Genomic DNA, 55,697 nt, shown 5'->3' with positions numbered 1-55,697 from the left:
GGTTTTCGCTGCAAATGCCCTTTGTCTGTTCCTGACGATCTACATGATTGGGCTCAGGGCAGCGTTCTGGCCATACGTTTTCATTCTGACTTCAGCGGGGGCATTTTATGCTTTGCAGCTGATGCAGATCTCTCCAATCGCGATGTTTCTACTGGTTTTTGCGTTACTCTACAGTGGTTCGAGACCCATCTTGAGCGGTCTCGCGCTCTGCATTCTTACGATAAAGCCTCAATACGGACTTCTCGTTCCAGTATATCTACTTTCTACGAGGGATTGGCGCACATTTGCTGTAGCCTCCGTCGGAACTCTCGCTCTAATCGGAGCGTCCGTCGGACTATATGGAGTCGTTGCCTGGCAGGCGTTTTGGGCATCATTGAGCGGAGGAGTGCATTCCGTACAGTTTCAGATGCCTCAGAACATGATCGTTACCGTCGGACAGAGTCTCGGAAAATTGGGTGCAGGTGACGGACTGAGGTTTGGTGCTCAAATTATCAGCCTTTTCGTGGCAGGTCTGTTTGTTTACGCCGCCGCACGCCATTGGAATAGGCAGCTTGCTGCGGCGATGTCGCTTCTGGCAATGTGCGTGGCAGCGCCGTCGTTCCTTTTTTACGATTGGCTCATGTATGCTGCCGCACTGCTCCTGTTGCTCAGAACTGCGCCCGAGTGGCCGGTTTCGCTTCAGATAATTGCAGGACTTCTGTGGTCGGCGCCTGTTTTGCACGACGTCCTGAATTCTTATGATGCAAGCGGAGCATTTTTATTTTCAAGCTTAATGCCAGCTCTTGGGCTTGCAGTTCTTATACATGCAAGTGTCACATTTTTCGGTGAGAAATCCCCGGGTGCGCCTATTACGGTTCGCGATGGCGCTTGAAACCGCAGTTACTTCGAAAGTCCGACAAAACTCTCCATGTGAAACCCGGCTGTCGCCTGGCTTTGACGGTGCTGCTGGCCGAAGGGGCAGGCCCGTCTTGCCAGGCAGCCGGACCAGCAATCGAGATCGCGGCTGGCCGCCAGATGGTCGCGGCAGTCAGTCACCTCGTAGCCTTCGTGCACCGTAACGGCACCGACCGGGCAAACCGTGAGGCAAGGTGCATCGGTGCAGGTCGGGCAGGGACCATCCGCGTCGGCCGCTTCCGGACCGGTATAGACCTCAACGCTCAGAAACGCAGCGCGGAAACCACTCCAGGGCCCGTAGTCGTGATGCGCCAGAACGCCGAGGGGGCTTTGGGAGAAGCCACCGCATTTCATCGCCCATTGCTGGAAGGGGTAATAGGGCGGGCCTTCGAAGGGAAACACCGGTTCGTAGCTGGATGCCTCGGCAATCTCCAGGAGTGCGCGCCGCGTGTAGCGGTCAAGCGGGTCCGCTTGGCCGCTCCTGTATTCCGGGCTGGCTGTCAGCGCCGGCCAGATTGATGGTCCGGTGCTTCCGATCAGCAGAAGGCTTCGGGCCTGCTTGCCGCCGGCAAGAGGCGGAACGGCAACTGAGCCGTCCGTGGCAAAGCCGCCGAGCAACAAAAAACCGGCGGCAGCGAGGTCCTGTTCGAGGTTTGCTGCCGCCGGTCTGTTCATGTCAGAGATCTCAGCCGATCCGGTTGCGCTTGGCGAGGGTGCGCAGGCGCAGGGCGTTCAGCTTGATGAAGCCGGCAGCGTCCTTCTGGTCATAGGCACCCTGGTCGTCCTCGAAGGTGACCAGCTCTTCGGAATAGAGCGAATAGGGCGAGGACCGGCCGACGAGTATGACGTTGCCTTTGTAAAGCTTCAGCTTCACGGAGCCGGTGACATGCTCCTGGCTCTTGTCGATCAGGGCCTGCAGCATTTCGCGCTCCGGCGAGAACCAGAAGCCGTTGTAGATCAGCTCGGCATAGCGCGGCATCAGCTCGTCCTTCAGGTGCGATGCACCGCGGTCGAGCGTGATGGATTCCATGGCACGGTGCGCCGTCAGGAGGATGGTGCCGCCTGGCGTTTCGTAGATACCGCGGCTCTTCATGCCGACGAAGCGGTTCTCGACCATGTCGAGACGGCCGATGCCGTTGTCGCGGCCATAGTCGTTGAGTTTGGCGAAGAGCGTTGCCGGAGACATCTTCTCGCCGTTGAGGGAAACGGCGTCGCCCTTCTCAAAACCGATCTCGATGTAGGTGACTTCGTCCGGTGCTTCGGTCGGGTCCACCGTGCGCTGGAACACGTAGTTCGGCGCTTCCTCGGCCGGGTCTTCCAGCACTTTGCCTTCCGAAGAGGAGTGCAGCATGTTGGCGTCGACGGAGAACGGGGCTTCGCCGCGCTTGTCTTTTGGAACCGGGATCTGGTGCTGTTCGGCGAATTCCAGAAGGTCGGTCCGGGACTTGAAGGTCCAGTCGCGCCAGGGGGCGATCACCTTGATATCCGGGTTCAACGCATAGGCGGAGAGTTCAAAGCGAACCTGGTCGTTGCCCTTGCCGGTCGCGCCGTGCGCAATGGCGTCGGCGCCGGTTTCCTCGGCGATCTCGATCAGGCGTTTGGAGATCAGCGGGCGGGCGATGGAGGTGCCGAGCAGGTAAACGCCTTCATAGACAGCATTGGCGCGGAACATCGGGAAGACGAAGTCACGGATGAATTCCTCGCGCAGGTCGTCGATGTAGATTTCCTTGATGCCGAGCATTTCGGCTTTCTTGCGCGCCGGCTCCAGTTCCTCGCCCTGGCCGAGATCGGCAGTGAATGTCACCACTTCGCAGCCCAGTTCGGTCTGCAGCCATTTCAGGATGATGGAGGTGTCGAGGCCGCCGGAATAGGCCAGCACGACTTTTTTGATGTCACCATGCGCCATTTTGGGAAAAATCCAGTTCGCTGTTCCTGGCGGTTGCCCGCCGATGAAAATTTGCGGCAATTTAGCCGGTTCTCTGGACGGCGCAAGCCCCGCGATGCACTCATTTCGTCGCGTTCCGCTCTCGGCGGTTCGAAGTGCCATATTGGAGATTTGCGGCGGGGGCCCTTACTGCGCCGCCACCGTTTGCGCGGTTGCCCTGGCGCCATATCGGGCAAGGAACATGTCGACGCTTTCCTCGATGATCCGCTCCATCTCGGGACGGGTGGTTACCCGGCCGCTGTGGATGTTCGGATAGAAGGAGCGGGCCTTGATCAGGCCGAGAAACTGGGTGGCCGCCAGGGACGGGTCGTCGGCGGTGAGCTTGCCTTCACGGGTGGCGCGATCCATGAACTCGGTAAAGACGGAGAGCTTGGTCATGCGGCTGTCCATATCGGCTGCAAGCGCCGGGTCGCGGATCGTTTCGCTCATGACCATGCGGGCCAGGCTCATGAAGCACGGGTTGACCATGAGCTCGCCTTCCGCCCAGCCAAGGCGCACCAGGGCATCGCGAATGGGCGTGGCCGGGTCGTAGGAAACTTCAAGCGCCGAGTTGATCTGGTCGGCAAGGCACTGGTTGATCTCCTTGAAAAGCACGTCCTTGCTTTCAAAGTGATTGTAGACAGTGCGCTTGGAAACCTGGGCTCGCTCGGAGATCCGGTCCATGCTGGCTCCGGCATAGCCTTTTTCCTGAAACTCCGCGATTGCAGCCTCGACGATCTGCTTCTTTTTCTGATCCGATACGGACATTACCTACTCATATCTACCCCGTTGCGTTCTGTCGGTTGACAGGCCCCCCGCCTCTTTAATCCCAAAATTCGTGCCCTATGTAAACTCTGGCGTTTACAGATGTACAGTTACGAACTAAACTGCACGGTGTAGTTTACATCCTTTAGCCAGAATTGGCCAGCCAAAGGAGACGCCTCCTCATGTCAGTGACATTAAAAATCAACGGGGAAACGCGCACGCTCGACGCGGATCCCGAAAGCCCTCTGCTATGGGCTTTGCGAGACGAGCTGGGAATGACGGGGACGAAGTTCGGTTGTGGCATTGCCTCTTGCGGTGCCTGCACGGTTCACTGGGACGGGGTCCCGATCCGCTCCTGCCAGACATTCATCGGTGACCTTGAAGGCGCCGAAATCACCACCATCGAAGGTATCGACGGCAAGGCGGCTGCCGCTGTCCAGGCTGCCTGGAACGAGCTGGACGTGCCGCAATGCGGTTATTGCCAGTCCGGCCAGATCATGGCCGCGACGGCCCTGCTTGCCGAAACGCCCAAGCCGACCGACGAGGACATCGACGTCGCCATGGACGGCAACGTGTGCCGTTGTGCCACCTACGCCCGGATACGCAAGGCCATCCACCTTGCTTCAGACAAGATGGAGGCCTGAGCCATGCTGCATCTCCTGCAACAACCGCTGAAAGCCGCAATGCCGACCCGGCGCAGCTTCCTGAAGATGTCTGCCGGTGCCGTCGGCGGTCTCGTGCTTGCCATGAACCTGCCGCGTTCGGTCGCTTCTGCTGCCGAAGGCGAGTTCATCCAGCCGTTCGTTCACATCCGTCCGGACAATACGGTCGTGGTCCTGTCCAAGCACTTCGACATGGGGCAGGGCACGGCCAGTGGTCTGTGCAGTCTGGTCGCCGACGAACTCGACGCTTCCTGGGAGCAGGTTACTGTCGAATTCGCGCCGTCCAATCCGCAGGTCTATGCCAACTCGATGTTCGGCGTGCAGGGCACTGGCGGTTCCACGGCCATGGCAAACTCGTTCATGCAGTACCGTCAGGCCGGTGCCGCGGCAAAGGCAATGATTGTTGCCGCTGCGGCAAAGGAATGGGGTGTGCCGGCCGGTGAAATCACCGTGTCGGGCGGCGTCGTTTCCCATGGTTCGGACAAGTCCGCGACCCTTGGTGAGCTGGCGGGTCTTGCCGCAAACGAGGACGTTCCGGCAGACCCTGTGCTGAAGACACCGGACCAGTGGGTCTATATCGGCAAGTCCTTCCCGCGTCTTGACGTCAAGAACAAGACCATGGGAGCGCCGAAGACCTATACGATGGATTTCCAGCGCGACGATCTGCTGGTTGCCGTCGTTGCCCGCTCGCCGCGCTTTGGCGGCAAGGTGAAGTCGTTCGACGCCACCGAAGCCAAGAAGGTGCCGGGTGTCGTCAATGTGCTGCAGATCCCGAACGGGGTCGCGGTGATTGCAAAGTCGACCTGGCCGGCGATCAAGGGCCGGTCCCTGCTTGAGATCGAGTGGGACGACGCCGAGGCCGAGACCCGGTCCAGCGATGCGATGATCGCAGACCTCAAGGACATGACCACCAAACCGGGCGTGAAGGTTCGCGAGGACGGAGACGTCGACGCGGCGCTTGAAGCTTCGTCCAGGGTCATCGAAGCGGAATACGACTTCCCGTTCCTGGCCCATGGCGCCATGGAGCCGCTGGACATCGCCATGATGTTCGACGGTGAAACAGCGGAATTCTGGTTCGCTTCCCAGATCCCGACCATCGATCACAACGTGGCGGCCACCGTGCTCGGCATTCCGTTCGAGAAGGTGAAGATCAACACGCTGTGGGCCGGCGGATCCTTCGGGCGCCGGGCCCAGGCCGATGCGCATCCGGTCGTGGAAATCACCACGCTGGCCAAGGCGATGCAGGCTGCCGGCATGGCGCCGGCTCCGGTGAAGATCGTCTGGACGCGTGAGGACGACATGGCGGGCGGTTACTACCGTCCGATGTCGGCCCATCGGCTGCGGGTCGGGCTTGACGAGCAAGGCAACGTGACGGCGTTCAAGTACAACATCGCCGCCAAGTCCATCGTCAAGGGAACGCCTTTCGAAGCCATGCTCATGAAGGATGGTGTCGACCACAACATGACAGAAGGCGCGCATGACACCACTTATGCGTTTCCGCTCATGAACATGGACCAGTCCTTCCAGGAAACGAAGGTGCCGGTTCTGTGGTGGCGCTCGGTCGGTCACACCCATACGGCCTATGTCATGGAAACCATGATCGACCGTCTTGCCAAGGAGGCGGGGAAGGATCCGGTTGCCTATCGTCTCGAGATGATCAAGGACGATCCGCGCAAGGTGGGTGTGTTGAAGCTGGCTGCCGAAAAGGCCGGGTGGGACACTCCGCTGCCGGAAGGGCGTCATCGCGGCGTCGCCGTGCACAAGTCCTTCGGCTCCTATGTGGCGGAAGTGGCGGAAATCTCCTTCCGGGAAGATGGCACGGTGAAGGTGGAAAAGGTAACGGCAGCAGTCGATTGCGGCACGCCGATCAACCCGGACAATATCCGGGCGCAGGTCGAGGGCGGCATCGGCTACGGTCTCGGCGCGATCCTTCGCAACCAGGTGACGCTGGTTGACGGCGTGGTCGAAGAAACCAACTTCGACACCTACGAGCCGATCCGCATGTCCGACATGCCGGAGGTCGAGGTGCACATCGTTCCTTCGAACGAGGCGCCGACCGGGATTGGCGAACCCGGCACTCCGCCGATCGGTCCGGCCGTCGCCAACGCGATTGCCGCCGCCAAGGGCGAATGGGCAACCAGCCTGCCGCTGGCAAAGGCAGGCCTGGTCTGAGCCTTTGAGACGGCTCACGAGAAAGGCCGCCTGCGGGCGGCCTTTTTTCAGGTTGCCGTGAGGTTTTCTGATCAGACAAAAACGGCGGCTCCAGGGAGCCGCCGTTTTTCGTTCAGCAAATAATGTTGTCTCAGGAGGCTGCCAGAGCCTCACGGTCCTTCTTGCGCATGCGCTCGGACGCCGATTTCAGCTGGCCGCAGGCGGCGAAGATATCGCGGCCGCGCGGCGTGCGGATCGGAGAGGCATAGCCGGCCCGGTTGACGATGTCGGCAAATTCCTCGATCCGCTCCCAGTCGGAGCATTCGTAATCGGTGCCCGGCCACGGGTTGAAGGGAATCAGGTTGATCTTGGCCGGAATGCCCTTGAGCAGGCGCACAAGCTCAAGCGCGTCCTTGTTGCTGTCGTTGACGTCCTTCAGCATCACATATTCGAACGTGATGCGCTTGGCGTTGGACAGGCCCGGATACTGCCGACAGGCGTCCAGCAGTTCCTTGATGTTCCATTTCTTGTTGATCGGCACCAGCACGTCGCGCAACTCGTCGCGGACCGCGTGGAGGGAGATGGCCAGCATGCAGCCGATCTCTTCACCGGTGCGGAAGATTTCCGGCACGACGCCCGAGGTCGACAGGGTGATGCGGCGCTTGGAAAGCGACAGCCCGTCGCCATCGGATGCGATCAGCAGCGCCTTCTTGACGTTGTCGAAATTGTAGAGCGGCTCGCCCATGCCCATCATGACGATGTTGGTGACCAGCCGGCCTTCGGACGGCACGATGGCGCCCTGAGGGGTGTCCGCATGCGGGAAATCGCCCAGCCGGTCACGGGCAATCAGGATCTGCGACAGAATTTCTTCAGCTGTCAGGTTGCGGACCATCTTCTGGGTGCCCGTGTGGCAGAAGGTGCAGGTCAGCGTGCAGCCGACCTGGGAAGAAACGCACAGCGTGCCGCGGCCTTCTTCGGGAATATAGACGGTTTCGACCTCGACCGGGCGGCCGGCGCCACGTGCCGGAAAGCGGAACAGCCATTTGCGGGTGCCGTCAACGGAGATCTGCTCGGACACGATTTCCGGGCGGGCAATCGTGAAAGCCTCGTCCAGCTTCTGGCGCAGGTCCTTGGCGATGTTCGTCATCTGCGCAAAATCGGACACGCCGCGCACATAAAGCCAGTGCCACAGCTGGGAGGCGCGCATGCGCCACTGTTTCTGCGGCACGCCAATGGTGCCGAGCGCTTCGCCCAGTTCTTCGCGCGACAGGCCGATCAGCGTCGGCTTGTCCTCGCCGGGCAGAAGGGCGCCGGCTGCGGCTGAAACGGTTTGCGCGTTCGGATTATCCCGAGCGATGTCGAGCGTAATTGCCATGTCGTGATCCGTAATCTCGTCCGGCAAGGTCGTTGAGCGTCTTGTTACAAGACGGCGCTGTCGCCGGGTGCCTGTCTTGCAGGTCTGAATTCAAGCGCACCTAACACCACAAAAAGGGCCGAAAATCAAGTTTCTCGACGTGCAGGGGAGCTATGCAGACGTGTTTTGGCCAAACAGCAACGGCCCGGAAAGGCCAAGGAGCCCGTCCGGGGTAAAACCGAATTTGAAAGGAAACCACCTGCCGGCTTCGGCTTTTCGCCCTGCAATTGCAGGGGAAAGCCGGAGAAGCCAACGCCTGAACGCGTTAGCGGCAGGCAGCGGTGGAATCGTCGATCGCGGCAGTGACGCCGGACAGAGAGAACTTGTAGGTGGTCCGGGTCCCGCGGCTGGATTCGCCGGACACCGTCATTTCCCGGCCAGCCCTCATGGCAGCGACCAGTTGCGCTTCGGTTGCAGCGTTTTCGACCCAGGCCCCGTCTTTGTTGGTAAAGAGCGTGAAGCCCTTGCCATCAATATCGACGCTGACCGAGGATTTGTCCTTGAAAGGATAACCGACCAGCAAGCTCGGCTCGGACGAAACGCCTTCCGCCGGGCGGGTGGTCACGAAAAAGAATACATCCCCGTGGTTACGATCTCCGGGAAGCAACGTGGTCGGTTTGGTGAGCGCATAGCACACCTTGCCGCCGCCGCTGGTCAACGCATAGGCTGCCCAGTCCTTGTGCTGCTTCAGAAGTGTCGGGGTTTGCGCGAAAGCCGCTGCACTCGAAACGGCAAGACCTGCGATGGCCAGAACCAGCGATTTTGCTTTCATCATCTCCACACCGTTGGATTTGAGTTTCCGTCAAATTTAGTTCAACTGCCGTCTGACATATAAACCTTGCTTTAATGATAACTTAAAGCGGGTTACGAAAGGGTTGAAGCTCGGCAATTGTTTTTCTGTTTTCGGTGCGTGCACCAATCTTATCGCTTTGCGTTTAAAGGCGGCAACAGTGTGGCAGACCTGCTTGACCCCCCTTTCGAATTATGCCGAACCTGCTAAAGAAGATGGATCGGCAGGGGGATTGTTTGTCTTTGACGCAGGTGCAGTATTTTTCCGATCTCATTGTCAAAGTGGCGAAAGACCGGGACAGGGCGGCTTTTATCGAGCTGTTCGATCACTTTGCGCCGCGCCTGAAGGGCTATCTGATGAAGCAGGGAGCCGATGAGGCTCTGGCGGAGGAAGTTGCCCAGGACGTCATGATGACGTTGTGGCGCAAGGCGGATTTGTTCGATCCGAAAAAATCAAATGCAAGCACCTGGCTGTTCCGTGTCGCCCGTAACCGGCGGATAGACAGGATTCGCCGTCAGAAGTCCGCCGCGCTCGATCCGGAGGACCCCTCCCTGCAGCCGACGCCTCTGCCGGACATCGCCGAGGAAATGGATGCAAGGCTGCGGGAAAACCGGGTGCGTGCCGCTTTGTCGCAGTTGCCTGAAGAACAGCGGAATGTCGTTCGCCTGGCTTTTTTCGCAGGTCAGTCTCACAGCGAAATTGCCGAAAATACCGGATTGCCACTCGGGACGGTCAAATCGCGCATCAGGCTTGCCTTTGGCCGGTTGCGACAGCTTCTGGAGACCGACTCGTCCGTAGATGTGGACTGATCCAGTCCGGGACGGCCGCTTTTCCGAGATTTTGAAGATCCGATAATCCGGGTCTGCCGACTCAGGTTCCCGGAACCTTGCGGCCCGTGCGCATCACCGGACCGCCGCTGACATGCTTCGGGCGTTCGATTTTCGGGCCTCCAGCCGTGATGGAGCGATCCGCGTAGCGGCCGAGGGCTCTGTGACGGTCGTACATCACGATTGCGCCGGCCATGGCAACATTGATGCAGAATTTGGTCGGGATCTTCACCACATGGTCGCAGCGCTCCAGCATCTGCGGTGAAAGCGAGCCGCGCTCGGGGCCCAGCACATAGGCGGCCTGAAGCGGGTGACCGAAGCTCGGCAATTCGATCGATTCGTCCGTCAACTCGATGCCGACAAGCTGGCATCCCCTGGGCAGGTCCATAGTGTCGACGCTGTCCCAGGTGAAGACCGGCAGGTGTCCGGGGCTTTTCGAAGTGTCGGAGGGCGGCGCCTTGCGCAGTTTGTGGTCGGCATCCACCGTGAAGAAGAAATTGGCGCCGAACGCATGCGCGGAGCGCATCAAGGTGCCAAGGTTCATCCGTTTCGAGAGGCCCTCGGCCCCGATTGCAAAATATCCGCGCATCAGTTCGTCCGTTTTCGATTTGGCTGCCTCATAGCCGACTTTCGCCAGAGCTGAAAGTTTTCAGCTTATCCGGAAAGCCAATTCCCGCTTCTTGCATGGCTTGCTAACGTCCTGGCCAATGCAGCGCGACCGGCGCTTTGCCATTCAAACGCATGAGGATGCCGTGAAAGCCTGTCTTTGCAAAACCTTCGGTCCGCCCTCCGGTCTGGTTGTCGAAGAGATTGCCGATCCCGTTGCCGGACCGGGTGAGGTCGTGGTGCGGGTGAAGGCCTGCGCGCTCAATTTCTTCGATACGCTGATCATCAGGGGCAAGTACCAGTACAAGCCGGAAATGCCGTTTTCGCCTAGCGCCGAATTTGCCGGTGTGGTCGAGACGGTCGGAGAAGGCGTTGCCGGGGTTGCTGCCGGCGACAGGGTCATGGGCTACATACGCTGGGGCGCCGCGCGGGAAAAAGTGGCGGTTGCCGCTACTGATCTTGTCGCGCTGCCGGATGATATTTCCTTTGAAGTCGCAGCGGGTCTGACAGTGACCTACGGCACCACGCTACATGCCTATCGCGACCGTGCCGGATTGAAACCGGACGAAACGGTTGCCGTTCTGGGCGCATCGGGCGGTGTCGGTCAGGCAGCGGTGGAAATTGCCGCGATCATGGGAGCGAAGGTGATCGCCTGCGCCTCATCGGAGGAAAAACTCGCCTTCGCCCGCTCGCTCGGTGCGCATATGACAGTCGATTATTCGGTTCAGCCGCTCAAGGAAACCCTGAAGGAGCTGACCGGCGGCAAGGGCGTTGACGTGGTTTACGATCCGGTCGGTGGGGAGCTGTCGGAACAGGCGATCCGGGCAACCGCCTGGGAGGGACGGTTTCTGGTGATCGGTTTTGCCGCGGGGGACATTCCGAAGATCCCGCTCAATATCGTCATGCTGAAGGGTTGCGACATTCGCGGCGTCTTCTGGGGTGCCGCGCTCGACAGAGACCCGGCAGGACATCGCCGCAACATGAAGGAGCTTCTGACCTGGGTTGGCGAGGGCAAGCTGAAGCCGCACATCCACGGGGTCTACAAGCTGGAAGAAACCGCTCAGGCGCTGGAGGAAATCGCCGCGCGCCGGGTGCAGGGCAAGGTGATTGTGACGCCTTGAGGCGTGCGTTGCGCCTGATCGATGGCGCGGGGTCTTTCCGGGTTTAGGCAGTTCGGGTGCGGGTTTTCGGGCATGTGGCCCATCCTTCGAGACGGACCTTGCGGTCCTCCTCAGGATGAGGCTCTGGTTTTGGCAAATCCGGGAACATGCAACAAAGATGACCTCATCCTGAGGAAGCGCGAAGCGCTGTCTCGAAGGATGGGCCACGTGCTCAGACTGCCCTCAGATCGCAAATTCCGCGATCACCGGTGCGTGGTCCGACGGCTTTTCCCAGCCGCGCGCGGCGCGCAGCACCGTGGTGCCCTTGACGTGCGGGGCGAGGGGCTGGGACACCCAGACATGGTCGAGGCGGCGGCCCTTGTCGGCGGCGGACCAGTCCTTGGCGCGGTAGCTCCACCAAGTGTAGAGCTTTTCGTCCAGCGGTGTGAACTGGCGCATCGCGTCCAGCCAGCCACCTGCCTCCCGCACCTGCTCGAACAGTTCCGTTTCGACCGGGGTGTGCGAGACGACCTTCAGCAGCTTCTTGTGAGACCAGACGTCGTGCTCGTAAGGAGCGACGTTGAGGTCACCGACCAGAATGGCGGGCTTTGAGGTTTCCTCGCCTTTCAGCCATCCCAGCATCTCGTTCATGAAGTCGAGTTTGTGGCCGAATTTCGGGTTGATCGTGCGGTCCGGCTCGTCGCCGCCTGCCGGCACATAGAAATTATGCAGACGGATGCTGGAGCCGTTGAAGGGCACGTCCACCGCTACATGCCGGCTGTCGCCGACCTGACAGAAATCACGCTTTTCGATGTTGCTCAGGGGGAGCCTGGAGAGCGTCGCGACGCCGTGGTAGCCCTTCTGGCCGTGGATGGCCATGTGCTGGTACCCGGCCTTGCGGAAGGCGTTTTCCGGGAAGTTTGCGTCCGGGCACTTGGTTTCCTGCAGGCAGATCACGTCCGGTGCGACTTCGTCGATCAGCTGTTCCACAATCGGCATGCGCAGGCGCACGGAATTGATGTTCCAGGTGACGAGTTTGATCCGGTCTGTCATGGGAAATTTGCCAAGGCTTGTTGCGGGATTTGCCAAGTCATACGGATTTGGCCGCCGAGTGCAAACGATTTCAGGTTTCCGGATCGTCCGTCCCGGCCTTGCCGGTTTCGCCGGCCCGTTTCAGCGCGAGTTGGGTCGCGGCGGGACCGAGCAATTCGAACACGATTGTCGATCCGATGGCGACGGTCAGGATTTCATCCCGGAAACGGGGCAGCACTTCAGCGGCGACCAGCGCCATGCCGAGCGCGACGCCTGCCTGGGGTAGCAGGGACAGGCCGAAGAGATAACTTCGGTCGGTTCCAGCGCCGCTGGTGAGCTTGCCGCCGAGCCAGCCCCCGGCAAGGCGTCCGACAAGCCGCAGCAGAACGTAGGCAGCCCCAAGAAGGCCCAGCTTCAACAGAAGTTCCGGCTGCAGCGCCGCTCCGGCGAGCACGAAAAAGAAGATCATGAAGGGCCATTCGATGTGTTCGATTTCATAGAACGGCCGGGTATGGTGACGCCCGGTGTTGACCACCATGGCACCGCAGGCGATGCCCGCGAGCAGGAACGACAGGTCGAGCCAGAGCGCCAGACCTGCAGTCAGGAACACGATGCCAAGCGCCTCGGCAAGGGTTGGGTCGCCCGGCTGCAGACGGCCCGACAGATAGCCCGCAGGAAGCCCGACGACGGCCCCAAGCAGCAGTGATCCGACGATCTCCCATACGGCGTGCAGCAACGCGCCTGAGCCGTCACCGCCCAGGAGGGCCTGCGCGCCCATGAGGCAGAAGGCGAACACCAGAATGCCCCAGATGTCGTCGAGAGCGACGATGCCGGACAAAATGGTCGTGAAAGGCCCCTTGGCGCGGTACTGGCGGATAACGTCACTGGTGGCGGCGGGGTCTGTCGCCGTGGCCAATGCGGCCAGAATCAGTGCCAGCTCCAGCGGAAAGCCGAGCAGGGCGAGGCCTGCAAAGACAATGACCGCCGTGGAAACAACCGCGGAGGCCGAGACGACCGTGACGGCTTTGCCGCTGTTCTGCAGATGAACCCTGGAGAGTTTGCCGCCAAGAACGAAGGCAACCATCGACAGGGCCAGAACGGTCAGGGTCTCGTAAAGCTGCGTCAGGTTTTCGGGCAGGAGATCCAGAAAGGCCGGGCCTGCGGCCAGTCCGCACAGTATCAGCAGGGTGACACGGGGCATCTGCGTCCTGTGGCCGATTTCGTCGGACAGCATGCCGAGCAGCAAAAGGACGCCAATGGCGATCAGAGTGGTCGCAATTTCCATGCTCATAGATTGGGCGAAGCGGGCCGGATGTCTTTGATCCGCCGCAATCCCGCCCTATTCGGATTGCCAGCACGATAACAGATACGTGTTTATGCGGAGAAATCGTGAATTCGTCTACGCTCCGTTAGGAAATCCCGGGCATTTTGTGCGGTGACTTAAAGCCTTTCTTAACCCTGCCGAGGACGCTGTGCTGGCAATCGCGAAATCGTTTTGTTCCATTTTCGGGTTCATCTTTTTAAGCTCGTGTGCAGCTTACGACTTTCCGGATCCAACACCAGAAGACTACGCCGTGCACGGCATTGACGTGTCGCGCTGGCAAGGCGATATCGACTGGGCGGCGGCCAAGCAGGGCGGTGTCGCCTTTGCCTGGATCAAGGCGACGGAAGGGGGCGATCACGTCGACCCGCGCTTTGTCGACAACTGGGTGGCTGCGCGCCAGGCGGGCATGCCGCGCGGGGCCTACCACTTCTATTATTTCTGCCGTCCGGTCGAAGAACAGATTTCCTGGGTGAAGGAAATCGTTCCCGTTGATCCGCAAGCCCTGCCGCTCGTGCTCGACATGGAATGGAACGCCCACTCCAAGACTTGCCGGGAACGGCCGGAACGTCCGCAAATCCTGCGGGACATGAAGATTTTCCTCGACGAAATGGAAAAGCACTACGGCAAGCGCCCGGTGATCTATTCCTCCGTCGACTTCCACCGCGACAGGCTGGTCGGTGCGCTCAAGAACGAGCAGTTCTGGTTGCGCTCGGTCGCCAGTTTCCCAAACAACATCTATGAACAGCGGGATGACTGGGTGTTCTGGCAATATACGGCCGAGGGCCGGGTGCCAGGCGTCAAGGGCGATGTCGACCGTAACGCGTTTTTCGGCACCAAATCGCAATATCGCGACTGGCTCAACGGCAAGCTGAAACGCTGACGGCTGTCCGGGCGGGCTTGGGTCAGCGCACCTTGATCTGGTGCGTCACGTCCTTGCCGTTGCTGACCGTGACCAGGGTGAATCCGATCAACTTGCACAGATCGAGGAAGTTCAGCTCCTGCGGCTGCTTCGACTGTGCGAACAATTCGGTCGTTCGGGCCATCGAGGTGAGCGAGGCAAGCAGGGCCCGCAGCCTGAACAGCGTGTCGTAGCGCTCGTCGCCTGTTGCGACGATGATCAGCTTTTCCAGGTCGGTGCCTTTTGCGAACAAATGATATCCGGGCGGATACCCCAGCTTGGCGTTCTGGGAGGCGAGGCCGCTGACGAAGGCTGCACGCGACCGTTTGCCCGTGTCCGGAGCAAGCTCAAGCGCCGACACATAAACCTCCTGGGTCTGGGCTTCCGGATAATAATAACCGGCATGGGCATCGAAGGCGGCAGCCGGGAGCGTCGTCGCGGCAAGCCATAGAGCCGTTAGCACCATGGCAGGCGCAACAGGTTGAATTCTTTTCATTTCTCAAAGCCCCCCGGCTGTTTGTGCCTCTATCAAGCCTGAAACGCCGGTCCAACGCAAATCGGACGCAAGCTGGACACAAGGTGGAGCGGGCACGATTTGGCGTGAGAAGGATGCGAGATGCCTGCAGCGCTATACTTTTGCCATGATGCTAGCCGCTTCTTGACAGCGTCGGGGCGCAGAACTTTGGAGTTTCGAACATGTTGATCCGCTTTTCGCTGGCGCTGGCCGCGATCGTGATGATGGCGCTGCCGGCGAGCGCCCAGTCACGGCCGGCAATTGCCTTTACGACGGCCAATCTCAACATGCGTGCAGGGCCTGGAACCAATTATCCCGTGATGGCCACCGTGCCGCGCGGAGGCGGCGTTACCATTTTCGGGTGTACGGCCGACTTCGGCTGGTGCGATGCCGCCTTTACCAACGTCAAGGGATGGGTTTCGGGCAAGTATCTCAGCTATGGCGGCGATGGCATCTATTACGGCCGGCCGATCCCCAGCGCGGGGATCAACCTGGGTGTGCAGCGCTACTATCGGGATTACCCGATCTATGTGGAAGGGCCTGCTTATCGGGGTGGGCCGGTCTACAAGGGCGATCCGCCCTATGATCCCCCGTATGCGCCGCCGGTCGAGCCAGGCCCCGTCTATGCACCGGGTCCGGTTTATGACGCGCCGCCCGTCGTGGTCGCGCCGCCGCAGCCAGTTATCATTCGGCCGTACTGGGATTCCTACCCCGGCTACCCGCAGCGGTATTTCGAACACCGCGTTTATTGAGGTCAGTCGTTACTGCGCCGGTTTCGGCGCCGCCATAACCAGCGACCAGAACACCTTGTGCTTGGCATTGGGCGCATAAGCTGTCGCGATGCCGAGCCGGGTGGCGTCCTTTGTCAGCAGAACCTGATTGTGCTTGGGGCTTTCCCGCCAGCCCGAAAACGCCTCGGCGAAGGTTCTGTAGCCGGCGCTGACGTTTTCGGCAGCAGCCGTTTTCGGCTCGCCAATGGAAGCCATGCGGGTTGCCAGCTGCTGGTTCGGGGCAAGCGAGGCCTGCACGTTTCCGGCTGCTGCCATGGCATCTGCCTGTGACTTGGCAATCGAGCTCAGTTGCGGATCTGCAATCACCGGCGACAGTCCGTTGTTGATCCGGTACTGCGAGATCATCTGCGCGGCCGTTGCCGCATCCACCACACCGTCGACACGCGCCATGTCCTCGTAGAAGGGCGGCGTCTGCATGCGATCTCCCATGCAGGCCGCGACCGAGAGCAGCAGCGCACCGGCGAGGGCGAGTTTGAGGGATCGATGGACCATCGGTTTATCAGCCACGCTGTTGAAGCTCCCGCACAGGATCAATGAGGACTAGTGAGGCACATGATTCGCCCCGCTTGGGAAGGTGATGTGACGACACTTGAGCAGAATTGCGGCGCGTGTCCTTTGAAACCGGTGCACAAGCCGGTCTGCGGTGCCGATGAGGGCGGGACGGAAAACTCTCCGGAAGGCATCGCCAAGTTGTTTCGGTGAGTTTGCGACATCCGACATTTTTCGGTTCAGGCAGCCAAATCACTCGCCGTCTGGACCTGTTTTCCCAGCCGGGCTTTGAGTTAGCCGAAATCGCAGCCTTCAATCTGCCTGAGCGTAAAAAAAGAATCCATATGTATTACTTCCTACTTAGAACTTACATTACTCTATTAGAAAAAGTCATTAACTCCATATTCAGGAAATTTCTGAAATATTATAGTAGAAATCGCTGCATTGTTAGAAATAACTATGCCTATACTAAAGATACCTAAAGTAGAAATCGATTTCAGAACAACTGAGGGGTAAAAGGACATGCTCAAAGGGACTACATTGGCGGTGGGAATTGCCGCATTTTCAATCTCCGCCGCATTCGGGCAGACCTGGGAGGTCGACAAGTGGACACCCGCGTATGATTTCTCGAATTCGCCAGAAGATGCCAGTTATTCCGCGGTCGAGAAGGCTTCCAAAAAGTGGAACCTTTGCGTCATTTTTCCGCATCTGAAAGACCCCTATTGGGTCGCAACAAACTACGGTGTTGTTGCCCATGCGCAGAAAATTGGCGTGGCTGTCGATCTTTTCGAGGCAGGGGGATATCCCAATCTTGAAAAGCAGAAGCAGCAGGTGGCGGACTGTGCTGATGGAAACTACGACGCAATTCTGCTGGGTACCGTATCGCACGATCAGATGACACCAACAGTCGTCGAAGCTTCCAAGAAGAAGCCTGTTTTTGCGACTGTAAACGCGATTTTGCCCGACGGAATATCAGGGATGGCCGCGGTCGATTGGCGCGATATGGGCCGCTCGGCCGGCCGGTATTTTTCCGAAACTTATCCCACGGGATCGGATTCCCCAAAAGTCGCTTGGTTGCCCGGGCCGGAAAGCGCAGGCTGGGTAAAGTTCACAGATGAGGGCTTCCGGGAAGTCGTCAAGGACTCTTCCATTGACCTGGTTGCCGTCAAGTACGGCGATACCGGCAAGGACATTCAACAAAAGCTTGTTGAAGACGTTCTCGAAGAACATCCTGATGTGAACTATATCGCCGGAAACGCGGTCGCCATTGAAGTTGCGATGAGTGTGTTGCGGCAGAAGGGTCTGCAGGACCAGGTGAAACTGGTCTCCGATTACTTCACCCCAGCCATTTATCGCGGAATTCGCCGCGGCTTGATCTCAAGCGCGCCGACTGACAGCGCGGCGTTGCAGGGGATGATTTCGGTCGATCAGGCCGTTCGGTTCCTTGAAGGTTCCGTACAGGCTGACCACGTTGGTCCCGCGATTTTCAACGTCAACAAAGATAATGTGAAATCTTTCGCGCTGGATGAATCGCTCGCCCCCTCCGACTTCAAGCCGACTTTCAAAGTCGACTGAGCGGACACAAAAACAAAGGAGCGTGACGCACGCTCCTTTTCCATACATTTTGGGGGTGAACATGAAGGGTCTTACCGTAAAAACCGGCCTGCTGGGAGCATTTGGCGTCGTCACTGCAATGGTGCTTGTTTCATCGGCGACAGGGATGTTTGCATTGAGTTCCATGAACAAGGAACAGGCAACCGTTCTCGATGTCGACATGCCTTCGTCGGAGGCGGCAAAAGACCTCTACGTGAACGGCATCTTGCTCACCAACATGACGGGTATGTTGGATCAGGCGCAAAACCTTGAAGAAATTTCCAGCGTTGAAGCTTCTCTTCAAAGTGCGATGATGAAAGCGAACGATGCCGTGAACAAGTTGGGAGAGCTTGGCGGTCAGCAAGAAGCAAATTCCAACCTGGCGGCAGAAATAGAATCTCTGACCGGCAAATTGAAAACTTACACCGAACTCACCAACGCACGCATAGAGCTTAATAACAGTGGTGATTTGGTTGAAGATGAAATTAAAGCGCGCGCGAAAGATCTGATAGATCTTTCTGAAACGCTCGTCGCGAATTCGAAGGCCAGTGTTACAAATTCAGTGTCCACATTGTACGATATCGTTGAAGACAGCGATAACATTGACGCTGTTTTTGCAACTCTCGACGATTTGCTGGACATCCAGCTGTTTTACTCCGACGCCATGACAAGCTTCAAGGCGAACGCCCTCGCCGTAGAACACAGTATTGGTCTGGTGAAGAGCGCACAAACGCTTGAAGAGATAGAGCAGGCTGACGAACAGGTTAAAGCGTTGCTTGTCACTCTGGGCCGGAATGCAGACAAGATTGATGATCCCGACCGGAAAAAACAAGCCCTGGAAGTCTTGTCTGCGATCCAATCCTTAGTAGACACAGGAACTGAAGAGAGCTTTCACTCCATCAATGTCAATCGTATCGAAACGAAAGACGAGATGGCTGCCCTCCGGGCGGATTTACAGAAAAGCACCAGGGAACTTGAAGCGTCCGTTCTGGATACTGTCAGGACATCCAAGGAGAATATCTCCACGGCCAAGTCCGATATGACACGACTGACCTCGTTCGCTTTCACGTTGATGATCGTACTGTCAATCGCGTCCGTGGTCCTTTCCGCGTTGATCGGCTTTTTCTACGTTGAAAGACGTGTCGTTCGGCGGCTGGTGGCGCTGAATCATACAACCCTTGCCTTGTCGCAAGGTGATCTGGAAGCTGTTGTCCCCCAGGTTAGTCGTGATGAAATCGGTCAGATGGCATCTGCCTTGCGGGTGTTCAAAGACAACGCGATTGAAGCCGAGAACCTGCGCCATCAGCAGGCGGAAGCCAATTCGGTTGAACAGCAACGTCAAAATGTCATCTCCAACCTCATCTCCGACTTTGAAAGCAACGTCGCGAATTTGATGGAGCAAGCGCAAAATACTGCGACCAGTTTGCGCGAGACTGCCGATGGGCTTGGAAGCGTCGCCGAAATGACGACGGAGAAATCAAGCAGGGCCTTCGGATCGTCCGAAGAAGCCGCTCGGAATGTTCAGGCAGTCGCAGCTGCTGCTGAAGAATTGTCTCAGTCAATCAATGAAATACAACAGCAAATCAAGACAACGGGCGAAGTGGTCCTGCAAGCCGATCAAGACGTAAGCACGGCTAGTGATGAAATTGTCGGGCTGGCAAACACCGTTGAACGTATCGGTGACGTTGTAAATATCATCACCGATATCGCAGCACAAACGAACCTCCTTGCGCTTAACGCGACGATCGAGGCTGCACGTGCAGGCGAAGCCGGTAAGGGATTTGCCGTTGTTGCAACTGAAGTCAAGGCGTTAGCTGACCAGACTTCTAAGGCGACAAGTGAAATTGCTGAACAGATATCCGCGATTCAAGGCTCTACCAGCAACGCGGTCGCTGCAATCGAGAAGATTTCTGCGACCATGAATTCGGTGCGTGACTATTCTGCTGCAATCGCCTCCTCTGCTGAACAGCAAAGTTCCGCGACAAACGAAATTTCGCGGAATGTTCAGGAGGCTGCTCAAGGTACGACGATCGTTGCCACAAACATTCAAGATGTGTCTCAGTCGGCCGAAGAAACGAAACAATCCTCGGAACTTGTGAAATCCGCTTCACTCGAGGTTTCGACGACTGCTGATGAGATAAACCAGAATATCAGCAAGTTTCTTGAATCGGTGCGTGCAGCATAAGTCTCATCTTGAGCCACAACGAGGCCTCGAAACCGGCTCACCCTCCCGGTCCGGGTTCTCACTGCCCGGATGACGAAAACGAAAAGACCAGCCCGTGAGACACGGGCTGGTCAGGCTGTACGAGGCCAGGGAGCAGATGCCCCCAGCCTTTCAGGGAGCTTGATGAGCCCGCCGCCAGGAAGGGGAGACCCGTGAAGGCGGCGGTGCCGGATCAGCGGGTGGACGCTTCCAGAACGTCCTCATAGGTGCGCAGACCGGTGGTCGGTGCGCAGACCAGCACGGACATGTTGCCCGGAGCGTGCTGGTTCTTCCACATCTTGGTATGGGCCTTCGGGATCTGATCCCAGGGAAAGACCTCGGACATATAGGGGTCGATGCGCCGTTCGATCATCAGCTTGTTGGCGGCCGAGGCCTGCTTCAGATGGGCAAAGTGCGAGCCCTGCAGGCGCTTCTGGTGCATCCACATGTACCGGACGTCGAAGGTGCAGTTGAAGCCGGAGGTGCCGGCGCAAATGACGACCATGCCGCCCTTCTTGCAGACCAGGGTCGAGACCGGGAAGGTTGCCTCGCCCGGGTGCTCGAAGACGATGTCGACGTTGTTGCCCTTGCCGGTAATGTCCCAGATTGCCTTGCCGAATTTGCGCGCTTCGGCGAACCAGTCCGCATATTCGGGCGAGCCGACCTTGGGCAACTGGCCCCAGCACTTGAAGTCCTTGCGGTTGATCACGCCCTTGGCGCCGAGGTCCATGACGAACTGGCGCTTGTCCTCGTCGGAGATGACGCCGATGGCGTTTGCGCCCGCTGCGGTGATCAGCTGGATGGCATAGGAACCGAGACCGCCGGAAGCGCCCCAGACCAGCACGTTCTGGCCAGGTTTCAGTTCGTGCGGGTGGTGGCCGAACAACATGCGGTAGGCGGTTGCGAGCGTCAGCGTGTAGCAGGCGCTTTCTTCCCAGGTCAGATGCTTCGGCCGGGGCATGAGCTGCTGGGCCTGAACGCGGGTGAACTGCGAGAAGGATCCGTCAGGCGTCTCGTAACCCCAGATTCTCTGGGAGGTCGAGAACATCGGGTCACCGCCGTTGCATTCCTCGTCGTCGCCGTCGTCCTGGTTACAATGAACCACCACTTCGTCGCCAACTTTCCAGCGTTTGACCTTGTCACCGACGGCCCAGACGATGCCGGATGCATCGGAGCCGGCGATGTGGTAGGCGGCGCCGTGCCCGTCGAACGGGCTGATCGGCTGGCCGAGACCTGCCCAGATGCCGTTGTAGTTGACACCGGCGGCCATCACCAGAACCAGAACCTCGTGGCTGTCGAGTTCCCAGGTCGGCACGACTTCCAGTTTCATGGCGTCTTCCGGCGGACCGTGGCGTTCGCGGCGGATGGTCCAGGCATACATGTTTTTGGGAACGTGTCCGAGCGGCGGGATCTCTCCGATTTCATAAAGATCTTTCACCGGCGCGCCCTCTCGCGTTTCGTTGTCATTGGCTTCCGCGGTCGCTGTCATTCTCCCCCTCCCAGGGCTTCTTTTTGGGCCTCAGAATTTCGCATTTGCACAAGGCATAACCGGACGATTACCCGGTTTTGCGCAACTATTGTTCAAAAACGATCACCGTTCTATACGACTATTGCTTAACTTGCGTTTTGATGCCAACCTTATTTTGCATTGCACATTGGAGTTTCGCAGTCGCGTAATCTCCGGCACACTGCTGACTGTTTGGGAGAAACAGGCGGACGCAGTGCTGCCAAATCAAGAAAAAACAGGCATCAGAACGCCTTAGGAGGATGAGTGGCATGAGTGCATCGGGTGAGAGCCGGCCGGAGAAGGATCGTCCGTGGATATTCCGGACCTATGCGGGCCACTCCACAGCGGCCGAATCGAACAAGCTGTACCGTGGCAATCTTGCCAAGGGTCAGACCGGCCTGTCCGTCGCGTTCGACCTGCCGACTCAGACCGGATATGACCCGGACGATGCCCTTGCGCGCGGCGAAGTGGGCAAGGTCGGGGTTCCGGTGGCCCATCTCGGCGACATGCGTACCCTGTTTCAGGATATTCCGCTGGAGCGGATGAACACGTCCATGACGATCAATGCGACTGCACCCTGGCTGCTGTCGCTCTATATTGCAGCTGCCGATGAGCAGGGCGCCGATCGCAGCCTTCTGTCCGGCACGACCCAGAACGACATCATCAAGGAATATCTGTCCCGCGGCACCTATGTGTTCCCGCCGGCGCCTTCGCTCAGGCTGACGACCGATGTGATCGCCTGGACCTATTCCAACATGCCCAAATGGAATCCGATGAACGTCTGCTCCTATCATTTGCAGGAAGCAGGCGCGACACCGGTGCAGGAACTGTCCTTCGCGCTGGCGACGGCGGTTGCCATCCTGGATTCCATCAAGGCGAGCGGCGCCATTCCCGAGGAAGATTTTCCGAAGGCGGTCGGCCGCATTTCCTTTTTCGTGAACGCAGGCATGCGTTTCATCACCGAGATGTGCAAGATGCGCGCCTTCACCGAACTGTGGGACGAGATTTGCCTGGAGCGTTACGGTGTCGAAGACGAGCGCTATCGCCGCTTCCGCTACGGGGTTCAGGTCAACAGCCTTGGCTTGACCGAGCCGCAGCCGGAAAACAACGTCTACCGTATCCTGATCGAGATGCTGGCGGTGGTCTTGTCCAAAAACGCGCGTGCGCGCGCCGTGCAGCTTCCCGCCTGGAACGAGGCGCTGGGCCTGCCGCGGCCGTTCGACCAGCAGTGGTCGCTCCGCATGCAGCAGATCGTTGCCTATGAGACGGACCTTCTGGAATACGCGGACATCTTCGACGGATCGGCCGAAATAACCCGGAAGGTGGAGGAGCTGAAGGCGCAAGCCCGTGAAGAGCTTGCCCGGATCGACGCCATGGGGGGCGCGGTCGCGGCCGTCGACAGCAGCTACATGAAGCGCCAGCTTGTGGAATCCAACTCCGCACGTCTTGCCGCCATCGAGGGCGGCGGCCAGGTGGTGGTCGGCGTCAACCGCTGGACAGACAGCGAGCCTTCGCCGCTGGCTGCCGGGGAAGACGGTGGCATCCTGACCGTTTCCGAGCATGTCGAGGAAGAAGCTGTCGAAAAGGTCAAGGCCTGGCGCGAGGCGCGCGATCAAGCCGCTGTCGAAGCTGCGCTGGCAGAGCTGAAAGCGGCAGCCCAGGAAGGCCGGAACATCATGGAGCCCTCCATCGCCGCGGCCAGGGCCGGGGCGACGACAGGCGAGTGGGGCCGGACCCTGCGCGAAGTCTTTGGCGAATACCGCGCTCCGACCGGCGTTGGTCAGGCCGTGCGGGACAATGCCGGCACATTGGCCGACATTCGCTCGGATGTGGAGGCGGTTTCAAAGAAACTCGGCCGCAGGCTGAAGTTTCTGGTCGGCAAGCCGGGTCTCGACGGCCATTCCAACGGAGCGGAACAGATTGCCGTCAGGGCGCGCGATTGCGGCATGGAAGTGGTCTATGAAGGCATCCGCCTGACCCCGGCGCAGATCGTCAACGCGGCGGTGGAAGAAGACGTTCACGTGATCGGGCTATCGATCCTCTCAGGCTCGCATCTGGCTCTGGTGCGTGACGTAATGGACCGGCTGCGGGCTGCCGGGGCAGACGATATCCCGGTTGTGGTCGGCGGTATTATCCCGGACGAAGACGCAGCGCAGCTCAAGGCGCAAGGCGTTGCCGCCGTCTATACCCCCAAGGACTTCCAGCTCACCGACATCATGGCCGATGTCGTGCGGATTGTCGGCAACCGGGCGGAAAAGGCCGCCTGAGCTGAGTTCACTTCAGGGGTGTCAGTGCAGGAGTGGAAGCGGGTCTTATCGGCCCTTCTATCTCTGGCCGGGACGGGCTCCCGGCCGTGGCTCTTGCCGTCCTGATGCCGTTGCCTTTGGTTGTGGAGAAGGTTAACCTTGCGTAAAGTTTTGTTAACTCTTTGTTGAAACAATCGCAGGGTTCCGCCAGAAGGCGGCAATTCTCTGAAGGCCAGGAGGCCGGAATGGCGACGATCGAAAGGCCGCAAGCGGCCCAGGTCGTGGCGCATGCGACAGAGTATCCAGCGGATCGTGACGGTGATGGCACCGGTTACGACCGCAGAAAAAAGCGTGACACCGCAGAGCGCCACGAAAACGAAACCGGACTGTCCGAGAACAATCCGGCCGTTCTTATTGATGATCATCACATCGTAAATCATGTGCTGGATGGCGTTGCCGCCTACAAAGCCACCGCGCTGCAGGTCATGGAGCCGGGCATCGACCACGGGCCCGTGCACCCCCTGCAGGGACCGGTCGACAGACTGCCGCCAGACACTGTCCGTCATGCCTATGAGGATCACGAAGACGGTGACCCTCCGCATGAGGTGAATGTCGCGACCTGAGGGCGGGAACGCCGATCGGTTGAAGTTGCTTGGCTTGTTACATATTAACCCGTATCTATGCCGGCAGGGGCGATGCCCTATCGATTGCCCGCCGGTGCGCGTTGAGACAGATGCTGCACCAGGCGCCGCCGTTCCGGTTGGCCGGCCTGCCCCTTTCCGGCGCAGGCCGCCGGGCCCGGGTGACAAGAGCTGGAGACTTGAGTTTGACTTTCCCCGCACATCTTCTCGAAGGCTACGGCCGTTACCTCAACAAGGGGTTCGTCAGGTACAAGGAAACCCATGAACGGCTGGCGGTCTATGGCCAGACACCGGACGTGATGGTGATTTCCTGCTGTGATAGCCGCGTGACTCCAGAAGGCATCTTCAACGTCGGGCCGGGGGAGCTGTTCGTGGTGCGCAACGTTGCCAACCTGGTGCCTCCGTACGAGGACACCGAAGGGCAGCACGGCACCAGCGCGGCGATTGAATTCGCGGTGAACAGCCTCAAGGTCAAGCACATCGTCATCATGGGGCATGGCCAGTGCGGCGGTGTGAAAGCCTTCCGGGAAAACGCCAACGCGCCGATGGCGACGGGCAAGTTTATCGGGCGCTGGATCAAGCTTCTGGAACCGGCGGCCATCGCAATGGCCTGCATGCCGGTGGACAAGGCGGACGATCCGCAGCTTGCCATGGAATATGCCGGTATCCGGCAGTCCCTGAAAAACCTGATGACCTTCCCGTTCATCGAGGAAGCGGTTCAGGAAGGCGTGCTCAACCTACATGGCTCCTGGTTCGACATCGGGTCCGGTGAGCTGCGGGTGATGGATCCCGATACCCAGAGGTTCTGCACCACTGCCCCGAGTGTTCTCGAAGCGGCGGGATAAGCGCAGCGAGGAAAGAATAACGATGCTTGTCGATCCGACGCTCTATCGCCGAATGGCCAAATACAACAGCTGGATGACTGAAAAGGTCTATGCTGCCGCGGACCAGATGAGCGATGAAGACCGCAAGGCGGACCGGGGTGCTTTTTTCCGGTCCGTGCATTCAACGCTCAATCACATCCTGTTTGCCGACAGAGCCTGGATGGGCCGCTTCACGGGCCGCAAATACGAAATCAAGGGCATGGGCGTCGACCTCTACGAGAGTTTCGACGAGCTGAAAGCCGCTCATTTCGACATGTGCCTGCAGATTTCCGATTTTGCCGAATGGCTGACCATCGACTGGCTGGCCGAGGACCAGGAATGGACCAGCGGCCAGGATCGTATCACCCGGTCCCGGCCGCGCTGGTTGCTCGTCACCCACATGTTCAACCACCAGACCCATCATCGCGGCCAGGTGTCGACGTTGCTGACGCAGGCCGGGCACGACATCGGTGTCACCGATCTGCCGTTCATGCCCGATCTGGTGTGATCGGCGAGCCGGTTCAGACTTCCGTCTTCATGCCGTAGTTCTTCACTGCGCCCAGCACCGCATCGATTTCTGCACTGGACAGAATGTGCGGCGAACCGATGGTGCGGCTGAGGATGTAGGCCTTGGCCAGGATTTCCAGTTCCTCCAGTCGCCAGAGCCCCTTTTCGAGAGTTTCGCCGACAACAACAGCGCCGTGGTTGGCCATCAGGCAGCCGTGCCGGTCTTTCATGGCGCCGGTCACTTCCCGTGCAAGTTCGTCGCTGCCGAAGAGCGCGTAACCCGCCAGGGGAACCGTGTCACCGCCAAAAAGCGCGATCATGTAGTGGCAGGAGGGGATTTCCATCCGGTTGATCGCCAGCGCAGTGCAATGGACCGGATGCGCATGCACGACCGCGTGCATGTCCGGCTTTTCCTTGAGCAGGGCGAGGTGGAACTGCCATTCGGTTGACGGCGGCAGCGGCCCCTCGAAAGCGCCGTCGCTGTCCAGCGGAATGGAGGCCAGCATCTCCGGTGTCATGCGGTCATAGGGCACGCCGGAGGGCGTGATGATCATCCGGTCGCCGGCGCGCGCGGAAATATTTCCCGATGTGCCCTGGTTGATGCCGCGGCTGTTCATTTCCTTGCAGGCTTCGATGATGGCCTGGCGAAGGTCGGGTGTGTCCTGATAAGGCGTCTTAAGCATTGTCTTCCGTCAGATTGAGCATTTCTGTCGCCGTTTCCGAGCAGGTGGCGATGTGGGTTGCATAACCGCCGCGCAGGGCCGCCAGCATGGGTTTCGCGCGGTCCGGCCCGGAGCCGACCAGCAATCCCATGTCCTTGCCGCGCATCTGGTCCAGGGTAACCGCGATCATCCGGTCTTCGATTTCCCGGTTGAGGCCGTTGCCGTCATGGTCGATCAGGCGGCCGCAGATCACGCCGATGGCACCGCGTTCCGCGCAAGGGTCGATGTCGGAGGGGTCGAGCAGGCCGGTATGGACCACGTGGCTGTCCGCTGTGCAGGTGCCGCAAGCGAAGATGGTCTTGTTGCAGTCGGCCACCGCATCGAGCTGCATGCGGATAACCGGTTCCTGCTTCAGTTCTTCCACCAGGGCCCGGTTGGACAAGAGCAGCGGCACATGCAGGTTGACGCAGTGCGCGCCATAGCGGCGTGCAAGCGTTGCCGAACAGGTTTCCGCGGCAAAGCCGAGTGCCGCCGGGCGCGAGCCGACGAGCTGAACCACGGTCAGGTCCGGCACGGTTACCCGGGGAGCGGCTTCCGCAACCCGATACACCGTTTCGCCCCAGGCAACACCGAGCCGGTCGCCCGGTTCCAGCAGGCCCGGCAGCCAGTCGGCGACCACCCGGGTCACCCGGTCGAGCGACTGGTCGGCCCCGGCCGGCGACGAGGGGACGACAATGGCGTCCTGCAGGCCGAAGCGGTCGACCAGGCGGCGGGCCAGATCATGTTCGCGGAAGATGTCCGTATCCAAGGTGATGCGGACATAGTCGCGCTTTCGCGCTTCCGACAGATAGTTGACGACTGTTGCCCGCGAGATGCCGAGGCGTTCGGCGATCTCGTTCTGGTTCATGCCTTCCTGGTAGTAGCACCAGGTGACCTCGATGATGGCATCGTCCTGGCTGCGCGCCCTTGTGGCCGCGGCTGGTGCCGCGGCCCTGGTGCTGGAAGGCCGGGAGCTGGTCGGGCCCGGGCTCATGCGCTTTTGGCAATCCCGCTGAGGTCCGGGAAGAGAGCGGCAAGGCCTTCGGCGCTGGCCTCGCAGACGCCGCGTTCGGTGATCAGCCCGGTGACCAGGTGGTTCGGCGTAACGTCGAAGGCGGGGTTGCCGCCTGGCGTACCGGTCGGTGTCACCTGCACGACGCCGATCTTGCCGTCGTCCGTCAGCCCCTGAATGTGCGTGACTTCGCGCTCCTGGCGTTCCTCGATCGGAATTTCGGCAACGCCGTCATCCACCGTCCAGTCGATGGTGGGGGACGGCAGGGCGACGTAGAAAGGCACATTGTTGGCCTTGGCGGCCAGCGCCTTCAGATAGGTGCCGATCTTGTTGCAGACGTCGCCGCGGCGGGTGGTGCGGTCCGTGCCGACGATGACCATGTCGACAAGGCCGTGCTGCATCAGATGGCCGCCGGCATTGTCGGTGATGTAAGTGTGCGGAATGCCGTGGCTGCCCAGTTCCCAGGAGGTGAGGGCGCCCTGGTTGCGCGGGCGGGTCTCGTCCACCCAGACATGGATCGGAATGCCGGCGTCATGCGCCTGGTACATCGGGCTGGTTGCCGTGCCCCAGTCGACTGTGGCGATCCAGCCGGCGTTGCAGTGGGTCAGGATGCGAACAGGTTCGCCGTCCTTTTTGCCCGCTGCGATCTTGCGGATGATCTCAAGGCCGTTCTGGCCGATGTTGTGGTTGATGCCGACGTCTTCGTCGGAAATTTCATGCGCCAGCTTCAGTGCGGCTTCCGCCCGGTCAGCCTCCGGCAGGGGCAGTAGATGCGCGCGGCAACGGTTGAGCGCCCAACGCAGGTTGATGGCAGTCGGCCGGGTCTTGTCGAGAAACTCCCATGCCGTGTCCAGATGGGCGTTGGACGGATCGATCTTGGCGGCAAGTGCCATGCCGTAGGCGGCGGTCGCGCCGATCAGCGGAGCGCCGCGCACGCGCATTTCGACGATGGCATCTGCAAAGTCCTGGAGCGTATCGACCTGCTGAATACGGAATTCATGCGGCAGCCAGCGTTGATCGATGATCTGCAGGGCGGCCTTGTCGTCATCCCACCAGAGCGAGCGGTAATGAGTGCCGTTGACCTTCATGGGATGTCCTTCTTGTTGAATTGGCGCGCAAGCTTCACAAGCGCATCGGTCGAGCCGTAACTTTCAGGCGACAGGATGAGGTCGGCGCCCATGAGCAGGTTGCGTGTTTCCAGACGGCGCTTCAGCTGCTTGTCCTCGATTTCCTCGAAATCGGCATTATGGGCAAGCGACAGGGTGCGGCGGTGCATCTCGATGCCGCAATACCCCATGGCCTCGGTGCGGATTTCCTCAAGAAGACCGGCACAGGCGAAATCGGACGCCTGCCCCTGATCCTCGAACAGGCAAGCCGGAAAAAGCATGCCGGTGCGTTCGGTGTTCCACAGGTGTGTGAACTCGGCTTCGAACGCGGAGAAAGTTTCGGTGATGACCGACAGGATCCATTCCTGGAAATCGTCGAGGTTTTCCGCGCTGCGGTGAGCCGGCTGGCTGAAGTAGGCCATCAGGAAGTTGGCTGTCAGCATGCCGATATCGAACCCGAGCGGGCCGTATTGCACGAATTCCGGATCGATCACGCGGCTGTCGCTGTCCGTGGACATGATGGAGCCGCTGTGCAGGTCGCCATGCACCATCGTTTCGGTGTTGGAGGCAAATTTCATCAGGAACCGCTGCACCTTTGCCTTCAGGGCGGTGTTGGCGCGCAGGTCTGCCACAACGGGGTCGAGACCTTCCGTGTGGTGGTTCATCTTTGCCGCAAAATAGGGGTCGGTGAAAACCAGCGCCTCGGTAATCGCGGGGATTTCGACATTGCCGGTGAACAGGCTGACATCAGCCTTCTTGTCGGCGCTCTTCATGGACAGTTCCGAGCCGCGAAACGCCGTGCGGGCGCAGAATGTGCCGAGGAAAGCGCCGAGCCCGGCGACCTTTTCGCCGTCGATCAGCTTGCGCCGCAGGATCTTGTGGGGCGAGAGGTATTCCATGACGATCAGCGCCTGGTCTTCATCGAAGTGATAGACCTCAGGCACCGCGCCTGGATCGCGCGCAGCCTGGCGCACTAGCGCATGGTTCTCGTAAAGCGCGCGGTACAGCGGCAGCGGCCAGCTGTCGCCGACCAGGCGAACATAGGGCAGCGCCTGCTTGACGATAAGGGTGCCCTTCGGCCCGTCGACGATGAAGACGAGGTTCAGGTTGCCGTCGCCCACTTCGCGAACGGTCCAGTCAGACGGGTCTGCTCCGATCCTGTCCGCGACCGCGGAAATCCCGGAAAGTCTCTCGCCGAGGGTTTCCGGCGTCAGGGGCCGATAGAGGTCTGGCGTGTTCATCTTGGGTCTTGTTCCTCCCTATTTTGCCCCGATAATGGTCAAGATTATTCAAAAGTCAACACAGTTGACAAATGCCTATTTAGCGTGTTGTAACGATGACAAGCGGGGGAGGAACTCGCATAAAAATCGGGAGGAAAGGTGCCAGACGTCACCTGTAAATTGAGCGGCTTGGAAAAGTCCTTCGGGCGCAACCATGTGCTTCGGGGGATTGATCTGGAGCTGCGCGCCGGCGAAGTCACGGCGTTGATGGGAGCCAACGGTGCCGGCAAATCGACGCTGGTGAAGGTCCTGTGCGGCTATCATTTTGCCGATGCCGGCGAGATCGAGCTGGCCGGCGCGCCCTTCAAGCCGATCGATGCGGCCGATGCCATCTCCAAGGGCGTCGTGACCGTGCACCAGTCCATCGATGACGGTGTTATTCCGGATCTGGACGTCGCCACCAACCTGACGCTCGATCTCCTGACCGAGCCGGGCGCGGATTTTTTCGTCAACGACAGGAAACTGCGCCGGCAGGCCCGCAAGGTTGCCGAAAGCATGGGTCTGACCATGGACGTGCGCACCCGCGTTGCGGATCTGGAGGTCGCCGACCGGCAGATGATCGCCATCGCCCGCGCCATGGCCCGAGCGCCGAAACTGCTCATTCTGGATGAGCCGACCTCTTCCCTCTCCGCTTCCGAAGCTGACCGCCTGTTTGCGCTGATCGACCGGCTGCGCGCGGAAGGGGTCGCCATTCTCTATATTTCCCACCGCATGTCGGACATCCGCCGGGTGGCCGACCGGATTGTTTCGATGCGTGACGGGGCGATCTCCGGTCTGTTCGAGACAGAGCCCCTGGATTATGTAGGCGCGGTCAACGCCATGCTTGGCCACCAGATGACCGAGGTGGATATCGATCCGGTCGCCGGTGGCGATCCGATTCTGGAAGTCGACGGTATTCGTCTTTTCGAGAATGGGCCGCAGATCGATCTGACCGCCCGCGAAGGCGAAGTGGTTGCCCTGACCGGTCTGCTCGGCAGCGGTACCACCGAACTGGCGGAAGTGCTGTTCGGCCTTGCGAAACCGGCGGGCGGCAGCTTGCGGCTGGACGGCAAGGACTACACGCCGAAAAGCGCTGAAGACGCCGTTTCCAAGGGTGTCTTCATGTCGCCCAAGGACCGCAGCGTGAACGCCGTGGTGCCGGACTTCGACATTGCCAACAACATGACGCTGCCATTCCTGGGCGCGTTCAGCCGGTTTTCTTTCTTAAGCGAACGCGGGCAGCGCCGGGCCGCCGATGACATGATCGGCAAGATCGGCATCGTCTGTCAGGGCAATGGTGACGGCATCAACACCCTGTCGGGCGGCAATCAGCAGAAGGTGATGATCGGCCGCTGGCTGTTACAGGCGAGCCGGGTCCTTCTGCTGGATGAACCTTTCCAGGGGGTCGATATCGGCGCCCGGCGGGACATAGGTCACTATATCCGGCAGACCGCGAAAGGGCGCACGACGCTGGTCTTCGTGGCGGAAATCGACGAAGCCCTGGAAATCGCCGACCGCATCGTCGTCATGCACGAGGCTGCGATTGTCGGCGAATACATCAACAAGAACGTCGACCTGAACCGTCTGGTCGCGGATGTCTCCGGCCCGGCAAGCGGGCGGGGAAAGCACGAGGCGGCAACGCAGGCAATGGCAGGATGAATACCGGAACAATGAACAAGAACCCGCTCGAACTTGCCATCCGCTACGGCTTCCTTGTCCTCCTCGGCGGACTGGCGCTTTTCTTCAGCCTTTATGCCAGCGGCTTTGCCAGCCCGCGTTCGGCGGTCTTCATTCTGCAATCGGTGGCCATTACCGGTATTCTGGCGCTCGGGGTCACCTGTACGCTCGTTGTGGGCGGGTTCGACCTGTCCATCGGGTCGGTCGCCACATCTGCGTTGATGCTGTCGGCCTATTCCATGGTGGTGCTGGAGCAATCAGCCTTTGTGGCCGTTACGCTCTGCCTGGTGATGGGGGCAGTCGTCGGGCTGATCAACGGCTTCCTGATCGTGAAGATGCGCGTGCCGGATCTCCTGGCAACGCTCGGCATGATGTTCCTGCTGATCGGGCTGCAGCGTATTCCGACACAGGGCAATTCGATCGCGACCGGAATGAGCCTGGGTGAGGGCGTTGTCGCGGAAGGTACGTTCTCCGCAGCGTTCCTGTGGCTTGGTAGGCATCGGTTCGATCTCTTCCTCGACCGGCTGCTGCCGGTGCCGGTGGTGGTGTTCCTGCTGATCGCGCTGCTGATCTGGCTTTTCCTGGGGTACACCCGGCATGGCCGCCTGATGTATGCCATCGGCTCCAACGAACGGGCCGCCGAACTGGTCGGCACCAACGTGCAGCGCTACAAGATCGTGGCCTACATGATTTCCGGCATGCTGGCATCGGTCGGAGGCATTCTGCTGGCCGCGCGTCTGGGCCGTGGGGACATTGCCTCGGGCAACAATCTCCTGCTCGACAGCGTGGCTGCCGCTCTTATCGGTTTCGCGGTGCTTGGCGCCGCCCGGCCAAACGCCTTCGGCACGGCCGCTGGTGCGCTGTTCGTGGGTATTCTTCTTCAGGGGCTGACCATGATGAACGCCCCTTACTACATGCAGGATTTCGTCAAGGGCGCGGTACTGGTCGCCGCCCTTGTCTTCACATTCTACCTGTCCTCGCGACGCGGGGGCCGGAGAACAGCGTGACGCCCTGAATGGCGCCGTTTCCATTGGGAGGAAAACAAATGCTGAGACGTGAATTCATGAAGTTGGCGGTTGCCGCCGGGATCGGACTTTCCGGCGGAACGGCTTTCGCAGCCGATATGCCGGCACCCTTCGACAAGCCGGAAGACGTGAAGATCGCCCTGGTGCGGTATCTGTCCACCGGCGACTTCTTCCAGTCCTACCTGTCGGGCGTCGAAAAACAGGCCGCTGCCCTTGGTGTCGACCTGCGCGTTCTCGACAGCCGTCAGGATGCCGCCCTTCAGGCCGACATGGTCGACCAGGCCATTGCGCTTGGGGTCGACGGCATCATCATCCAGCATGGCCTGACCGAATCCATGAAGGCCGCCGCACAGCGCGCTGTCGATGCGGGCATCAAGGTCGTCGCTTTCGACGTCAACGTTGAAAACGATGCCATCCCGCAGATCGAGCAGTCCGACTACTTGCTCGGCAAGCTGGCGCTGGAACAGGCGATCAAGGACAATGGCGACAGCTTTACCGCTGGCTATGTCTATGTGCCGGGTATCGCGCCGCTGGATCGCCGCGATGTCGCCTGGAAGGAAGTTAAGGAAGCCAATCCGGGCATCAAGGAAGCGGCCATGTTCGGCACGCTTGACAACCCGATTGCCAACTCCGTTGCCAACCAGGCCCGTTCCGTGCTGCAGGCCAACCCGAACATTAGCGTCGTCTTCGCCCCTTACGATGAATTTGCCAAGGGCGTGAAGATCGCGGTCGATGAGGCCGGTCTGAACCAGGATATCGATATCTATTCCGCGGATGTTTCCACGGCCGATATCTCCGCCATGCGCGAACCGGATTCTGCGTGGGCGGCAACGGTTGCAACCAACCCGGCGGTGGTCGGCGAAGTCAGCGTGCGTACGCTGGCGCTGATGCTGGCAGGTGAAGACCCGGGCAAGCAGGTTGTCGTTCCGCCGACCCTGATCACCCAGGAGTTCCTCAACGAACAGGACGTCAAGAACATGGAAGAACTGGGCGAGAAGATGCCGCAGTTCCAGCATGCGGATGTGTCCGTTGCAGAGTGGATCCCGCTTCCGGCCCGCTGAGACCCGGTTTCATAAAACAAAACAAAACCCGGTGCCCAGGCACCGGGTTTTTTGTTGTTCAGGTCTGCCGGCGGTCACCCACCGTGAGCCGGTGGCTCACATCAGGGATTGAGAGGCCTGTTTCACATTCTTGGTGGCCACGTCGATCTGGGTGGTCGCCGTGGAAATGGATTTCATGTTGGTGTTGATGCGTTCCACATCCTGTGCAGCCGAATGTATGTTGGAGGAAATGTCGTTCGTCACCGCCGACTGCTCCTCGACCGAGGACGCGATGCTGGCGGCGATTTCGCCAACGTTTCTGATGACCTCCAGGATGGACTCGATTGCCGAAACCGCCTGGCCGGTGGTCTCCTGCATGGATCCGATCTGGTTGGAAATTTCCTCTGTCGCCCTGCTGGTCTGCGCGGCGAGGCTCTTCACTTCGGAGGCAACCACCGCAAAGCCCTTGCCGGCCTCGCCAGCCCTTGCGGCCTCGATGGTTGCGTTGAGGGCTAGAAGATTGGTCTGGTCTGCAATGCCGTTGATCAGTTCGATCACCGAGCCGATGGTTTTGGCATCTTCCGACAGGCCGCTCATGATGTCGCTGGACCGCTCGGCTTCGGTTGCCGCGCTTTGAGACACTTCAAGCGCGGTCTGAACCTGACGGCTGATTTCCCGGATGGAGGCAACGAGTTCTTCGGCTGCGGCCGCAACCGCCTGCACGCTTGAATAGGTCTGTTCCGACGCAGACGCGGAGGTGTTGGCCTGTTCCGTCGTGCTGGAGATGGCGGTAGCGATCTCCGACAGATCCTGGTCGATCCTCTCCTGAACCGAAGCCCGGCGGCGTCGCTCGACAACCTGCGCGGTGCGGTCCGTCGCGAATTTCACGACCTTGAAGGGACGGCCGGTGGAATCGAAAATCGGATTGTAGGTGGCCTGGATCCAGACTTCGCGGCCGTTTTTACCAATGCGCTTGTATTCGCCTGACTGGAATTTGCCCTCAGACAGGTTTTTCCAGAATTGCCGGTACTCCGCGCTTTCGCCGTGGTCCTTTTCGACGAACATGCTGTGCTTGCGGCCCTTGATCTCGTCGAGGGAATACCCCATCGCGGACAGGAAGTTGTCGTTGGCTTCCAGGATCGTGCCGTCGAGATCGAAGTGGATCACGGCCTGCGACCGGTTCATCGCTTCGACCTGGCCTTCAAAGTCGGCACTCTTGCGCTTGCGCTCGGTTATGTCCGTGGCGATCTTCACGATCTTGACCACTTTGCCGGCACTGTTGAGGATCGGATTGTAGGAGGCCTGGATCCAGACTTCCCGGCCGCCATTGGCATGGCGCAGGTATTCGGCGGACTGAAACTCGCCATTCGCCAGCGTTTTCCAGAACGTCTTGTACTCTGTCGATGCCGTGTAGGACTTTTCGACAAAGATGCTGTGATGCTTTCCCTTGATCTCGTCGAGGGTATATCCCATCGTTTTCAGAAAATTGGGATTTGCGTCCAGGATCACACCTTCAGGGGTGAACTCGATGATCGCCTGAGAGCGGCTGAACGCATCAAAGGCGGCTTTCCACTTGTTGGACCCTGAAAACAGCACCTTTTTACTCCCATGATTGCCTAAGTTTGGGAGCTATTGTCACTGGGGAACTTGAAGAATGCGTTGAGGGGACCTGCGGAGCTGAGGAAAACTCCAAAGTAGACAACACTTTTTGTTGATCGCGCGCTCAACTTTTTGTGGAGTTACTGTGCCGCCAGCCTATCTTGAGTAGGCACCTGTCGACCTCAGGCCCTGGCTCTGCGGCGAACGTGGCCGAATTCGGAACTCAGCACCAGGGCGCGGAACTTGCGCAGAAGATCCATATCGAGCTTGCCATTCATCTCGAACATGATCGCAAAGGCCTGTCGCGGGCTCAGGCTTTCCTTGTAGGCGCGTTTTTCGGTGAGGGCGGAATAGATGTCGCTGATCGTCAGAAGTCTGACCGCCTCCGGGATCTGACTTCCCTTCAGGCCGTTCGGATAGCCGCTTCCATCCAGAAACTCATGATGCCACAGGGCCATTTCGACAACCTGTTTGGGGACTTCCTGCCGAGATGCGAGAATTTCCTCGCTGTATTGCGGGTGTTTGTTGACCAGTTCACGTTCTTCCCGGGTCAGCCTGCCTGGCTTGTCCAGGATTGAAAGCGGAATCTTGACCTTGCCGAGGTCATGCGCGAGCGCACCAAGACCAAGCAACGTCTGCTCCGCTTCGGAATGCCCGAGCGACTGTGAAAAGGACACCGTGTGCCCGGCAACCATCATCGTGTGGCAAAAGGTGTGACTGTGGTGGCACTGGACCGCGCTCAGCCAGTTGTCGAGACCTTCCGTCATGATCGCGGAGGTTATGTCCTGAGCGTTGGTCGCCAGAAACCGCATCGGCAAGGGGGCTCCGGTGAGAGCTGCCGCCGACATCAGGTTCAAACCCATGCTGGTGGTTTCGACCGATTTGACGATCTTTTCAGAAAACCGGCCGGGAAGTGTCGGCTTCGAATAGTCGCCGACGACTTCACGTATCTTTTCGAACAGGTTCGAGAATTTATCCTCTCGGTCGATAAGATTATAGAAGCCCAGTTCGCGCGCCTGCAGCACATTGTGCCGGCTTTTTGTCTCGACAATGCCGAGTGTCGGGACGGTTTGGCCGCTTCTGGAAAATGCCCGCAGAATATCGATCTGGGCAGGTCCAAGATCAAGAAAATCGACCAGTAGAAGCGTGCGCGGCTTGATCTTCCGAAAGTTGGCTTCGGAAAAGATAATTCGTTTCGTTGGATAAAGAGTCGCTATCTTCGCAAATCGCGATGGAAAATTTCCGAAATCTACTGCCGCAATTAAAATTTGAACCATGATTAGTCGGCATCTGAAACAATTTTGGGTCGAGTCAAGGATTGTAGAAAAACCCTAAAAAAACCTAAAAAAGACTTAGTATAAGTTGCATGTAAAAATGCCCAGGTATTGTGGTGACTTAAGTGCAGGAAAATTTTCTTATGCGCTCTTTGCGGCATGTTTTCTGAGAAACTTCAGGCGATCGGGTTATTTCTTTGTGCGGCGCACAATGAGTTGATGGCGGAGGAAGCTGCACGCTGCTGCAGTTCCTGGAAAGGCCCAAATTCGCTTTCATTTATGGTTCCACACCCTTGTGTGCCTGGATTGGTGGACATGCTGCCGGACACAAAAAAGGCGCGGTGGGGGAACCGCGCCTTCTGAAGGGGAAATGTCTCTTGCTGAAAGTCTCAGGCGGCTGCGACACCGCTCAGGAAGGTTTCCACTTCCTGTTTCAGTTCTTCCGTGCGTGAGGACAGAAGTTCCGAGGCGTCCAGAACCGACTGGGAAGCCTGCGACGTCTGATTGACCGCGCTGGAGAGGTCCGACATGCAGGAGGACACGAAGGTGGTACCTTCGGCAGCGTTCTGAGCGTTCTGAGAGATCTCGCCGGTGGCCGAGCCTTGCTGGCTAACGGCTGCGGCGATGGTGCTGGTGTAGGAATTCACCTCTTCCATGATCTTGGTGATTTCCGCAATTGCACCGACCGAGTCCTTGGTCGCATCCTGAATGGCGGTGATCTGCGCGCTGATCTCCTCGGTTGCCTTGGAAGTCTGGGTCGCCAGTTCCTTCACTTCGGCCGCAACGACCGCGAAGCCCTTGCCGGCTTCGCCAGCGCGTGCCGCCTCGATGGTGGCGTTGAGGGCCAGAAGGTTGGTCTGTTCGGCAATCGCCTGGATGAGGGTCACCACTTCGCCGATCTTGGAAGCGGAAGCGGCAAGACCTTCCACCTTCTCGTTGGTCATGCGCGTGCCCTCGGTTGCACGGCCGACAACTTCCGTCGTCTGTGCCACCTGGCGGGAAATTTCGCTGATGGAAGCGGAGAGTTCTTCCGCGGCGCTGGCCACCGTCTGAACGCTTGAGGTTGCCTCATCGGCAGAGTTCAGGGTTTCGGTCGCACTCGAGGCGCTCTGGCCGGAGAGGTCGGACAGGTGACCTGCGGTGCCTTCCAGGCCCTGCACGGTTTCATTGACCGAGTTGAGGACGTTGGAGACGTTGGTGCGGAAGGATTCAATCAGCTGCTGAACCCGGTTTTGCCGGTCAATGGCCTCGGCCTCGGACGTGCGCTGGTTTTCGGTGAGTTCGATCCGCTCGACCGCCCGGTCCCGCAGCGTGCTGACGGCCTGGGCCAGCGTGCCGATCTGGTCGGAGCGCTCCTTGAACGGAACCTCATCAGCAAGGTTGTCCTGCGCAATCTGATCGGTGATTTCCGCAAGTCTCGTAATCGGACGGAGCTGGCGGCGGATGGCAAGGATGAGGAGGATCACCGACACGGCTACGACCGGTAGCACCAGCATTGCGTAGCGGCTGGTCAATTCCCATGCGTTTGCTTCGACCGCAGCCTTTTCAACGCCGGCATAAAGAATGCCGAGAATATCGCCGGTGGTGGAGAAGATCGGCTGATAGACCGTGAAATAGTCCTTGCCGAGAATGGTGGCCTGGCCGTGGAAGGTCTTGCCTTGCGTTACGACGGGATAAACCGCGCCGTTCTGGCCAAGCTGGGTTCCGACCGCCCGCTTGCCGTCACCCTTGATGATGTTGGTGGTCTTGCGCCAGAAATCCTTGGTCTCGGGGTCCCAGGCAAAAACGGTCGCGGTTTCACCTGTCATGCGCCCGACGGCGTCGATCATGTCATGGTTTTCGAACGTCGGCATCTCTGTCAGTTCGATCCGCTGGACGTTGCTTTTTGAGTCCCAGGTAACCTTTGCCCCGTCAATACGGTCCTCAAAAAGGGTGGCAGCAACACGCAGGTTGATGTCCTGCTTGACCTGTGCGCGATCCTGCGCCTGGCCGAGGGCTACCTGGTAGAGGATAAAGCCCACAACGATCATCGAAACTCCAAGAACGCTTGCAGAAATAATCGCAAGCGTCGAAGTCACACTCAACTTGGATAAGAAATCTTTCATAGTTTCCCCCGGCCTCAACAAGGCTTTTATTTTTAATGATTTTCGTAAATTAACAATGAAGGCGAGTTCATATGACCCGGACAGTCGTTTTCCTGGATTTACTGTAATCTTGATGGTCTTGAGGCTGTGCTTTTTTGCTCTTTTTATGCGTTTTTTTCGGGCTGACCCGATCAAGGCCGAGAAACCTCTTGAGGGCCGCGCTCCTGACGCAGAGTTGATGCGAGCGGGAGGGTTCGCCCTTGGGTAGGGGTACAGGAAAATTCAGGGCGCGTGGAGTGGCTTTGCCTATGGCAGTATGGTCCCCCAAGCCTTGGCATAGCGGATTTCTCCAAGCCGCTTCCTATCCGCTGTAAAGGCGCCCCTAGGCACTTTTTGCAAGAAAGTGAGCACACATTCCCCATTTGGGGAATAGTAGATATTACGCAGGGGCATAAGATGACCTTGGCTGCCTCGAGCGGTGAAGCTTTTTAGGCTGAAACGTAAAGCTGGTGTGTTAGCCAAGTATTTTTGCCGGTTGCCTTCTCGGGGGGCGGGCGGTCCTCGAACTTAGTTTCGGGTGTTTTTATGATACATTTATACTGGCGTTAGGGAGCCGGTTGAGATCGGCACAACCCGCTTGCAGTTCGCTGCAACGTACTGGTTCTAAACCGGCTCCCATATTCCTCCATCCTCGATAAAATCCTGACTGTCAGGCCCTGTTCTCCGTGCCTAACTGGCAAAGAGGAGCGCACTGCCCGCAACGACGCCTGCAGCGCCCACCCAGGCGCCGACAGCAGGGGCTTCCTTCGTTCGCCACCACATCATCGGCAGCATGAGAACCGGTGTCGTCGCCGACAGGGTCGCAACGATGCCGACTTCGCCGCCGGAAAGCGCAAACAGGATCAGCGTCATACCGAGACCCATGCCGAGCAGACCGGAAATGGCAATCAAGCCGACGACCGGTAACGTGAAGTTTCCTGCCGGCTTGACCCAGCGGACCGGCAGGCGCGTTAGAAGCAGCAGCCCAAGCGCGGCAACGCCGACACGAATGCTGGAGGCGGCAACCGGGTTAGCACCGGTTTCCATGATCGGACGGGCAATCAGGGAACCGACCGACTGGGACAGCGCCGCGGCAAGGCCGAGAAGCACGCCGATCCAGACCGGACCCTTGATGTTTTCCCATTTGTGAAGCTGAGACTTGCGTTTGCCGAAACGAATGGCGAGCAGAACACCCAGAAAGGTGAGGCCGATGCCGACCATCTGCGTGGGGCTGAGGTCTTCGTTCAAGAGCAGCCAGCCGAGGATCGCCGACATGGGCGCATTCAGCGAAAACAGCATCGCGGTGCGGCGCGGACCCATGCGGTTCAGCGTCAGGAAAAGGGCTGTATCACCCAGAAAGATGCCGATGAACCCGGACAGAACCAGAGGCAGCATCAGGGCTTCGTTGATGGAGCCCCAGCCCGTGGTCAGGAAGACCCAGGCGCTCAGCATTATCGCCACCAGCACCATGCGGGTGCAGTTGAAGGTAATGGCGCCGAGGTGCTGGGCGGGGCCGGTGGACAGAAGTCCGGTCAGTGCCCACAAGGCTGCCGCGCCGAGGGCTGCGGCTTCAAAGAGTAACATCGGTTCAGGTCCGTTAAACGTCTTCCTCCAGGGCGGGCAAGTTGCCGGTCCAGGCGGTTTCGAAGAAAGCGGCTTCCAGTTTGCTCATCCGGCGGAAGAGATCCGCAATGTTGGCCTGTTCGGGTTCCGTGAGGCTGGGGCCTATCCGGTCCATTTCCGCGCGGATCCAGTTCACGAAGGCCTCGAAGCCGGGGACGGCATGAAGGTCGATCCATTCGGCCAGATAAAACGCATCCGGGCGTGGTTTCCTGGCTTCGCGCACGCCCCAGGTCAGGTAACACCATTCGGCGCAGAGCAGGCAGGCAAGCCCTTCGGCGTAACTGCCTTGTCCGGCCGATTCCAGCATGAGCCGAGAGAAGGCACGGGTCACCGGCCCTTGCGCCGCGGTTTCATAAACCTGCGGTTCCACGCCCAGCGCTTTGAAGGAGCGCAGGAAGTAGTCGTTTTCCTCTGACGTCAGCAGCGCCAGGAAACCGGCAAGCCGGGATTTGGCCGGCATACCGGGGGCTTTTGCGACGAGATAGCCCAGGGTGGAGGCGAGATCGTTTACGAAGGTGTAATCCTCGATCAGATATCGCGCATAGGCGGCTTCGGGCATGGTGCCGTCGCCAATGGCAACGGTGAAGGGATGGCCGGTTGCCTCTCTCCAATAGGGCTCGGCGCGGGCCGCCAGCCAGTCGGTGAAAAGAGCGTCGGGAGACTGAGCACGGAAATCGCCGAACGATCCGTCAAATGCAGATGACATGGGAATGCAACTCGTTGGAAGTCCTGAAACCGCCGGGGAAAGGGAAGACAGAGGTGCTGCGCTTTTGGAGGCCTGTCAACACCAAAACCCTGCGAGGCGCAAAAGCGGGTTCAGAGCCGGGGCAGATCCGTGCTTTCCAGCTCACCCTTCGAGACAGCGCTTCGCGCTTCCTCAGGATGAGCAGGAGCAAGAGGGAAGACGCAGCAAGGGGAGGATGTTGCAAAACATGTGCGCCAGGGACCTACGACGCTTCGGCCGAGCCGAATCCCGTCTATCGTCATCCCGGCCAAGCGTAGCGCGAGCCGGGATCAGGGGCTGAAAACGGTGGCGATTGATCGCCGTTTCAGCCGAGGCGTTGGATCGCCGGCCCCGCTCTCCGCTTTGCTGCGTCCGGGACGACGACCCGGGATACCCTCAAAAAAACGGGCGCCGTTTGGCGCCCGCTTGAACTCTTGATCAGGCTGCTGCCTTTTTCGGGGTGATCAGGCCGCGGTTGACGAGAACCTCGGCGATCTGGACGGCGTTGAGTGCCGCGCCCTTGCGCAGGTTGTCGGAAACGACCCAGATGTTGAGCCCGTTTTCGACCGTCGCGTCCTCGCGGATGCGGGAAATGTAGGTCGCATCTTCGCCGGCGCTTTCGTAAGGCGTGATGTAGCCGCCGTCTTCCTGCTTGTCGATGACGAGGCAGCCCGGAGCTTCGCGCAGGATGTTGCGCGCTTCTTCTGCGGTGATCTCGTTTTCGAACTCGATGTTGACGCTTTCCGAGTGGCCAATGAACACCGGCACGCGCACGGCGGTGCAGGTCACCTTGATGGCCGGGTCGAGCATCTTTTTGGTTTCCGCCAGCACCTTCCACTCTTCCTTGGTGTAGCCGTCTTCCATGAAGCTGTCGATGTGCGGGATCACGTTGAAAGCGATGCGCTTGGTAAACTTGCTCGGCTCGATCGGATCGTTCACGAAGACCGCGCGAGTCTGGTTGAACAGCTCTTCCATCGCTTCCTTGCCGCCGCCTGAAACCGACTGGTAGGTGGACACGACGATGCGCTTGATCTTGGCGTGATCATGCAGCGGCTTCAGCGCCACCACCAGCTGAGCGGTGGAGCAGTTCGGGTTGGCAATGATGTTCTTCTTGGCAAAACCGGCGACGGCATCGGCATTCACTTCCGGCACGATCAGCGGCACGTCGGCGTCGTAGCGCCATGCGGAAGAGTTGTCGATGACGATGCAGCCCTTGGCGGCGATCTTCGGCGACCATTCCTTGGAGACTGTGCCGCCGGCGGACATCAGGCAGATGTCGGTATCGGAGAAGTCATAGTTCTCCATGGCCTGAACCTTCAGCGTCTTGTCGCCGAAGGAGACTTCGGTGCCCTGAGACCGGCGGGAAGCGAGGGCGACGACTTCGTCTGCCGGAAAACCGCGCTCTGCGAGGATGTCCAGCATCTCGCGTCCGACATTGCCGGTAGCGCCTGCAATTGCGATCTTGAAACCCATCTTTGACTAGTCCTTGTCCGTCTCCCCGCTTCGCCAGCCGCCCGGTTCTGGATGGGCGTGGCCGGCTCCCGGCGCCTCCCATCCCCGGGGAGGCGGGATGAGCGGCACCGTCAAGCGGTGGTCTTGGTGGTCTTGGTAGTGCGTTTGAGAGCGGTTGCTGCAGCCGTCCGCGGCTCGCCGCGCATGAAGGTAGCGCTGGCAAGGGCCTGGGACATCATATCCAGAATGTCGGCTTTCAGCCGGGTCATCGGGGCTCGCAATCGTCAAAACTTGAGACGGCGGTGTTTTTGCCCGGAAATTCCCGCGAGTCAACAAGGAATAGGCCGGTGTTGCCAGCTAAGTGAACGAATTGATGCTTTGCCAGGCCCGGCAGGCGGCCCTTGCCTTCGCATTTCCGTCAGATGAGGCGCTTTGGTAACAGGGCGATCCGGCCCGTTTCAACCGCCCCCAAGCAGATCACGCGGTGAACAGCCGTCCCGGTCCGCGTCCCGCCGTGGACAAGCCGGCCAGATGCATCATGTGCCAGGCGAGTGCCAGATTGGAGCTGATGACGGGTTTGCCGAGACGCTTTTCGCACGTTTCTATGACGGGCAGCGTACGCAGGTTGGTGCAGGAGGCAAAGACGGCCTCTATCTCCGGATCCTCGCCGACCTTACAGATTGCCTCTTCAACGGACTGCAAGCTGATCCTTGCAACCACAGCCTCTTCTGCCTGCCCGAAAGAGCCGACGCTGGCGGGGGTCACGCCGTTCTTTTCCAGAAGACAACAGAGCGCGTCGGAGACTTCCGCCACATAGGGGGAGACGATGGCGATGCGCGAGACACCAAGGTGTCCGAGTGCGGCAATCACCGCGCGGGCCGGGTCTGTCACGAGAGCGCCCGGATGAGGCAGCTGGATCGCGCCAGCAACCTGGTCCGAGCCGATCACCGTTGCTCCAGAGGTGCAGGCATAGGCAATGACATCGAGCGGGCGTGTGCCCGGCAAAAGGGCGGCAGTATCCGTCAGCCGGGCCTTCATCTGCATCAGTTTTTCGGAGGTGACTTCAGTAGCGCTCTCGATCCGGGCGTGAAGCAGCGAGACGCCCTCCTGATGAAACAGGGGCCGGAATTCGCTCTCGATGGTTTCGTCAACCGACAGCAAGATCAGGCCGAAAGCGGCTTTTGTGGCAGATCCCGTGTCGCAGTCGAAGGGCAGTTTCATGGCGCTATTCCCGGTGTTTCATGCGGCGATGACAGGAATGTCCGGCGCTGCCCGAACGGTCAGAAATTCAGGTGTTCCATCCCGGATGACGATGTTTTCCTCGTGAACCATCATTCTGCCGGGGCCAAGCGTCAGGCTGGGCTCTAGTGTCAGCACCATGTTTTCACGCAGCAAGGTCTGATCGAAGCTGGTCAGGCTCGGTGCCTCGGTGAGCTGCATGCCAAGCCCGTGGCCGAGCCGGCCGACATCCCCTTCGCTTTCGCCCAGAACCCCGGCCATGGCCTGGAAGAGATCGGCACAGGTTTTCCCCGGGCGGGCGATGGTGGCGGCGGCCTCAACTGCCTGCACAAGTGTTTCATGAGCAGACCTCACAGCGTCGCTTGCCCGGCCGATGGCAAAGTTGCGGTCGAAATCGCAGAAGTAGCCGTTTCTGGTCGCGCCGGTATCGAGCATCAGGACGTCCCCTTCCTGAAGCGGCCGGGCGGAGGGCGGTGAAATGACATCGCCGTAGCCCTCCTGTCCGGCGCCGCCGACCAGATAGGGCACGTCGTCGGCGCCTTGCCTCAGGAGCTCGATCCGGAAGGACCGGAAAACGTCGTTGAGCGGTTGGCCGGCCTGGAAAAGCTTCGGTCCTCTGGCGTAGGCAGCCGAACCGATGCCGCAGATTTCGCGGAGCAGAGCAATCTCGCGTTCCGATTTCACCATCCTGAGGCTCTGGATCAGGTTCGTTCCATCGACATATTCGGAGCCGCTGGTGAGATGCTGCAGGCGCTGAAAATCGCGAAGCGGCATGCGCAGCGCGCTTTCCCGGCCCATCGGCATGGCGATTTTCGTAAAGCCTTTGAGAGTATCGGCTAGCAGGTTGATGCCATCATCGACCGGGTGCGGGGCGGAAAACGTCCGGATGTCATCAATCCAGGTGGCGGCCATCAGATGCGCCCCGATCTGCGGAATGACGGCAATCGGCTTGCCGTTCCCCGGCACCACGAGAAACCAGGGCCGGGTCGGGCTCTGCCAGAACAGGGTTCGGAAGCCGGTGAAATAGCGCATTTCGGCTTCCGTCGTGAAGAACAGCGCGTCGATGCCTTGCGCGCGCATGGCCGTTTGGGCGGCTTGGGTGCGGGCTGCAAATTCGTCTTCCGGAAAATCCTGTTCAGACATCCTCCGGTCCTTCGGAGAGATAACAGAGCACCCGCGTCTCCGGACCAAGGCCAAGAGTTGAGGCCTGACCGGCAGCGTGGCGCACGGCAGTGATGCCGGCCGAACCGGACGGCGTTGTCGCAATGTCGTTTTCCCCCAGCCATTTGACTGTTTCCGCCGCCTCATCGTCAGAAACGGTCACGAAGAGATCGGCTTCCCGGGCCAGGTATTTCAACGCCAGATGAGACGGTTCCTTGCAGTCGAGACGGCCCATGTTCGACACCGGACCGGGAGCCGTGACGGGTTTTCCGGCTTCGATGCTGGCAAGAAGAGCGGGCGCATTTTCAGGTTCCACCACAACGATGGTTACGTCCTTGCCCCAGGTCAGGCGAGCGCCGATGGCACAGGCGGCGGCTAGGCCGCCGACACCTGCCTGCAGGAAGACATGTGTGGGCGGTGTCTTGATCTGCCGGGCAATTTCCGCGGCCATCACCAGATAGCCTTCCATCACGTCGTGTCCGGGGCCGGTCATGCCCGGCCAGGTGCTGTCCGGCAGCAAGGTCCAGCCTTCAGCTTCCGCCCGTCTCTGGGCTTCCGCCATGCTGTCTTCATAGGTGGCCCCGGCTCGGACAACGTCGGCACCCCGAGCCTTCAGGCGGGCCTCAAAGGCTTCGGGTACGGTTTCGGCGACGAAGACGGCGGCCCTAGCGCCAAAAAGCGGCGCGCCTGCAGCAAGGGACATGCCGTGGTTTCCAGCGCTCGCGCAGACGAAGGTCATGCTGTTTAGCGCTGAGGCGTGTGAAGGCGCCAGTCCGTCCTGCACGCGCTGGTCCGCCAGTTTGGCAATGGCATAGGCTGCGCCAAGAGCCTTGAAACTGCCAAGACCCATGCGCTGCCGTTCGTCCTTCAGGCTCAAGCTGCCGATCGCAAGTTGGCTTGCAAGGTCCGGCAAGGCCCGAAGCGGAGTTTCATCGGCGCGCGGGCATTTGCGAAACAGGCTTTCCGCCCCGGCGATGTCCTGCGAGACGGATCCTTCCGCCAGCTCGCTTTGTTCCGGAAGGCCTTTGCCGAGAAAAGGGTTTTTCAGTGTTTTCATTGTTTGCCCCGCACGGTTTCCCCGGCAGGTCAGCAGCTCTGACGGTCGGTTGCAAGCGTCTTGCGGAAAATGACGGTTCCAAACCAGACGAGGCCGTCTGCGAGATGTTGCGCCCGACTTCGAAAAAGACTTGCCTGTTGCTGAAGAATCGAAATATCATGAATTATGGATATGAAGGATGCCTTGAGCGCTTTCGGAGCGCTCAGCCAGAAAACGAGACTCGAAGTCTTCCGCTTGCTGATCCGGGCTGGTGAAGAAGGAATGAGCGCCGGCGAGATCGGCGAGGCTCTGGACGTTCGGCAGAACACGATGTCGGCGAACCTGGCCGTCTTGCTTCAGTCCGGGCTGGTGCGCAACGAACGCGAAGGCCGGTCGATCCGGTACTTCGCGGACCTGGACGGAATACGCGAGTTGTTGACATTCCTGATGGCCGACTGCTGTGGCGGTCATCCGGAGCTTTGTGCGCAGGTTATCGAGACGATTGCCTGCGGAGAAACCTGTTCATCGTAGGGAGGACCAGATGTCCGGCGATGTCTTTAATGTGCTTTTCCTGTGCACGGGCAATTCCGCCCGGTCGATCATGGCGGAAGCCATCTTGAACCGGGAGGGACAAGGCCGGTTCAGGGCCTTTTCTGCCGGCTCACAACCGGCCGGGGCCGTGCGCCCGGAGGCCCTGGCGCTGCTGAGCAAGCTCAATTTCAAGACGGACGGCCTGCGATCGAAGGACTGGGCCGAGTTCGCGGTGCCGGATGCGCCGGTCATGGATTTCGTTTTTACCGTTTGCGACAATGCGGCGAAGGAAACCTGCCCTGTCTGGCCTGGCCAGCCGATGTCCGCCCATTGGGGCCTTCCGGATCCGGCAGCCGTTGCCGGAAGCGAGAGCGAACGGGCTGTCGCATTCAACGAAGCCTTCCGGATGCTCAGCAGCCGGATCTCGGTGTTCGTGAACCTGCCGATGTCTTCGCTTGACCGCTTGTCCCTGCAGAAGAAACTCGATCAGATCGGTCAGTCTGCCGAAGAGCCCGTGTAAGGCTGCTCCGGCGTACTTGTTTCGGGAATATCGCCTCAGGCGACGGCCTGGCCCTCGCGCGAAGTGCGCAGGGTCAGCAGTGCAATGGCAAGGGCGATGAGCGCGCATGCGGCAACCGCGCCGACCAAAGGCAGTGCGGTCCGGTCGAAGAACGGGCTGCAAACCAGGATCATCACGCCGCCAGCGACCATCTGGAAGGTGCCGCCAAGGGAGGAGGCCATGCCGGCGTGTTCGCCATGTTCTTCCAGCGCCATGACCATCACCGGGGCGATAACCTGACCGAGGCAGGTGTTTCCGATGAAGAACAGGGCCATCAGAACCGGCAGATCGTCAATGCCGCTCCAGACCAGAATGACCAGAAGGACGTTGGCCGCAGCAAAGCCGCTGACCGCCCTCAGTGCCACGCGGCCCATGCCGAAGCGCTCACCAAGTGCGGCGGCGAACTGGGACGAAGCGAAGAAGCCGATTGCGTTCAGCGCAAAGACAAGGCTGAAGGCCATAGGCGTCAACTGATACTGGGTCATGTAGACTAGAGGGGCGGCGGCGATGAAGACGAAGAAACTCGCCAGCGAGAACCCGCCGATCAACGTCAGCCCCATGAACCTGCCGTCGCGCATCAGATAGATGGCACTGCGGATCATCGCTGTCGGGTCGATCTTGCCCCGGCGTTCGGCCGGCAGCGTTTCGGGCAGCAGGAAAGCCATTTGCAGCATGGCCAGCAGGGCAATCACCCCAAGGGCCACGAAGATCAGACGCCAACTGCCGAACTGGATGATCAGGCTGCCGGTCAGCGGCGCCAGCATGGGCGAGACGCTGAAGACCAGCATGACCAGTGCCATCAGCCGGGTGGCTTGCGGGCCGGTGTGCAGGTCGCGAACCACGGCCCGCACGATGACCATGGGCGCACCGGCGCCGAGGGCCTGTACGAAACGGCCGAAAGTCAGCGCTGAAATGTCAACCGCGGTGGCGCACATGATCGAGCCGATGATGAAGACGACAAGCCCCAGAAAGGCCGGCAGCTTTCTGCCGAACCGGTCGGCAAGCGGGCCGTAGATAAGCTGCGCAAAGCCGAACGCGATGAAATAGACCGTGAAGGTCATATGAACCGCCGCGTCGTCCGTCCGCAATGCCTGCACGATTTCCGGCATGGCAGGCAGATAAAGGTCGATTGCAAATGGACCAACGGCCGCGAGAAGCCCCAGCACAATGGCGGAGCGGATAAAACCGATCTGCATTGGAAAATCCGATGAAAATGCGCCGGAGGCACAAATATGGGAAAGAATGGAAGATGGAGAAGGCGGTAAACGCCACCAGTCCTTCATATGACGTAAGCGCTCGAAATGCAAATTCAAGCCAAGCGGTGCGTTGTCATGAAACCTTCATGCAACTGTCACCGATATTGTAATCTCGGCAACTAGCTTGCGCGCACCATCAACCCGATATTTATGGGAGCGAGTGCAATGGCGAACCTTCGTGGGCGCTTTTTAAAAGGTGTCAGCCTTTCAGTTCTGTTCGGCCTTGGCGCGGTCTCGGCGGCGCAGGCCGCGTATTTTGAGCGTATCAATACTTTCCCGGTTTATAAGACCCTGCCGGAAGGCGTGGATCAGGCGACGGAAACCGTCGCGGAAATCATTTCCGCCACCAAGGACGGCCGCACTCTCGTGTTCACCGACAGCCCGGGCGAAGCCATCGTCTTCGTCAATGCGGCCAACCCGCTGAACCTGCAGCCGATGGGCCGCACCGCCCTTGGCGGTGAGCCGACCTCGGTCACCGTCGGCAAGAATTTCGCCTATGCCGGCGTCAACACCTCCGAAGATTACGTCAATGCCTCCGGTCATCTGGCCGTGATTGCGCTCGACGGTCTCGGCATCACCGCGAAATGCGACGCCAAGGGGCAGCCGGACAGCATCGCCATTTCCCCGAACGGCAAGTTCATCGCCATCGCCATTGAGAACGAGCGCGACGAAGACCTGAACGACGGCGTGATCCCGCAAATGCCGGCCGGTCATCTGGCGATCTTCGATCTGGACGAGACCGGTGCGCCGACCAACTGTGACGCGGTTCGCATTGTCGACCTGACCGGTCTTGCCGAAATTGCGCCGACAGATCCGGAGCCGGAATTCGTTTCCATCAATTCCAAAAACCAGGTTGTCGTCACCCTGCAGGAAAACAACCACCTTGCCGTGGTCGATCTGGCCTCCGGCGAGGTTGTCAGCCATTTCTCCGCCGGCACTGCTTCGGCTGAAAACATTCCGGTTACCAAGGCGCGCATGAGCGATGCGTCCGGCTCGACCGAAAACGTCAAGCGTGAACCGGATGCGGTTGCCTGGCTTGACGACGAGCGCTTCGTGACAGCCAACGAAGGCGACTATGAAGGCGGTTCGCGCGGCTTCACCATCTGGAACACCAAGGGCGAGGTCCTGTTCGACAGTGGCAACCAGATGGAACATCTGGCCATGTCCTACGGTCATTATCCGGCCAAGCGCGCAGCCAAGAAAGGCACCGAGCCGGAAGGTGTGACCGTTGGTGAATTCGGCGGCGAAAAGCTGATTTTCGTCAACTCCGAGCGCGGCAACTTCGTCGCCGTCTACAAGGACACCGGTGCCGAGCCGGAATTCGTCCAGTTCCTGCCGACGCACGTCGGTCCGGAAGGCTCTTTGGCAATCCCGAGCCGCGACCTGTTCGTGGTGGCCAATGAGGTCGACAGTGCGGAAGACAACGTTCGCGCCCAGGTCTCCCTCTACAAGTTCGGTGCAGAGGCTCCGTCCTACCCGATGGTTGCTTCCGACGTTGATCCGGAAAAAGGAGCACCGATCGGTTGGGGCGCTCTTTCCGGTCTGGCGGCGGACCCGGCGGATGCCAACAAGCTCTATGCGGTCAGCGATAGCTTCTATGACGATGCCCGCATCTACACGCTGGATATCTCCTCCATGCCGGCCAAGATTGTTGGCTATGCCACCGTTCAGGGCGGCAAGCAGGCGAAACTGGATCTGGAAGGCATTTCCGTTGCCAAGGATGGCGGCTTCTGGCTGGCTTCCGAGGGCAACCCGGACAAGGAACTGCAGCACCTGTTGCTGAAGGTCGGGGCCGACGGTCAGGTTCAGGAAGAAATCACGCTTCCCGAAGAACTCAACGCTCAGTCCGCGCGGTTCTCCTTCGAAGGCGTTGCCGAGTTCGAAATGGACGGCAAGACGCTGGTTGCTGTCGCCGTTCAACGCGAATGGAAGGACGATCCGAAGGGCATGGTGAAGCTGGCCATCTACGATCCGGCAGACAAGTCCTGGGGCTTCGTGCATTACCCGCTCGACAAGCCGAAGAGCGCAGCCGGTGGCTGGGTCGGCCTGTCTGAAATCGTCTCCATGGGCAACGGCAAGTTCGCCATTCTGGAGCGCGACAACAAGGGCGGTGAAGACGCAGCCATCAAACAGATCACCACGATCTCCCTGGACGGTGTGACGCCAGCTGCCTACGGCTCCGACATGCCGGTCGTCGAGAAACATTATGCCATGGACATTCTGCCGGCGCTGGCAGAAGGCAAGGGCTGGGTTCTCGACAAGCCGGAAGGTCTGACGATCACCACCGACGGCCGTCTTATCCTGGTGACCGACAATGATGGTGTCGACGATGCGCCGGGTGAAACCCAGCTCATCGATCTCGGTCCGGCAAGCCGCCTGAAATAAGGCGCTCGACGAGCGCTTCAAACAAAGGTCCTCCCAAGACCTGAGCGAAGGTCCGGCAGCCTTAGGCCGCCGGGCCTTTCCTTTTTTGCATTGTCATTGTCGGCCTGGGTAAAACCCTCTTTGCCAGTGCCAGAGGGCGGCAAGGCTGTGCAGCCCTATGAGTGCCGCCAGAAGCAGCGCCGCAGCATGATGCAGTCCTGCCGGTGGCAATCCAACGAAAGCTTCAAGTCCCGGAAACGTGCCGTTCGCAATCGTCTCCAGGCTGCCGGATATGACGATCATGCCGATACCGCTGATCAGGAGCAGAAGCGGCACGAGGCGCAAGGCGGCGTGGACGCTCTTGCCGAGAGCTTGCTGCAGAGCGGACTGAAAGGCGACGACCGAAGCAGGGGCTCCCTTCGTAAGCCAGAGGATCGTCCGGACAAGAGCAAGAACACCTGCCGACAGGCCAAGCGCCAAATGCGTCTTCAGAAGGTATGGCGAGAACGGGTCGGTGTTGGTCAGGGTAAAGCCGGTTACCAGAGCGCCAATGGTAAGACCGGCAATTGTCCAATGCAGCAACCGGATACTGGAAGTGGGGGAAGACATCATTCGTCCTCCCGGATCACGGTGTAGAGCGCGGCATGAAAATCGATCCCCTTGAACTCCGCGACGATACCGCTTTTGCCAAGCTTCTGAATGGCGGCCTGATAGGTTTCAGGACTTTCCCAAAGCGCGACGTTGACCAGCTGGAACTTCGCCTGTGGGGACAGGGACTGGTGCAGACGCGTGGTGATGTAGCCGGGTTGTTCTTTCAGGAAATCGCGGGCTTTTTCCCAGCCGCGGACAGCATCGGCAAGGCGGTCTTGCGGAACCTCGAAGGAATTGATCAGCGTGACGGGGGCTTTTGAGGTGATTTCATTCGCCATGGTGGAAACTCCCAGGTTGGCGGTCAGTAAAGAAAGCGCGGCCAGGTGAACGGCACGTCGGGTCCAGAGTGATGTCATTTTCATCTCCTTTTATATAGCAAGCTATATTTATTTATATAGTAAGCTATCTATCGTATATGCAAGGGATGATATTCGAAAAAGATTCCTCCGCTGGATATCTGGCAAACCAGATGGCCCGGTTGTTTGCTGCCGGTCTCCAGCGCCGTATCCGGCCCCTTGGCCTGTCACCAGGGCAGTTTCCGGCGCTGCTCGCTCTGTGGGCAAAGGAGGGGCGCACGCAAAAGGAACTGGTGCAACTGCTTGATATCGAGCAGGCGACACTGGCCAACACGCTGGCAAGAATGGAACGCGATAGCCTGATCACGCGCCGGGCGAGCGAGGAAGACGGCCGGGTTCAGGAGATTTTCCTGACGGACAAGGCACGGGTTCTGGAGAAGGAAGCCGTCGGCGCGGCGATTGCACAGAATGCAGAGGCACTGGAAGGGTTTTCGGAACAGGAAAAAGCTCAGTTCCTGGATTTCATGCACAGGGCCGTTGCCGCCATGCAGAAAGCCCAGTCCGGTAACTCCCGGTGAGTGCCAGCCTGCTGGGTCTTTTCGGCGTGTCGTTTCTCGCCGCCACCTTGCTGCCTGCCCAATCCGAACTGGGCCTTTCCGGCTTGATCGCGCTGGGAAACGAACCGGTCGTTCTGCTGGTTGCCGCCGCAAGCCTCGGCAATACCCTCGGGTCGATGGTCAACTGGGGTCTGGGACGGGCGGCAACCGCGTGGTCGACCGCGTCCTGGTTTCCGGTCAAGCCGGACAAGCTTGCCAAGGCGACGGGCTGGTATCACCGGTACGGACGCTGGAGCCTGCTGTTGAGCTGGGCACCGATCATCGGCGATCCACTGACACTGGCGGCGGGTGTGCTGAAGGAACCGTTCTGGAGCTTCACTCTGCTGGTCGCCATAGCAAAGACCACTCGCTATGTGCTGGTTGCGCTCATCACGTTGCAGGTCATCTGAGTTTGCGGGCCAGATGACGGAAAGTGCCCGGCTGTTTCCAGCCGGGCGAGTGACGCGGGTTCAGATCAGTCTCCGGCACGATACTCGGGCGGTATGGTGAAGACTTCGTCGGCGCGGCCATAGCCGCCGTCCTTGACCTCTTCCACCAGAACCATGGTGTTGGGCCGCACGATCTCGCCGAAAAAGGAAACCAGCAGGTCGGTGGTCTTGTGGATCAGCTCTTCCTTTTGCGCTGTGCTCAACGCGGCTTCGGGCAGTTTGTAATTTGCAAAGGGCATTACGATTCTCCTTGGGGTTTTGGTGTCAGTGTCTAGATGATGCCGCCGTTGGCGCGCAGAACCTGTCCGTTCATCCAGTCCCCATCGGGACCAGCCAGAAACGCAACGGTTGCGGCGATGTCCTCGGGGGTGCCGAGACGGCCAAGCGGGTTTGATTTTCGGATTGTTTCCACAAGCTCCGCCGGCTTGCCGGCAAGGAAAAAGTCAGTCTCAACCGGACCGGGGGCGATCGCGTTGACCCGGATGCCACGCGGGCCAAGCTCCTTCGCCAGAACCCGGGTCATGGCTTCAACGGCGGCCTTGGTCGCGGCGTAGAGGCCGTAGTGAGGCTGATAGAGGCCGACCACACTGGAGGAAATGGAGATGATGCGGCCGCCGTCCGCGAGCCGGCTCGACGCGAGCCGCATGGCGCGGAAAACACCACCGAGATTGACCGCGCATTGTCTGTCGAAATCTTCGTCGCTTGCTTCGGCAATGGCGGCATTGCGCATGGTGCCTGCATTGTTGACGAGTACACCCACCGGGCCGAAGGCCTTTTCTGCAGCTTTGAAGAGACGCTCGTGGGTCGCTGTCTCGGCAACGTCTCCCTGGATCGCCATTGCCTTGCCGCCATGGTCTTCCAGGCTTTTGACAAGTGTGTGAGCCGCGGCTTCATCCTTGCCGTAGTTGATGACCACCTGAAAGCCGTCGCGCGAGAGCCTGCGGGCTATGGCTGCGCCTATGCCTTTGCTGGCGCCTGTGACGATGGCGGTGTCGAGATCTGGTGTCATGTAAGTCTCCTTCTCGTTGATCCTGAAGATAGCGAGGCGGAAACTCCGGATAATGATGCTTTAACTGAAAAGATAATCCGGATAATAAGAACAAATGTACGGCAAGTTCGACGCAATGCAGCTCTTTGTCCGGGTGGTCGAACGGGGCAGCTTCACTGCTGCCGCGGCAGATCTGAACCTGCCACGGTCCACCGCCACGGATGTGATCCAGCGTCTTGAGCGTGATCTCGCCTGCCGGTTGCTGGAGCGAACCACACGCCATGTTACGCCGACTCCGGATGGCGAAGCCTATTACCGGCGATGTGTGTCAATCCTGGCGGAAGTGGAGGAAGCCGAGGGCGCGCTGCGCGGGCATGAGCCTGCCGGACAGTTGCGGGTCGATGTGCCGGGGCGGCTGACCCGCACCTTCCTGTTGCCGCACCTGCCCGACTTCATGGCGCGTTATCCGAAGATCGACCTGCAGCTCGGTCAGGGAGAGCGCCTGGTGGATCTGGTCCGCGAGGGAGTTGACTGCGTGCTCCGTGCCGGCGTGCCGGACGACAGCGGCATGATCATGCGCAAGTTGACGGAGATCGCGGAGATCACATGTGCCAGCCCGGACTATCTCGCCACGCACGGCACGCCGACAAGTCTTGAGGATCTGGAAGGGCACCTGATGGTCGGCTTCCTGTCGTCACGGACGAGCGCCGTCATGCCGCTTGACTTCCGGACGTCCGCTGGCGTGCGCGAAATAATGCTGCCCAGCCGGATCGTCGCCAACGATGCCGAAACGGTACACCAACTCGGGTGTCTTGGGTTCGGGCTGTTCCAGGCGCCTCGCTACCGGCTTGCCGAAGATCTGGAAAGCGGTGCGCTGGTGCAGGTCCTGCCGGATTTGCCGCCGACCTCGTTGCCCTTGGCTGCGTTCTACCCCCAGAACCGCCAGCTTTCACCGCGCGTTCGCGTCTTTGTCGAATGGGTGGCCGGTATCTTCGCCGCGGTGGACATATAGACCTCAGACCCTCTGGATCAGATCCCACTTGTTGCCGAACGGGTCCTGGAAGACGGCGACCTTGCCATAGGCTTCCTGGCGGGGAGCCTCCAAAAAGCTGACACCAGCCGTCAGCATCGCCTGATGGTCGCGGTCGAAGTCCTCGGTGTGCAGGAACAGGAACACGCGTCCGCCGGTCTGGTTGCCGATGGCGGCTTGCTGGCTGTCTCCATCTGCCTTTGCAAGCAGAAGACGGGTCTCGGAACTGCCCTTCGGGGCGACCAGCACCCAGCGCTTGTTGAGGCCAAGGTGTGTATCTTCGATCAGATCGAAGCCGAGCTTGCCGGTGTAATAGGCGATGGCCTCGTCATAGTCGGGCACGACAAGGGCAATCGCTCCAATCATCTGTTTCATTGAAGACCGGGTCCTACTGCGCGCGCCGGTAGACGGACACATTCGTGTAACTTGCAACATCCACCAGGTGGACGGTCTGGGTCACGGTCAGGGTTCTGCCGTCTTCGGACAGTTCCCGGTCGGCCTTCATGATGGTCAGTCCGCCGCGACGGGCTTCCGAAATCAGGTTGCGGTCGCCCTGGAAGACAAGACGCATGGCGTCGACCAGGCCGCTTTTGCCGAGGCGCACTTCAGGTCCGTCCGGCATTGCCTCGAAGGTGTCATTGGTCACTTCACCATCGGCAGCCACCTGGTTCATGGTGAACACGGCAACGCCGAAATTCTCGTCGATCTTCAGTGTGGCGCTTCGGGGCGGTTCGCCCTGTTCGAAGTCGCTTTCCTCCGTGTCGAGGATCCAGGTGCCGAGAAAGGGGGCGAGTTTGTCTTCGATCATTGGACCAGCGGTGTCTTGAAAATGGGAAAGCCGCCACCGGGATAACCGGTGACGGCTCTGCTTGCAAATGGCGATTGCCAATCACGCGCTCAGGGCGTCCAGTTCGGCAATGATGGCGTCGCCCATTTCCACGGTGGAAACGGTTGCCTGGCCGGGGGCTGCGATGTCCTTGGTGCGCAGGCCCTTGTCGAGGGCGTTGGCGATGGCCTTGTCGAGCTTGTCGGCGGCCGCGACTTCTTCGAAGGAGTAGCGCAGCGCCATGCCGAAGCTGGCGATCATGGCGATCGGGTTGGCAGCGCCCGTACCGGCAATGTCCGGAGCCGAGCCGTGGACGGGCTCATAGAGTGCCTTGCGCTTGCCGGTGACACCGTCCGGAG

The 55,697-nt window shown here is 59.7% G+C and carries 55 protein-coding genes (2 of these 55 cut by a window edge); 22 read left to right on the top strand and 33 right to left on the bottom strand.

The annotated features are described in order from the left end of the window. On the top strand, positions 1-871 hold the 3' portion of the coding sequence (locus tag V1T76_RS12360) for a glycosyltransferase family 87 protein (RefSeq protein ID WP_330560965.1). It extends 371 nt beyond the left edge of the window; the window shows 871 of its 1,242 coding nt (coding positions 372-1,242); the start codon falls outside the window, past its left edge; the stop codon is at positions 869-871. 8 nt (positions 872-879) lie between these two features. Here the strand turns inward: V1T76_RS12360 and V1T76_RS12355 are convergent, their stop codons facing one another. From V1T76_RS12355 to V1T76_RS12345, 3 genes are all read right to left on the bottom strand, one after another. Beyond that, the gene (locus V1T76_RS12355) at positions 880-1,569 is read right to left on the bottom strand and encodes a hypothetical protein (RefSeq protein WP_330560964.1); all 690 of its coding nucleotides are present in this window, start codon (positions 1,567-1,569) and stop codon (positions 880-882) included. Positions 1,570-1,579: 10 nt separating this feature from the next. After that, a complete protein-coding gene (locus tag V1T76_RS12350; protein ID WP_330560963.1) occupies positions 1,580-2,800 on the bottom strand; it encodes an argininosuccinate synthase in 1,221 nt (406 codons plus the stop codon). Between the two features lie 165 nt (positions 2,801-2,965). Then, the gene (locus V1T76_RS12345; protein WP_330560962.1) at positions 2,966-3,586 is read right to left on the bottom strand and encodes a TetR/AcrR family transcriptional regulator; all 621 of its coding nucleotides are present in this window, start codon (positions 3,584-3,586) and stop codon (positions 2,966-2,968) included. Positions 3,587-3,765: 179 nt separating this feature from the next. Here V1T76_RS12345 and V1T76_RS12340 point away from each other — a divergent pair, with 179 nt between their 5' ends. Beyond that, the gene (locus tag V1T76_RS12340) at positions 3,766-4,227 is read left to right on the top strand and encodes a (2Fe-2S)-binding protein (RefSeq protein WP_330560961.1); all 462 of its coding nucleotides are present in this window, start codon (positions 3,766-3,768) and stop codon (positions 4,225-4,227) included. Between the two features lie 3 nt (positions 4,228-4,230). Further along, positions 4,231-6,417: a xanthine dehydrogenase family protein molybdopterin-binding subunit gene (locus V1T76_RS12335; RefSeq protein ID WP_330560960.1), complete on the top strand. Its 2,187-nt coding sequence runs from the start codon at positions 4,231-4,233 to the stop codon at positions 6,415-6,417. Positions 6,418-6,547: 130 nt separating this feature from the next. Here the strand turns inward: V1T76_RS12335 and rlmN are convergent, their stop codons facing one another. Together rlmN and V1T76_RS12325 are read right to left on the bottom strand one after the other, a co-directional pair. Next, positions 6,548-7,771, bottom strand: coding sequence for a 23S rRNA (adenine(2503)-C(2))-methyltransferase RlmN (gene rlmN / locus V1T76_RS12330; protein ID WP_330560959.1), 1,224 nt, complete (start codon positions 7,769-7,771; stop codon positions 6,548-6,550). Positions 7,772-8,075: 304 nt separating this feature from the next. Continuing rightward, complete coding sequence (locus V1T76_RS12325; RefSeq protein ID WP_330560958.1) at positions 8,076-8,585, bottom strand: invasion associated locus B family protein; 510 nt, start codon at positions 8,583-8,585, stop codon at positions 8,076-8,078. Positions 8,586-8,836: 251 nt separating this feature from the next. Here V1T76_RS12325 and V1T76_RS12320 point away from each other — a divergent pair, with 251 nt between their 5' ends. Continuing rightward, positions 8,837-9,409: a sigma-70 family RNA polymerase sigma factor gene (locus V1T76_RS12320; RefSeq protein ID WP_330560957.1), complete on the top strand. Its 573-nt coding sequence runs from the start codon at positions 8,837-8,839 to the stop codon at positions 9,407-9,409. Between the two features lie 61 nt (positions 9,410-9,470). On the opposite strand, the gene V1T76_RS12315 is transcribed toward V1T76_RS12320, so the two are convergent. Further along, complete coding sequence (locus V1T76_RS12315; RefSeq protein ID WP_330560956.1) at positions 9,471-10,016, bottom strand: RNA methyltransferase; 546 nt, start codon at positions 10,014-10,016, stop codon at positions 9,471-9,473. 163 nt (positions 10,017-10,179) lie between these two features. Here V1T76_RS12315 and V1T76_RS12310 point away from each other — a divergent pair, with 163 nt between their 5' ends. Further along, on the top strand, positions 10,180-11,154 hold the full coding sequence (locus V1T76_RS12310) for an NADPH:quinone oxidoreductase family protein (RefSeq protein ID WP_330560955.1): 975 nt from the start codon (positions 10,180-10,182) through the stop codon (positions 11,152-11,154). Positions 11,155-11,376: 222 nt separating this feature from the next. On the opposite strand, the gene xth is transcribed toward V1T76_RS12310, so the two are convergent. Both xth and V1T76_RS12300 read right to left on the bottom strand, forming a co-directional pair. Further along, positions 11,377-12,186 carry an exodeoxyribonuclease III gene (xth, locus tag V1T76_RS12305; protein WP_330560954.1) on the bottom strand — a complete coding sequence of 270 codons (810 nt, stop codon included), beginning with the start codon at positions 12,184-12,186 and terminating at the stop codon, positions 11,377-11,379. Between the two features lie 70 nt (positions 12,187-12,256). After that, positions 12,257-13,456, bottom strand: a complete 1,200-nt coding sequence (locus tag V1T76_RS12300) for a cation:proton antiporter (protein WP_330560953.1) — start codon at positions 13,454-13,456, stop codon at positions 12,257-12,259. 181 nt (positions 13,457-13,637) lie between these two features. On the opposite strand from V1T76_RS12300, the gene V1T76_RS12295 reads away from it, so the two are divergent. Next, entirely contained in the window at positions 13,638-14,369 is a 732-nt protein-coding gene (locus V1T76_RS12295) for a glycoside hydrolase family 25 protein (RefSeq protein ID WP_330560952.1), read from the top strand. 22 nt (positions 14,370-14,391) lie between these two features. Here V1T76_RS12295 and V1T76_RS12290 read toward each other — a convergent pair whose 3' ends face one another. Continuing rightward, positions 14,392-14,883, bottom strand: a complete 492-nt coding sequence (locus tag V1T76_RS12290; RefSeq protein ID WP_330560951.1) for a hypothetical protein — start codon at positions 14,881-14,883, stop codon at positions 14,392-14,394. Between the two features lie 200 nt (positions 14,884-15,083). Here V1T76_RS12290 and V1T76_RS12285 point away from each other — a divergent pair, with 200 nt between their 5' ends. After that, the gene (locus tag V1T76_RS12285) at positions 15,084-15,653 is read left to right on the top strand and encodes an SH3 domain-containing protein (RefSeq protein ID WP_330560950.1); all 570 of its coding nucleotides are present in this window, start codon (positions 15,084-15,086) and stop codon (positions 15,651-15,653) included. Positions 15,654-15,662: 9 nt separating this feature from the next. Here the strand turns inward: V1T76_RS12285 and V1T76_RS12280 are convergent, their stop codons facing one another. Beyond that, entirely contained in the window at positions 15,663-16,199 is a 537-nt protein-coding gene (locus V1T76_RS12280) for a CAP domain-containing protein (protein WP_442970117.1), read from the bottom strand. A gap of 504 nt (positions 16,200-16,703) precedes the next feature. On the opposite strand from V1T76_RS12280, the gene torT reads away from it, so the two are divergent. After that, complete coding sequence (gene torT / locus V1T76_RS12275) at positions 16,704-17,756, top strand: TMAO reductase system periplasmic protein TorT (RefSeq protein WP_330560949.1); 1,053 nt, start codon at positions 16,704-16,706, stop codon at positions 17,754-17,756. A 61-nt stretch (positions 17,757-17,817) separates the two neighbouring features. Further along, on the top strand, positions 17,818-19,959 hold the full coding sequence (locus V1T76_RS12270) for a methyl-accepting chemotaxis protein (protein WP_330560948.1): 2,142 nt from the start codon (positions 17,818-17,820) through the stop codon (positions 19,957-19,959). 211 nt (positions 19,960-20,170) lie between these two features. Here V1T76_RS12270 and ccrA read toward each other — a convergent pair whose 3' ends face one another. Continuing rightward, the gene (ccrA, locus tag V1T76_RS12265; RefSeq protein WP_330560947.1) at positions 20,171-21,466 is read right to left on the bottom strand and encodes a crotonyl-CoA carboxylase/reductase; all 1,296 of its coding nucleotides are present in this window, start codon (positions 21,464-21,466) and stop codon (positions 20,171-20,173) included. Positions 21,467-21,744: 278 nt separating this feature from the next. On the opposite strand from ccrA, the gene V1T76_RS12260 reads away from it, so the two are divergent. From V1T76_RS12260 to V1T76_RS12245, 4 genes are all read left to right on the top strand, one after another. Beyond that, entirely contained in the window at positions 21,745-23,751 is a 2,007-nt protein-coding gene (locus tag V1T76_RS12260) for a methylmalonyl-CoA mutase family protein (protein WP_442970116.1), read from the top strand. Between the two features lie 224 nt (positions 23,752-23,975). Beyond that, positions 23,976-24,353 carry a hypothetical protein gene (locus V1T76_RS12255; RefSeq protein ID WP_330560945.1) on the top strand — a complete coding sequence of 126 codons (378 nt, stop codon included), beginning with the start codon at positions 23,976-23,978 and terminating at the stop codon, positions 24,351-24,353. Positions 24,354-24,556: 203 nt separating this feature from the next. Then, on the top strand, positions 24,557-25,216 hold the full coding sequence (locus tag V1T76_RS12250; RefSeq protein ID WP_330560944.1) for a carbonic anhydrase: 660 nt from the start codon (positions 24,557-24,559) through the stop codon (positions 25,214-25,216). Positions 25,217-25,238: 22 nt separating this feature from the next. After that, a complete protein-coding gene (locus V1T76_RS12245) occupies positions 25,239-25,742 on the top strand; it encodes a DinB family protein (protein ID WP_330560943.1) in 504 nt (167 codons plus the stop codon). Between the two features lie 13 nt (positions 25,743-25,755). On the opposite strand, the gene V1T76_RS12240 is transcribed toward V1T76_RS12245, so the two are convergent. From V1T76_RS12240 to mtnK, 4 genes are read right to left on the bottom strand one after another with little or no spacing between them, the layout of a single operon-like run. Beyond that, positions 25,756-26,424, bottom strand: a complete 669-nt coding sequence (locus tag V1T76_RS12240; protein ID WP_330560942.1) for a class II aldolase/adducin family protein — start codon at positions 26,422-26,424, stop codon at positions 25,756-25,758. Continuing rightward, the gene (locus V1T76_RS12235; RefSeq protein WP_330560941.1) at positions 26,417-27,436 is read right to left on the bottom strand and encodes a sugar-binding transcriptional regulator; all 1,020 of its coding nucleotides are present in this window, start codon (positions 27,434-27,436) and stop codon (positions 26,417-26,419) included. Before V1T76_RS12235 ends, V1T76_RS12240 begins: the two co-directional genes overlap by 8 nt. Continuing rightward, a complete protein-coding gene (gene mtnA, locus V1T76_RS12230; RefSeq protein ID WP_330560940.1) occupies positions 27,433-28,542 on the bottom strand; it encodes an S-methyl-5-thioribose-1-phosphate isomerase in 1,110 nt (369 codons plus the stop codon). Before mtnA ends, V1T76_RS12235 begins: the two co-directional genes overlap by 4 nt. Beyond that, on the bottom strand, positions 28,539-29,801 hold the full coding sequence (gene mtnK, locus V1T76_RS12225) for an S-methyl-5-thioribose kinase (RefSeq protein WP_330560939.1): 1,263 nt from the start codon (positions 29,799-29,801) through the stop codon (positions 28,539-28,541). The genes mtnA and mtnK overlap by 4 nt, the downstream gene beginning before the upstream one ends. A gap of 138 nt (positions 29,802-29,939) precedes the next feature. Here mtnK and V1T76_RS12220 point away from each other — a divergent pair, with 138 nt between their 5' ends. From V1T76_RS12220 to V1T76_RS12210, 3 genes are read left to right on the top strand one after another with little or no spacing between them, the layout of a single operon-like run. Next, positions 29,940-31,478: a sugar ABC transporter ATP-binding protein gene (locus V1T76_RS12220; RefSeq protein ID WP_330560938.1), complete on the top strand. Its 1,539-nt coding sequence runs from the start codon at positions 29,940-29,942 to the stop codon at positions 31,476-31,478. Continuing rightward, positions 31,475-32,503: an ABC transporter permease gene (locus tag V1T76_RS12215; RefSeq protein WP_330560937.1), complete on the top strand. Its 1,029-nt coding sequence runs from the start codon at positions 31,475-31,477 to the stop codon at positions 32,501-32,503. The genes V1T76_RS12220 and V1T76_RS12215 overlap by 4 nt, the downstream gene beginning before the upstream one ends. Before the next feature lie 56 nt (positions 32,504-32,559). After that, positions 32,560-33,582 carry a substrate-binding domain-containing protein gene (locus tag V1T76_RS12210; RefSeq protein ID WP_330561437.1) on the top strand — a complete coding sequence of 341 codons (1,023 nt, stop codon included), beginning with the start codon at positions 32,560-32,562 and terminating at the stop codon, positions 33,580-33,582. 96 nt (positions 33,583-33,678) lie between these two features. On the opposite strand, the gene V1T76_RS12205 is transcribed toward V1T76_RS12210, so the two are convergent. The 10 genes from V1T76_RS12205 to V1T76_RS12160 all read right to left on the bottom strand — a co-directional run bounded on the left by V1T76_RS12205 (position 33,679) and on the right by V1T76_RS12160 (position 45,813). Continuing rightward, positions 33,679-35,154 (bottom strand): methyl-accepting chemotaxis protein, encoded by a 1,476-nt coding sequence (locus V1T76_RS12205; RefSeq protein WP_442970121.1) that lies wholly within the window; start codon positions 35,152-35,154, stop codon positions 33,679-33,681. Positions 35,155-35,342: 188 nt separating this feature from the next. Next, positions 35,343-36,437: an HD-GYP domain-containing protein gene (locus V1T76_RS12200; protein ID WP_330560935.1), complete on the bottom strand. Its 1,095-nt coding sequence runs from the start codon at positions 36,435-36,437 to the stop codon at positions 35,343-35,345. Positions 36,438-36,823: 386 nt separating this feature from the next. Then, complete coding sequence (locus V1T76_RS12195; protein WP_330560934.1) at positions 36,824-38,464, bottom strand: methyl-accepting chemotaxis protein; 1,641 nt, start codon at positions 38,462-38,464, stop codon at positions 36,824-36,826. Between the two features lie 783 nt (positions 38,465-39,247). Further along, positions 39,248-40,141: a DMT family transporter gene (locus V1T76_RS12190; protein ID WP_330560933.1), complete on the bottom strand. Its 894-nt coding sequence runs from the start codon at positions 40,139-40,141 to the stop codon at positions 39,248-39,250. A 13-nt stretch (positions 40,142-40,154) separates the two neighbouring features. Then, positions 40,155-40,886: a TenA family protein gene (locus V1T76_RS12185; protein WP_330560932.1), complete on the bottom strand. Its 732-nt coding sequence runs from the start codon at positions 40,884-40,886 to the stop codon at positions 40,155-40,157. A 456-nt stretch (positions 40,887-41,342) separates the two neighbouring features. Continuing rightward, positions 41,343-42,377, bottom strand: coding sequence for an aspartate-semialdehyde dehydrogenase (locus V1T76_RS12180; protein WP_330560931.1), 1,035 nt, complete (start codon positions 42,375-42,377; stop codon positions 41,343-41,345). A 110-nt stretch (positions 42,378-42,487) separates the two neighbouring features. Further along, positions 42,488-42,625 (bottom strand): hypothetical protein, encoded by a 138-nt coding sequence (locus V1T76_RS12175; RefSeq protein ID WP_006937785.1) that lies wholly within the window; start codon positions 42,623-42,625, stop codon positions 42,488-42,490. Positions 42,626-42,833: 208 nt separating this feature from the next. After that, on the bottom strand, positions 42,834-43,577 hold the full coding sequence (locus tag V1T76_RS12170) for a maleate cis-trans isomerase family protein (RefSeq protein WP_330560930.1): 744 nt from the start codon (positions 43,575-43,577) through the stop codon (positions 42,834-42,836). Positions 43,578-43,595: 18 nt separating this feature from the next. Continuing rightward, positions 43,596-44,738 carry a M24 family metallopeptidase gene (locus V1T76_RS12165; protein ID WP_330560929.1) on the bottom strand — a complete coding sequence of 381 codons (1,143 nt, stop codon included), beginning with the start codon at positions 44,736-44,738 and terminating at the stop codon, positions 43,596-43,598. After that, the gene (locus tag V1T76_RS12160) at positions 44,731-45,813 is read right to left on the bottom strand and encodes a pyridoxal-phosphate dependent enzyme (protein WP_330560928.1); all 1,083 of its coding nucleotides are present in this window, start codon (positions 45,811-45,813) and stop codon (positions 44,731-44,733) included. The genes V1T76_RS12165 and V1T76_RS12160 overlap by 8 nt, the downstream gene beginning before the upstream one ends. 165 nt (positions 45,814-45,978) lie before the next feature. On the opposite strand from V1T76_RS12160, the gene V1T76_RS12155 reads away from it, so the two are divergent. Further along, positions 45,979-46,323, top strand: coding sequence for an ArsR/SmtB family transcription factor (locus tag V1T76_RS12155; RefSeq protein ID WP_148583584.1), 345 nt, complete (start codon positions 45,979-45,981; stop codon positions 46,321-46,323). A 10-nt stretch (positions 46,324-46,333) separates the two neighbouring features. Next, the gene (locus V1T76_RS12150) at positions 46,334-46,843 is read left to right on the top strand and encodes an arsenate reductase ArsC (RefSeq protein ID WP_330560927.1); all 510 of its coding nucleotides are present in this window, start codon (positions 46,334-46,336) and stop codon (positions 46,841-46,843) included. 35 nt (positions 46,844-46,878) lie between these two features. Here V1T76_RS12150 and V1T76_RS12145 read toward each other — a convergent pair whose 3' ends face one another. After that, complete coding sequence (locus V1T76_RS12145) at positions 46,879-48,078, bottom strand: multidrug effflux MFS transporter (RefSeq protein WP_330560926.1); 1,200 nt, start codon at positions 48,076-48,078, stop codon at positions 46,879-46,881. A 225-nt stretch (positions 48,079-48,303) separates the two neighbouring features. On the opposite strand from V1T76_RS12145, the gene V1T76_RS12140 reads away from it, so the two are divergent. Continuing rightward, positions 48,304-50,523 carry an esterase-like activity of phytase family protein gene (locus tag V1T76_RS12140; protein ID WP_330560925.1) on the top strand — a complete coding sequence of 740 codons (2,220 nt, stop codon included), beginning with the start codon at positions 48,304-48,306 and terminating at the stop codon, positions 50,521-50,523. Between the two features lie 93 nt (positions 50,524-50,616). On the opposite strand, the gene V1T76_RS12135 is transcribed toward V1T76_RS12140, so the two are convergent. Further along, a complete protein-coding gene (locus tag V1T76_RS12135; protein WP_330560924.1) occupies positions 50,617-51,114 on the bottom strand; it encodes a cytochrome b/b6 domain-containing protein in 498 nt (165 codons plus the stop codon). Next, entirely contained in the window at positions 51,111-51,509 is a 399-nt protein-coding gene (locus tag V1T76_RS12130; protein ID WP_330560923.1) for an antibiotic biosynthesis monooxygenase family protein, read from the bottom strand. The genes V1T76_RS12135 and V1T76_RS12130 overlap by 4 nt, the downstream gene beginning before the upstream one ends. Before the next feature lie 68 nt (positions 51,510-51,577). On the opposite strand from V1T76_RS12130, the gene V1T76_RS12125 reads away from it, so the two are divergent. Together V1T76_RS12125 and V1T76_RS12120 are read left to right on the top strand one after the other, a co-directional pair. Further along, positions 51,578-52,027, top strand: coding sequence for a MarR family winged helix-turn-helix transcriptional regulator (locus tag V1T76_RS12125; RefSeq protein WP_442970115.1), 450 nt, complete (start codon positions 51,578-51,580; stop codon positions 52,025-52,027). After that, the gene (locus tag V1T76_RS12120; RefSeq protein ID WP_330560921.1) at positions 52,024-52,455 is read left to right on the top strand and encodes a YqaA family protein; all 432 of its coding nucleotides are present in this window, start codon (positions 52,024-52,026) and stop codon (positions 52,453-52,455) included. The genes V1T76_RS12125 and V1T76_RS12120 overlap by 4 nt, the downstream gene beginning before the upstream one ends. Before the next feature lie 65 nt (positions 52,456-52,520). On the opposite strand, the gene V1T76_RS12115 is transcribed toward V1T76_RS12120, so the two are convergent. Then, positions 52,521-52,733 (bottom strand): tautomerase family protein, encoded by a 213-nt coding sequence (locus tag V1T76_RS12115; protein WP_075283965.1) that lies wholly within the window; start codon positions 52,731-52,733, stop codon positions 52,521-52,523. Positions 52,734-52,765: 32 nt separating this feature from the next. Then, positions 52,766-53,503 carry an SDR family oxidoreductase gene (locus V1T76_RS12110; protein WP_330560920.1) on the bottom strand — a complete coding sequence of 246 codons (738 nt, stop codon included), beginning with the start codon at positions 53,501-53,503 and terminating at the stop codon, positions 52,766-52,768. A 94-nt stretch (positions 53,504-53,597) separates the two neighbouring features. On the opposite strand from V1T76_RS12110, the gene V1T76_RS12105 reads away from it, so the two are divergent. Further along, complete coding sequence (locus V1T76_RS12105) at positions 53,598-54,494, top strand: LysR family transcriptional regulator (protein ID WP_330560919.1); 897 nt, start codon at positions 53,598-53,600, stop codon at positions 54,492-54,494. 3 nt (positions 54,495-54,497) lie between these two features. Here V1T76_RS12105 and V1T76_RS12100 read toward each other — a convergent pair whose 3' ends face one another. The 3 genes from V1T76_RS12100 to leuB all read right to left on the bottom strand — a co-directional run. Beyond that, the gene (locus V1T76_RS12100; RefSeq protein ID WP_330560918.1) at positions 54,498-54,887 is read right to left on the bottom strand and encodes a VOC family protein; all 390 of its coding nucleotides are present in this window, start codon (positions 54,885-54,887) and stop codon (positions 54,498-54,500) included. Between the two features lie 13 nt (positions 54,888-54,900). Then, complete coding sequence (locus V1T76_RS12095) at positions 54,901-55,320, bottom strand: hypothetical protein (RefSeq protein ID WP_330560917.1); 420 nt, start codon at positions 55,318-55,320, stop codon at positions 54,901-54,903. An 81-nt stretch (positions 55,321-55,401) separates the two neighbouring features. Next, positions 55,402-55,697, bottom strand: the final stretch of a protein-coding gene (leuB, locus tag V1T76_RS12090; protein WP_330560916.1) for a 3-isopropylmalate dehydrogenase. It continues 817 nt past the right edge of the window; only the last 296 of its 1,113 coding nucleotides appear in the window; its start codon lies beyond the right edge, outside the window — the gene reads right to left on this strand; it ends in the stop codon at positions 55,402-55,404.

This window comes from Roseibium sp. FZY0029 (assembly GCF_036350355.1).
GTDB lineage: Bacteria > Pseudomonadota > Alphaproteobacteria > Rhizobiales > Stappiaceae > Roseibium.
Note: the sequence above shows the minus strand (reverse complement) of the source record. Positions and strands in the feature narration are given on the sequence as shown.

Excerpts from the sequence above, each read along its gene's own strand:
- V1T76_RS12355 (WP_330560964.1), bottom strand. The coding sequence starts at position 1,569 with ATGAACAGACCGGCGGCAGCAAACCTCGAACAGGACCTCGCTGCCGCC.
- V1T76_RS12350 (WP_330560963.1), bottom strand. The coding sequence starts at position 2,800 with ATGGCGCATGGTGACATCAAAAAAGTCGTGCTGGCCTATTCCGGCGGC.
- V1T76_RS12345 (WP_330560962.1), bottom strand. The coding sequence starts at position 3,586 with ATGTCCGTATCGGATCAGAAAAAGAAGCAGATCGTCGAGGCTGCAATC.
- V1T76_RS12340 (WP_330560961.1), top strand. The coding sequence starts at position 3,766 with ATGTCAGTGACATTAAAAATCAACGGGGAAACGCGCACGCTCGACGCG.
- V1T76_RS12335 (WP_330560960.1), top strand. The coding sequence starts at position 4,231 with ATGCTGCATCTCCTGCAACAACCGCTGAAAGCCGCAATGCCGACCCGG.
- rlmN (WP_330560959.1), bottom strand. The coding sequence starts at position 7,771 with ATGGCAATTACGCTCGACATCGCTCGGGATAATCCGAACGCGCAAACC.
- V1T76_RS12325 (WP_330560958.1), bottom strand. The coding sequence starts at position 8,585 with ATGATGAAAGCAAAATCGCTGGTTCTGGCCATCGCAGGTCTTGCCGTT.
- V1T76_RS12315 (WP_330560956.1), bottom strand. The coding sequence starts at position 10,016 with ATGCGCGGATATTTTGCAATCGGGGCCGAGGGCCTCTCGAAACGGATG.
- xth (WP_330560954.1), bottom strand. The coding sequence starts at position 12,186 with ATGACAGACCGGATCAAACTCGTCACCTGGAACATCAATTCCGTGCGC.
- V1T76_RS12300 (WP_330560953.1), bottom strand. The coding sequence starts at position 13,456 with ATGAGCATGGAAATTGCGACCACTCTGATCGCCATTGGCGTCCTTTTG.
- V1T76_RS12290 (WP_330560951.1), bottom strand. The coding sequence starts at position 14,883 with ATGAAAAGAATTCAACCTGTTGCGCCTGCCATGGTGCTAACGGCTCTA.
- V1T76_RS12285 (WP_330560950.1), top strand. The coding sequence starts at position 15,084 with ATGTTGATCCGCTTTTCGCTGGCGCTGGCCGCGATCGTGATGATGGCG.
- torT (WP_330560949.1), top strand. The coding sequence starts at position 16,704 with ATGCTCAAAGGGACTACATTGGCGGTGGGAATTGCCGCATTTTCAATC.
- V1T76_RS12270 (WP_330560948.1), top strand. The coding sequence starts at position 17,818 with ATGAAGGGTCTTACCGTAAAAACCGGCCTGCTGGGAGCATTTGGCGTC.
- ccrA (WP_330560947.1), bottom strand. The coding sequence starts at position 21,466 with ATGACAGCGACCGCGGAAGCCAATGACAACGAAACGCGAGAGGGCGCG.
- V1T76_RS12260 (WP_442970116.1), top strand. The coding sequence starts at position 21,745 with ATGAGTGGCATGAGTGCATCGGGTGAGAGCCGGCCGGAGAAGGATCGT.
- V1T76_RS12255 (WP_330560945.1), top strand. The coding sequence starts at position 23,976 with ATGGCGACGATCGAAAGGCCGCAAGCGGCCCAGGTCGTGGCGCATGCG.
- V1T76_RS12245 (WP_330560943.1), top strand. The coding sequence starts at position 25,239 with ATGCTTGTCGATCCGACGCTCTATCGCCGAATGGCCAAATACAACAGC.
- V1T76_RS12240 (WP_330560942.1), bottom strand. The coding sequence starts at position 26,424 with ATGCTTAAGACGCCTTATCAGGACACACCCGACCTTCGCCAGGCCATC.
- V1T76_RS12235 (WP_330560941.1), bottom strand. The coding sequence starts at position 27,436 with ATGAGCCCGGGCCCGACCAGCTCCCGGCCTTCCAGCACCAGGGCCGCG.
- mtnA (WP_330560940.1), bottom strand. The coding sequence starts at position 28,542 with ATGAAGGTCAACGGCACTCATTACCGCTCGCTCTGGTGGGATGACGAC.
- mtnK (WP_330560939.1), bottom strand. The coding sequence starts at position 29,801 with ATGAACACGCCAGACCTCTATCGGCCCCTGACGCCGGAAACCCTCGGC.
- V1T76_RS12215 (WP_330560937.1), top strand. The coding sequence starts at position 31,475 with ATGAATACCGGAACAATGAACAAGAACCCGCTCGAACTTGCCATCCGC.
- V1T76_RS12210 (WP_330561437.1), top strand. The coding sequence starts at position 32,560 with ATGAAGTTGGCGGTTGCCGCCGGGATCGGACTTTCCGGCGGAACGGCT.
- V1T76_RS12200 (WP_330560935.1), bottom strand. The coding sequence starts at position 36,437 with ATGGTTCAAATTTTAATTGCGGCAGTAGATTTCGGAAATTTTCCATCG.
- V1T76_RS12195 (WP_330560934.1), bottom strand. The coding sequence starts at position 38,464 with ATGATCGTTGTGGGCTTTATCCTCTACCAGGTAGCCCTCGGCCAGGCG.
- V1T76_RS12190 (WP_330560933.1), bottom strand. The coding sequence starts at position 40,141 with ATGTTACTCTTTGAAGCCGCAGCCCTCGGCGCGGCAGCCTTGTGGGCA.
- V1T76_RS12185 (WP_330560932.1), bottom strand. The coding sequence starts at position 40,886 with ATGTCATCTGCATTTGACGGATCGTTCGGCGATTTCCGTGCTCAGTCT.
- V1T76_RS12180 (WP_330560931.1), bottom strand. The coding sequence starts at position 42,377 with ATGGGTTTCAAGATCGCAATTGCAGGCGCTACCGGCAATGTCGGACGC.
- V1T76_RS12175 (WP_006937785.1), bottom strand. The coding sequence starts at position 42,625 with ATGACCCGGCTGAAAGCCGACATTCTGGATATGATGTCCCAGGCCCTT.
- V1T76_RS12170 (WP_330560930.1), bottom strand. The coding sequence starts at position 43,577 with ATGAAACTGCCCTTCGACTGCGACACGGGATCTGCCACAAAAGCCGCT.
- V1T76_RS12165 (WP_330560929.1), bottom strand. The coding sequence starts at position 44,738 with ATGTCTGAACAGGATTTTCCGGAAGACGAATTTGCAGCCCGCACCCAA.
- V1T76_RS12160 (WP_330560928.1), bottom strand. The coding sequence starts at position 45,813 with ATGAAAACACTGAAAAACCCTTTTCTCGGCAAAGGCCTTCCGGAACAA.
- V1T76_RS12155 (WP_148583584.1), top strand. The coding sequence starts at position 45,979 with ATGGATATGAAGGATGCCTTGAGCGCTTTCGGAGCGCTCAGCCAGAAA.
- V1T76_RS12150 (WP_330560927.1), top strand. The coding sequence starts at position 46,334 with ATGTCCGGCGATGTCTTTAATGTGCTTTTCCTGTGCACGGGCAATTCC.
- V1T76_RS12145 (WP_330560926.1), bottom strand. The coding sequence starts at position 48,078 with ATGCAGATCGGTTTTATCCGCTCCGCCATTGTGCTGGGGCTTCTCGCG.
- V1T76_RS12140 (WP_330560925.1), top strand. The coding sequence starts at position 48,304 with ATGGCGAACCTTCGTGGGCGCTTTTTAAAAGGTGTCAGCCTTTCAGTT.
- V1T76_RS12135 (WP_330560924.1), bottom strand. The coding sequence starts at position 51,114 with ATGATGTCTTCCCCCACTTCCAGTATCCGGTTGCTGCATTGGACAATT.
- V1T76_RS12130 (WP_330560923.1), bottom strand. The coding sequence starts at position 51,509 with ATGACATCACTCTGGACCCGACGTGCCGTTCACCTGGCCGCGCTTTCT.
- V1T76_RS12125 (WP_442970115.1), top strand. The coding sequence starts at position 51,578 with ATGATATTCGAAAAAGATTCCTCCGCTGGATATCTGGCAAACCAGATG.
- V1T76_RS12115 (WP_075283965.1), bottom strand. The coding sequence starts at position 52,733 with ATGCCCTTTGCAAATTACAAACTGCCCGAAGCCGCGTTGAGCACAGCG.
- V1T76_RS12110 (WP_330560920.1), bottom strand. The coding sequence starts at position 53,503 with ATGACACCAGATCTCGACACCGCCATCGTCACAGGCGCCAGCAAAGGC.
- V1T76_RS12105 (WP_330560919.1), top strand. The coding sequence starts at position 53,598 with ATGTACGGCAAGTTCGACGCAATGCAGCTCTTTGTCCGGGTGGTCGAA.
- V1T76_RS12100 (WP_330560918.1), bottom strand. The coding sequence starts at position 54,887 with ATGAAACAGATGATTGGAGCGATTGCCCTTGTCGTGCCCGACTATGAC.
- V1T76_RS12095 (WP_330560917.1), bottom strand. The coding sequence starts at position 55,320 with ATGATCGAAGACAAACTCGCCCCCTTTCTCGGCACCTGGATCCTCGAC.